The sequence below is a fragment of the Burkholderia sp. MSMB2157WGS genome, assembly GCF_001532755.1.
Classification (GTDB): Bacteria; Pseudomonadota; Gammaproteobacteria; order Burkholderiales; family Burkholderiaceae; genus Burkholderia.
In genome coordinates this window covers 1-56,168 of record NZ_LPJG01000005.1, presented here as the reverse complement: position 1 = coordinate 56,168, position 56,168 = coordinate 1, and the positions used below count along the sequence as shown (strand labels likewise).

At 66.6% G+C, this 56,168-nt stretch carries 57 protein-coding genes and 1 tRNA gene (1 of these 58 running past the window's edge); 43 read left to right on the top strand and 15 right to left on the bottom strand.

The window, feature by feature from the left end; translation table 11 throughout:
- The 5 genes in view from WT53_RS01705 to WT53_RS01685 are tightly spaced (at most 36 nt apart) and all read left to right on the top strand, a layout consistent with a single transcriptional unit that may run on beyond the window.
- Positions 1–42 carry the 3' portion of a type II secretion system protein J gene (locus tag WT53_RS01705; protein ID WP_060258267.1) on the top strand. Its footprint begins 627 nt before the window's first position, so the window shows 42 of its 669 coding nt (coding positions 628–669); the start codon falls outside the window, past its left edge; the stop codon is at positions 40–42.
- Positions 43–44: 2 nt separating this feature from the next.
- Positions 45–1,154 carry a type II secretion system minor pseudopilin GspK gene (gene gspK / locus WT53_RS01700; protein WP_060258375.1) on the top strand — a complete coding sequence of 370 codons (1,110 nt, stop codon included), beginning with the start codon at positions 45–47 and terminating at the stop codon, positions 1,152–1,154.
- A gap of 26 nt (positions 1,155–1,180) precedes the next feature.
- Positions 1,181–2,557 (top strand): type II secretion system protein GspL, encoded by a 1,377-nt coding sequence (gspL, locus tag WT53_RS01695; RefSeq protein WP_060258264.1) that lies wholly within the window; start codon positions 1,181–1,183, stop codon positions 2,555–2,557.
- Positions 2,554–3,060 (top strand): type II secretion system protein GspM, encoded by a 507-nt coding sequence (gspM, locus tag WT53_RS01690; protein WP_034209865.1) that lies wholly within the window; start codon positions 2,554–2,556, stop codon positions 3,058–3,060. Before gspL ends, gspM begins: the two co-directional genes overlap by 4 nt.
- 36 nt (positions 3,061–3,096) lie before the next feature.
- Entirely contained in the window at positions 3,097–3,885 is a 789-nt protein-coding gene (locus tag WT53_RS01685) for a type II secretion system protein N (RefSeq protein WP_059780483.1), read from the top strand.
- Between the two features lie 25 nt (positions 3,886–3,910).
- Here WT53_RS01685 and WT53_RS01680 read toward each other — a convergent pair whose 3' ends face one another.
- A complete protein-coding gene (locus WT53_RS01680) occupies positions 3,911–5,476 on the bottom strand; it encodes an efflux transporter outer membrane subunit (RefSeq protein ID WP_060258261.1) in 1,566 nt (521 codons plus the stop codon).
- A 297-nt stretch (positions 5,477–5,773) separates the two neighbouring features.
- On the bottom strand, positions 5,774–6,058 hold the full coding sequence (locus WT53_RS01675; protein ID WP_082725042.1) for a multidrug ABC transporter ATPase: 285 nt from the start codon (positions 6,056–6,058) through the stop codon (positions 5,774–5,776).
- Positions 6,059–6,232: 174 nt separating this feature from the next.
- Here WT53_RS01675 and WT53_RS01670 point away from each other — a divergent pair, with 174 nt between their 5' ends.
- The 4 genes from WT53_RS01670 to WT53_RS01655 all read left to right on the top strand — a co-directional run bounded on the left by WT53_RS01670 (position 6,233) and on the right by WT53_RS01655 (position 9,213).
- A complete protein-coding gene (locus WT53_RS01670; protein WP_060258257.1) occupies positions 6,233–6,721 on the top strand; it encodes a MarR family winged helix-turn-helix transcriptional regulator in 489 nt (162 codons plus the stop codon).
- Positions 6,722–6,899: 178 nt separating this feature from the next.
- A complete protein-coding gene (locus tag WT53_RS01665; protein WP_059780440.1) occupies positions 6,900–8,462 on the top strand; it encodes a DHA2 family efflux MFS transporter permease subunit in 1,563 nt (520 codons plus the stop codon).
- A gap of 104 nt (positions 8,463–8,566) precedes the next feature.
- Positions 8,567–8,815 (top strand): type II toxin-antitoxin system Phd/YefM family antitoxin, encoded by a 249-nt coding sequence (locus WT53_RS01660; RefSeq protein ID WP_034209681.1) that lies wholly within the window; start codon positions 8,567–8,569, stop codon positions 8,813–8,815.
- The gene (locus tag WT53_RS01655) at positions 8,812–9,213 is read left to right on the top strand and encodes a type II toxin-antitoxin system VapC family toxin (protein WP_060258253.1); all 402 of its coding nucleotides are present in this window, start codon (positions 8,812–8,814) and stop codon (positions 9,211–9,213) included. Before WT53_RS01660 ends, WT53_RS01655 begins: the two co-directional genes overlap by 4 nt.
- A gap of 7 nt (positions 9,214–9,220) precedes the next feature.
- On the opposite strand, the gene WT53_RS01650 is transcribed toward WT53_RS01655, so the two are convergent.
- Positions 9,221–10,147, bottom strand: a complete 927-nt coding sequence (locus tag WT53_RS01650) for a LysR family transcriptional regulator (RefSeq protein ID WP_034209683.1) — start codon at positions 10,145–10,147, stop codon at positions 9,221–9,223.
- Between the two features lie 141 nt (positions 10,148–10,288).
- Between WT53_RS01650 and WT53_RS01645 the strand changes: the two genes are divergently transcribed.
- From WT53_RS01645 to fliN, 5 genes are all read left to right on the top strand, one after another.
- Positions 10,289–10,762 carry a CidA/LrgA family protein gene (locus tag WT53_RS01645; protein ID WP_059827192.1) on the top strand — a complete coding sequence of 158 codons (474 nt, stop codon included), beginning with the start codon at positions 10,289–10,291 and terminating at the stop codon, positions 10,760–10,762.
- Positions 10,763–10,775: 13 nt separating this feature from the next.
- Positions 10,776–11,498, top strand: coding sequence for an LrgB family protein (locus WT53_RS01640; protein ID WP_059503099.1), 723 nt, complete (start codon positions 10,776–10,778; stop codon positions 11,496–11,498).
- A gap of 259 nt (positions 11,499–11,757) precedes the next feature.
- Complete coding sequence (gene fliL / locus WT53_RS01635) at positions 11,758–12,258, top strand: flagellar basal body-associated protein FliL (RefSeq protein WP_034209686.1); 501 nt, start codon at positions 11,758–11,760, stop codon at positions 12,256–12,258.
- A gap of 22 nt (positions 12,259–12,280) precedes the next feature.
- Complete coding sequence (gene fliM, locus WT53_RS01630) at positions 12,281–13,279, top strand: flagellar motor switch protein FliM (RefSeq protein ID WP_034209687.1); 999 nt, start codon at positions 12,281–12,283, stop codon at positions 13,277–13,279.
- Positions 13,272–13,760, top strand: a complete 489-nt coding sequence (gene fliN, locus WT53_RS01625; RefSeq protein WP_034209688.1) for a flagellar motor switch protein FliN — start codon at positions 13,272–13,274, stop codon at positions 13,758–13,760. The genes fliM and fliN overlap by 8 nt, the downstream gene beginning before the upstream one ends.
- Positions 13,761–13,776: 16 nt before the next feature.
- Here fliN and WT53_RS01620 read toward each other — a convergent pair whose 3' ends face one another.
- Positions 13,777–14,829 carry an RNA-guided endonuclease TnpB family protein gene (locus tag WT53_RS01620; protein ID WP_060258372.1) on the bottom strand — a complete coding sequence of 351 codons (1,053 nt, stop codon included), beginning with the start codon at positions 14,827–14,829 and terminating at the stop codon, positions 13,777–13,779.
- A gap of 93 nt (positions 14,830–14,922) precedes the next feature.
- Between WT53_RS01620 and fliO the strand changes: the two genes are divergently transcribed.
- From fliO to fliR, 4 genes are read left to right on the top strand one after another with little or no spacing between them, the layout of a single operon-like run.
- Positions 14,923–15,477, top strand: a complete 555-nt coding sequence (gene fliO, locus WT53_RS01615; RefSeq protein ID WP_060258250.1) for a flagellar biosynthetic protein FliO — start codon at positions 14,923–14,925, stop codon at positions 15,475–15,477.
- Between the two features lie 36 nt (positions 15,478–15,513).
- Entirely contained in the window at positions 15,514–16,275 is a 762-nt protein-coding gene (gene fliP, locus WT53_RS01610; RefSeq protein WP_034188215.1) for a flagellar type III secretion system pore protein FliP, read from the top strand.
- Between the two features lie 17 nt (positions 16,276–16,292).
- Positions 16,293–16,565: a flagellar biosynthesis protein FliQ gene (gene fliQ / locus WT53_RS01605; protein ID WP_006491272.1), complete on the top strand. Its 273-nt coding sequence runs from the start codon at positions 16,293–16,295 to the stop codon at positions 16,563–16,565.
- A gap of 22 nt (positions 16,566–16,587) precedes the next feature.
- Entirely contained in the window at positions 16,588–17,370 is a 783-nt protein-coding gene (gene fliR, locus WT53_RS01600) for a flagellar biosynthetic protein FliR (RefSeq protein WP_059829829.1), read from the top strand.
- 54 nt (positions 17,371–17,424) lie between these two features.
- Here fliR and WT53_RS01595 read toward each other — a convergent pair whose 3' ends face one another.
- Positions 17,425–17,913: a CPBP family intramembrane glutamic endopeptidase gene (locus WT53_RS01595; protein WP_059780447.1), complete on the bottom strand. Its 489-nt coding sequence runs from the start codon at positions 17,911–17,913 to the stop codon at positions 17,425–17,427.
- Positions 17,914–18,300: 387 nt separating this feature from the next.
- On the opposite strand from WT53_RS01595, the gene WT53_RS01590 reads away from it, so the two are divergent.
- From WT53_RS01590 to WT53_RS01520, 15 genes are all read left to right on the top strand, one after another.
- Positions 18,301–19,305, top strand: a complete 1,005-nt coding sequence (locus WT53_RS01590) for an ABC transporter substrate-binding protein (protein WP_059830029.1) — start codon at positions 18,301–18,303, stop codon at positions 19,303–19,305.
- 112 nt (positions 19,306–19,417) lie between these two features.
- The gene (locus tag WT53_RS01585; RefSeq protein ID WP_059780449.1) at positions 19,418–20,215 is read left to right on the top strand and encodes an ABC transporter ATP-binding protein; all 798 of its coding nucleotides are present in this window, start codon (positions 19,418–19,420) and stop codon (positions 20,213–20,215) included.
- Positions 20,216–20,241: 26 nt separating this feature from the next.
- On the top strand, positions 20,242–21,090 hold the full coding sequence (locus WT53_RS01580) for an ABC transporter permease (RefSeq protein WP_034209866.1): 849 nt from the start codon (positions 20,242–20,244) through the stop codon (positions 21,088–21,090).
- Between the two features lie 88 nt (positions 21,091–21,178).
- A complete protein-coding gene (locus WT53_RS01575) occupies positions 21,179–22,546 on the top strand; it encodes a sensor histidine kinase (RefSeq protein ID WP_059829825.1) in 1,368 nt (455 codons plus the stop codon).
- 13 nt (positions 22,547–22,559) lie between these two features.
- Positions 22,560–23,237 carry a response regulator gene (locus WT53_RS01570; protein ID WP_034209696.1) on the top strand — a complete coding sequence of 226 codons (678 nt, stop codon included), beginning with the start codon at positions 22,560–22,562 and terminating at the stop codon, positions 23,235–23,237.
- A gap of 281 nt (positions 23,238–23,518) precedes the next feature.
- Entirely contained in the window at positions 23,519–24,646 is a 1,128-nt protein-coding gene (locus tag WT53_RS01565) for a porin (protein WP_034209697.1), read from the top strand.
- A 338-nt stretch (positions 24,647–24,984) separates the two neighbouring features.
- Positions 24,985–26,286, top strand: a complete 1,302-nt coding sequence (locus WT53_RS01560; RefSeq protein WP_257127808.1) for a TolC family outer membrane protein — start codon at positions 24,985–24,987, stop codon at positions 26,284–26,286.
- 40 nt (positions 26,287–26,326) lie between these two features.
- A complete protein-coding gene (locus WT53_RS01555; protein ID WP_034209699.1) occupies positions 26,327–27,586 on the top strand; it encodes an HlyD family secretion protein in 1,260 nt (419 codons plus the stop codon).
- A gap of 42 nt (positions 27,587–27,628) precedes the next feature.
- Positions 27,629–29,767 carry a peptidase domain-containing ABC transporter gene (locus WT53_RS01550; protein ID WP_060258247.1) on the top strand — a complete coding sequence of 713 codons (2,139 nt, stop codon included), beginning with the start codon at positions 27,629–27,631 and terminating at the stop codon, positions 29,765–29,767.
- Positions 29,768–29,870: 103 nt separating this feature from the next.
- Entirely contained in the window at positions 29,871–30,185 is a 315-nt protein-coding gene (locus tag WT53_RS01545; RefSeq protein ID WP_034209701.1) for a hypothetical protein, read from the top strand.
- 110 nt (positions 30,186–30,295) lie between these two features.
- Positions 30,296–30,535 carry a hypothetical protein gene (locus tag WT53_RS01540; protein WP_060258244.1) on the top strand — a complete coding sequence of 80 codons (240 nt, stop codon included), beginning with the start codon at positions 30,296–30,298 and terminating at the stop codon, positions 30,533–30,535.
- Positions 30,536–30,731: 196 nt separating this feature from the next.
- Entirely contained in the window at positions 30,732–31,277 is a 546-nt protein-coding gene (locus tag WT53_RS01535) for a fimbrial protein (RefSeq protein WP_034209703.1), read from the top strand.
- A 210-nt stretch (positions 31,278–31,487) separates the two neighbouring features.
- Positions 31,488–32,192, top strand: coding sequence for a fimbria/pilus periplasmic chaperone (locus tag WT53_RS01530; protein WP_257127807.1), 705 nt, complete (start codon positions 31,488–31,490; stop codon positions 32,190–32,192).
- A 140-nt stretch (positions 32,193–32,332) separates the two neighbouring features.
- Positions 32,333–34,969 carry a fimbria/pilus outer membrane usher protein gene (locus WT53_RS01525; RefSeq protein ID WP_257127806.1) on the top strand — a complete coding sequence of 879 codons (2,637 nt, stop codon included), beginning with the start codon at positions 32,333–32,335 and terminating at the stop codon, positions 34,967–34,969.
- Positions 34,969–35,979, top strand: a complete 1,011-nt coding sequence (locus WT53_RS01520) for a fimbrial protein (RefSeq protein WP_060258238.1) — start codon at positions 34,969–34,971, stop codon at positions 35,977–35,979. The genes WT53_RS01525 and WT53_RS01520 overlap by 1 nt, the downstream gene beginning before the upstream one ends.
- A 25-nt stretch (positions 35,980–36,004) precedes the next feature.
- Here the strand turns inward: WT53_RS01520 and WT53_RS01515 are convergent, their stop codons facing one another.
- Positions 36,005–36,757, bottom strand: a complete 753-nt coding sequence (locus WT53_RS01515; protein ID WP_257127805.1) for a response regulator transcription factor — start codon at positions 36,755–36,757, stop codon at positions 36,005–36,007.
- Positions 36,758–37,191: 434 nt separating this feature from the next.
- Here WT53_RS01515 and WT53_RS01510 point away from each other — a divergent pair, with 434 nt between their 5' ends.
- Together WT53_RS01510 and WT53_RS01505 are read left to right on the top strand one after the other, a co-directional pair.
- Entirely contained in the window at positions 37,192–39,210 is a 2,019-nt protein-coding gene (locus WT53_RS01510) for a site-specific DNA-methyltransferase (protein ID WP_060258235.1), read from the top strand.
- Positions 39,210–42,236, top strand: a complete 3,027-nt coding sequence (locus WT53_RS01505; protein ID WP_059827045.1) for a type III restriction-modification system endonuclease — start codon at positions 39,210–39,212, stop codon at positions 42,234–42,236. Before WT53_RS01510 ends, WT53_RS01505 begins: the two co-directional genes overlap by 1 nt.
- Before the next feature lie 246 nt (positions 42,237–42,482).
- Here the strand turns inward: WT53_RS01505 and WT53_RS01500 are convergent, their stop codons facing one another.
- The 5 genes from WT53_RS01500 to egtB all read right to left on the bottom strand — a co-directional run bounded on the left by WT53_RS01500 (position 42,483) and on the right by egtB (position 46,150).
- Positions 42,483–42,851: a hypothetical protein gene (locus WT53_RS01500; protein WP_034209708.1), complete on the bottom strand. Its 369-nt coding sequence runs from the start codon at positions 42,849–42,851 to the stop codon at positions 42,483–42,485.
- A gap of 186 nt (positions 42,852–43,037) precedes the next feature.
- Entirely contained in the window at positions 43,038–43,292 is a 255-nt protein-coding gene (locus WT53_RS01495; protein WP_059827043.1) for a hypothetical protein, read from the bottom strand.
- A gap of 36 nt (positions 43,293–43,328) precedes the next feature.
- Positions 43,329–43,634 carry a hypothetical protein gene (locus WT53_RS01490; protein ID WP_027783093.1) on the bottom strand — a complete coding sequence of 102 codons (306 nt, stop codon included), beginning with the start codon at positions 43,632–43,634 and terminating at the stop codon, positions 43,329–43,331.
- 292 nt (positions 43,635–43,926) lie between these two features.
- Positions 43,927–44,940 carry an L-histidine N(alpha)-methyltransferase gene (gene egtD / locus WT53_RS01485; protein WP_060258232.1) on the bottom strand — a complete coding sequence of 338 codons (1,014 nt, stop codon included), beginning with the start codon at positions 44,938–44,940 and terminating at the stop codon, positions 43,927–43,929.
- Positions 44,924–46,150: an ergothioneine biosynthesis protein EgtB gene (gene egtB, locus WT53_RS01480; RefSeq protein WP_060258229.1), complete on the bottom strand. Its 1,227-nt coding sequence runs from the start codon at positions 46,148–46,150 to the stop codon at positions 44,924–44,926. The genes egtD and egtB overlap by 17 nt, the downstream gene beginning before the upstream one ends.
- Positions 46,151–46,731: 581 nt before the next feature.
- On the opposite strand from egtB, the gene WT53_RS01475 reads away from it, so the two are divergent.
- Both WT53_RS01475 and WT53_RS01470 read left to right on the top strand, forming a co-directional pair.
- Positions 46,732–47,208 carry a carboxymuconolactone decarboxylase family protein gene (locus WT53_RS01475; RefSeq protein WP_059827041.1) on the top strand — a complete coding sequence of 159 codons (477 nt, stop codon included), beginning with the start codon at positions 46,732–46,734 and terminating at the stop codon, positions 47,206–47,208.
- Positions 47,208–48,089: a sigma-70 family RNA polymerase sigma factor gene (locus tag WT53_RS01470; protein WP_060258226.1), complete on the top strand. Its 882-nt coding sequence runs from the start codon at positions 47,208–47,210 to the stop codon at positions 48,087–48,089. The genes WT53_RS01475 and WT53_RS01470 overlap by 1 nt, the downstream gene beginning before the upstream one ends.
- A gap of 100 nt (positions 48,090–48,189) precedes the next feature.
- Here the strand turns inward: WT53_RS01470 and WT53_RS01465 are convergent, their stop codons facing one another.
- Positions 48,190–48,705, bottom strand: coding sequence for a DUF2628 domain-containing protein (locus WT53_RS01465; RefSeq protein ID WP_059780488.1), 516 nt, complete (start codon positions 48,703–48,705; stop codon positions 48,190–48,192).
- Between the two features lie 312 nt (positions 48,706–49,017).
- A tRNA-Val gene (locus WT53_RS01460) sits at positions 49,018–49,094 on the bottom strand.
- 1,140 nt (positions 49,095–50,234) lie between these two features.
- Here WT53_RS01460 and WT53_RS33295 point away from each other — a divergent pair.
- From WT53_RS33295 to WT53_RS33290, 3 genes are all read left to right on the top strand, one after another.
- Positions 50,235–50,492 carry a hypothetical protein gene (locus WT53_RS33295; RefSeq protein ID WP_156447844.1) on the top strand — a complete coding sequence of 86 codons (258 nt, stop codon included), beginning with the start codon at positions 50,235–50,237 and terminating at the stop codon, positions 50,490–50,492.
- 191 nt (positions 50,493–50,683) lie between these two features.
- Positions 50,684–51,592: a cupin domain-containing protein gene (locus WT53_RS01455; RefSeq protein ID WP_257127804.1), complete on the top strand. Its 909-nt coding sequence runs from the start codon at positions 50,684–50,686 to the stop codon at positions 51,590–51,592.
- 37 nt (positions 51,593–51,629) lie between these two features.
- On the top strand, positions 51,630–51,989 hold the full coding sequence (locus WT53_RS33290) for a hypothetical protein (RefSeq protein ID WP_156447843.1): 360 nt from the start codon (positions 51,630–51,632) through the stop codon (positions 51,987–51,989).
- 725 nt (positions 51,990–52,714) lie between these two features.
- On the opposite strand, the gene WT53_RS01445 is transcribed toward WT53_RS33290, so the two are convergent.
- A complete protein-coding gene (locus WT53_RS01445; RefSeq protein WP_060258219.1) occupies positions 52,715–53,473 on the bottom strand; it encodes an anti-sigma factor in 759 nt (252 codons plus the stop codon).
- Positions 53,470–53,991: a sigma-70 family RNA polymerase sigma factor gene (locus WT53_RS01440; RefSeq protein WP_034200555.1), complete on the bottom strand. Its 522-nt coding sequence runs from the start codon at positions 53,989–53,991 to the stop codon at positions 53,470–53,472. Before WT53_RS01440 ends, WT53_RS01445 begins: the two co-directional genes overlap by 4 nt.
- 157 nt (positions 53,992–54,148) lie before the next feature.
- Here WT53_RS01440 and WT53_RS01435 point away from each other — a divergent pair, with 157 nt between their 5' ends.
- From WT53_RS01435 to WT53_RS33965, 3 genes are all read left to right on the top strand, one after another.
- Positions 54,149–55,237, top strand: coding sequence for a catalase family peroxidase (locus WT53_RS01435; protein ID WP_060258216.1), 1,089 nt, complete (start codon positions 54,149–54,151; stop codon positions 55,235–55,237).
- Complete coding sequence (locus WT53_RS01430; RefSeq protein ID WP_059829780.1) at positions 55,234–55,767, top strand: cytochrome b; 534 nt, start codon at positions 55,234–55,236, stop codon at positions 55,765–55,767. The genes WT53_RS01435 and WT53_RS01430 overlap by 4 nt, the downstream gene beginning before the upstream one ends.
- 218 nt (positions 55,768–55,985) lie before the next feature.
- Positions 55,986–56,168: hypothetical protein (locus WT53_RS33965; RefSeq protein WP_218921406.1), on the top strand; the 183-nt coding region annotated here is incomplete at its 3' end.

Sequence of the window (56,168 nt, the reverse complement as noted above, 5' to 3'; positions counted from 1 at the left end):
CTGCGCGTGCCGATCACGCGCATCTTCCTCGTCGGGGAATGACGATGCGTGCGCGCCTTGCCCGCCGAACGCCCGCCCGCCGCCAGCGCGGCGCCGCGATCATCACCGCGCTGCTCGTGGTCGCGCTGTCGGCGATCCTCGTGTCGGGGATGCTGTGGCGCCAGCAGGTGCAGATCCGCCGCATCGAGAACCAGCGCACGATCGCGCAGGCGCAGTGGGTCGCGCGCGGCGCGCTCGACTGGACCCGGATGATCCTGCGCTCCGAAGGCGACACGGCGCCCGGCATCACCTATCTCGGCGGGATCTGGGGCGTGCCGATCGCGAAGACGAAGCTGTCGGATTTCCTCGGCCGGATCGGCTCGCCCAACGACGGCGGCGGCGAAGACACCTATATCTCCGGCTCGATCGAGGACGCGCAGGCGAAGTTCAACCTGCGCAACCTCGTGTCGTCGCCGGCGCCCGGCGTGCTGCAGTTGAACGTCACGCAGATGCAGGCGTTCCAGCGCCTGCTGACGACGCTCGGCTACGACAGCGCGTTCGCGAAGCGCATCGCGCTCCAGGTGCGCGCGGGCCTGCTGCATTCGGCCACGCGGTTCCAGATGCCGAACCTGCCCGGCGGCGGCGCGACCGCCGCGAACGCCGCGACCGCACCGGTGACGAGCGGCGACCAGCAGGGCAGCGGCTTCACCGACGATCCCGGCATGGCCGGCGGGGACCGCGGGCCCGCGCCGCTGATGATGACGCGCGCGGACAGCCTGCTCGACGTCGACGGCGTGACGCCCGAGATGGTCGCGCGGCTGCGCCCGTTCGTCACCGTGCTGCCGACCACGACCCCCGTGAACATGAACACCGCGCCGGCCGAAGTGATCGCGGCGCTGGTGCCGGGGATGAGCGTGTCGTCCGCGCAGGCGCTGGTGTCGCGCCGCGAGACCGTGTTCTTCCGGAACGTCGGCGACGTGCAGCTCGCGCTGCGCGGCGCCGGCGCGCCGCCGAACGTGACGATCGACTCGAGCCTCGTCGACGTCAATTCGAGCTATTTCATCGTGCATGGCCGGATCCAGCACGAACGCGCGGAGGTCGACCGCACCTCGCTCGTGTATCGTGATCCGACCACGCACTCGACGCGGGTCGTGCGTATCCGCGACCAGCTATAACGACGCCAATCGGGAGAGGAGCTCTTGTGAGCACGTTGATTGTTTCTTTGCCGCCGCGCGAGCCTGCCGTGCCGTTGCAGGAATGGCAGTGGCCCGAGCTGCCGTTCATGCTCGTCGACAAGGGCGGCCAGGTGCAGCGCGCCGGCCGCGCCGCGCTGGCGCTGCTGCCGCGGGCGAACGCGACGGTGCTGATCGTCGCCGCGCGCGACGTGCTGCTGCTGGCCGCGACCGTGCCGCCGCTGAAGGGGCCGAAGCTGCGCCAGGCGCTGCCCAACATCGTCGAGGATCAGCTGATCCAGGATCCGCTCGGCTGCCACATCGCGCTCGACCCGGCCGCGCTGCCGGACGGGCGCCGCGTGCTGGCCGTCGTCGATCGCGCGTGGTTCCGCACGATCTGCGACGCGTTCACCGCGGCCGGCCACCGGCACCTGAGCGCGGTGCCCGCGACCCGCTGCCTGCCGGCGCCGCGTGTGCCGGCCGAAGCGGCATCCGTCGTGCCGGCGGCCGACGACGAGGCCATCGACGCCGCCCCGCTCGTCGCGGCCGCGGCCGAGCCGCCTGCCCGCCCGACGACGGTCGCCGCGGTGCTCGGGCTCGCGACGGCGGTCGAACCGGTGCTCGTCGAAGCCGGCGCGCTGCCGGCGGCGGCCGGTGCGCCGCGCCTCGAGCTGGCCGTCGCGCGCGGCGCGCTCGGCGAAGGCTTCGCGGCGCCCGCGTCGCGCGCGGCCGGCACGCTGGCCGCGCTCGCCGGCGGCGGCGACATCGAACTGTACGAACTCGGCGAACCGGGCGCGGAGCCGCGGCTCGCATCGGTCGGCCGCACCGACGGCCCGCTGCTGCCGGGCGCCGCGCCGCTGTCGTTCGACACGTTCGCGCGCCGGGCGCTGACCGAGCCATTCGACCTGTGCCAGTTCGAATTCGAATCGCAGCCGTGGCGCTTCGACCGCGCGACGCTCAAGCGCCTGCGCGTGCCGATCGCGCTCGCCGCGGCGACGCTCGGCGTCGCGGTGATCGGGATGAACCTGCACTGGTGGAAGCTGTCGCGCGAGCGCGATGCGCTGTCCGCGCAGATCACCGAGACGCTGCTGTCCGCGTTCCCGAAGACGACCACCGTGCTCGATCCGCCCGCGCAGATGCAGCGTCAGCTCGACCAGTTGCGCCTCGCGGCCGGCGAGCTGTCGCCGAACGATTTCCTCGCGCTGTCGAGCGGCTTGTCGCGCTCGATGGGTGCGCTGCCGCTGAACGGCATCGCGTCGCTCGACTATCACGACCGTCGGCTCGACGTCGGCTTCAAGCCGGAGGTCAAGGTCGATCCCGATTTCACGCAGCGCCTCGCGCGTAACGGACTGTCCGGCGAAGTCGACAGCAACACGGGCAAATGGACGATCCGGAGCCGCTCATGAAAACCGAACAACTGAACCAGACGCTGACCCAGTTCTGGGGCGAGCGCTCGCCGCGCGAGAAGACGCTGCTCGGCTGGGGCGGCGCCGTGCTGGCGGTCGCGATCGCGTATTCGGTGCTGTGGTCGCCCGCGCAGGAAGGCCGCGCGCGGATCCAGCGCGAATTGCCGACGATGCGTCGCGAACTCGCGCAGATGACCGCGCAGGCGAACGAGGCGAAGTCGCTGACGGCCGCCGCGCAGGGCGTCGCGCCGACCGGCCTCGCGCTAAAGGACGCGCTGACCGCGTCGCTGTCCGATCACGGGTTGCAGGGCGCGCAGGTGCAGATCGTCGGCAACGGCGTGCAGATCCAGATGAAGAACGTGTCGTTCCCGGCATGGACCCAGTGGCTCGACGATGCGCGCCGGCAGTTCAAGGTGCAGGTCGGCGAAGCGCACGCCACGGCGCTGAAGGAAGACGGCCAAGTGGACCTGACGGCCGTGATGCAACCTTCCGTCCAGAAGTAGATGACGGCAGTGGATGACGCAAACGAAGGGCGGCCGATGCGGCCGTGGGCAAGGCGGCTCGTCGCCGTATTGCCGTGGGTGCTGGCGGGCGGCCTGGCGACGGCGGTGACGCTCGTCGCGCTCGCGCCGGCCGCGTGGATCGCGCCGCAGTTCGCGCGTGCGACCGGCGGCCACGTGAATCTCGTCGATCCGGACGGGTCGCTGTGGCACGGCTCGGGCACGCTGATGCTCGCGCCGGGCGCCGATCAGAGCGCGGCGACGCTGCTGCCGGGCCGGGTCGAATGGACCACGCGGTTCTGGCCGCTGCTGACCGGGCGCGTGCAGATGCGCATGCGGCAGACGGAAGCGATGCCCGATGCGGTCACGCTCGATGCGACGTGGCGCGGCGCGGTGCTGTCGGCGGGCACGATGGCCGTGCCCGCGTCGCTGCTCGCGGGGCTCGGCACGCCGTTCAACACGCTCGACCTGCAGGGCGACGTGCGGCTCGGCTGGAGCGACTGGCGGCTCATCGGCACCAACGCGTTCGGCCAGTTGACGGTGACGATCGATTCGATGAGTTCGCGCGTGTCGCGCGTGAAGCCGCTCGGTTCGTACCGGGCGGTATTGCAGGCGAAGGGCGCGGGCGCCGATCTCGACCTGTCGACGACGCAGGGCCCGCTGTTCCTCGACGGGCACGGCAGCTTCGGCCCCGGCCAGGGCTCGTTCCGCGGGACCGCGCATGCGGCGCCCGAGCAGCAGGCGAACCTCGCGGGGTTGCTGAACCTGCTCGGGCATCCGATCGGCAACAACCAGGTGTCGCTGATCTTCGGCGACGCGCAGCGCTGAACGCGCGCGTCGGCCGCTTCCCTTCTTACTTCTGCGCGAGCGGCGCGGCGGCCGACGGTGCGGTGGCCGCGGGCGCACCGGACGCCGGCAAAGGCGCCGGCGCCGCCATGTCGCCGTTCTCGCGCGCCATCTCCGCTACGTTCCAGCCGCCGCCGAGCGCCTTCACGAGCCCGACCGACGACACCATCCGCTGCCCGGCGATCGTCGCGAGCTTTTGCTGCGCGGTGAACGCGGTGGTCTGCGCGGTCAGCACGTTCAGGTACGCGACCGTGCCGGCCTTGTACTGGTTCGTGACGATCGCGAGCGCGTGCTCGGCGCTGTCGACGGCCTGCCGCTGCACGTCGATTTCCTGCGCGAGGATGCGCTGCGACGCGAGGTTGTCCTCGACGTCCTGGAACGCGGTGAGCACCGCGAGGCGATAGGCGGCAACGTCCTGGTCGTAGGTCGCGCGCGCGGCGTCCGTCTGCGCGGCGCGCAGCCCCGCGTCGAACAGCGTGGCCGCGAGCTGCGGGCCGACCGTCCAGAAGCGCGCCGGCAGCGTGAACAGCTGCGACCACACCGAGCTCTGGAAGCCGCCGCTGGCCGACAGCGTCAGCGTGGGGAAGAACGCGGCGATCGCGACGCCGATCTGCTCGTTCGCGGCCGCCGCGCGGCGCTCGGCCGCCGCGACGTCGGGCCGGCGCTCGAGGATCGCCGACGGCACGTCGACCGGCGTGATCGGCGGCTCGGCCGCGAGCGGGGCCGGCGGCAGCGAGAACGTCGACGCCGGTTCGCCGATCAGCGTCGCGATCGCATGCTCGTACTGCGCGCGCGCGACGCCGTTGTCGATCTGCGCGGCCTGCGCGCTCTGCAACTGCGTCTGCGCCTGGATCACGTCCGCGCGCGCGGCGACGCCTTGCGCGTACTGGTTCTGCGTGAGCTGCAGCGACCGTTCGTACGACTTCACGGTGTCGTCGAGCAGCTTTTGCAGCGCGTCGGACGTGCGCAACTGGAAATAGGTCTGCGCGAGCAGCGCCTGCTGCGACAGCCGCGCGTTCGCGAGATCGGCCGCGGCGGCCGCTTCGCCGGCGCGCTGCGCGCTGACGGTGCGGCTCACCTTGCCCCACAGGTCGGGTTCCCAACTGGCGTCGAGGCCGACGCTGTAGCTGTTGTTGATCGACCCCGTCGATCCGCTGCCGAAATTCGACGACGAGCCAGACGACAGCGACGTGCGCGGCGTCCGCGCCCGCGAGCCCGATGCGCTCAGCCCGACGGTCGGGAAATACGCGGCGCGCGCCTCGGTGACGAGCGCGCGCGCCTGCCGGTAGGCGGCCGCCGATTGCGCGATGGTCTGGTTCGACGCGTTGAGCTTGCCGATCAGCGCATCGAGCTGCGGATCGTTGTAGACCGTCCACCATGCGCCGCGGTCGGCGCGATCGGCGGGCTGCGCGACTTTCCAGCCGGCCGGCGCTTCCTTGAAGGCGGCGGGGATCGACGTGTCGGGCCGGTGATAGTCGGGCCCGACGGCGCAGCCGGCGAGCAGCACGGCCGTCGCAATGGCGACGGCGGCGCTCAGCGGGCGAACGGCGCGCGGGAGGGAGGCGTACGGCATGGTGGTTTTCCTGTCTGGGCGTGGCGGCCGGCGAGCGGCGCCGCGCGATGCGGTCGTCGTGCCGCTGGCGGACAAATGGTAACTGACGGCGAGAAAGCTGCGCAGCCCTAAGGGTACGGTGCGCGGCGGCCCGGATGTGTTACCGGCGCGGCCGGCCGGGTTACCGGCCATTACGGCTTGCTTGCGGGACGGCAGGCGGGCGAACGGGCATACGACGCCGGCCGCGCGTGACGCGGCGGGCGATCGGACAGACTGGAATCGGGCCGGGATAGTGTGGCGCGCGGAAGCGGTGCGGCGTCAGTGGCAGCGCACGGGCGCCGGGACGGGTTCGGCGGCGGCGCGCCATGTCGACGGCTCCGTCGCGGCCGGCTGGCTCGTGCGGCGCGCGCCGCCCTTCGCGTTGCGCTGCCGGCGATGATCGAACCACGCGAACCCGAGCGCCGCGAGCGAGCCGCCAGGCACGACCAGCATCGTCACGTACAGCGCGATTTTCCAGCCGCGGTGCGGCCCGGAAAACACATGATGAGCGGTATCGGTCAGATTGCGGCGCAACGCGCCGGCGGCATTTTTCAGGAACAGCATCGCGAACATCCTCGGGTGCCCGGCAGTGCGGGCGGATCGGTCAGAACATAGTCTCCGGCAGTGCAACATGCACGTCGTAACTGGTTGACTCAAATAATATTGACTAAGCAATCATTTTTCAAGATACTGGGCGCGTTTTAACCCGAAACGCACTATTGCTGCGCGCGCAATCGTATGACCGGCGGCCTCTACGATCCCGAGAACATCGCGCTGGAAACGAGCCTCGGCTATTACCTGTCGAAGGCGAAGCAGGCGCTCGTCGAGCGGATGGATCGTGCGCTCGAGCCGTTCGACCTCACCGCGCAGCAGATCGGCGTGATCCTGCTGCTGTCGCGCGGCTACGCACGCACGCCGTTCGAACTGTCGCGCAAGATGTCGTACGACAGCGGGTCGATGACGCGCATGCTCGACCGGCTCGAACGCAAGGGGCTGATCGCACGCACGCGCAGCGAGCAGGACCGCCGGATGATCGAACTGACGCTCACCGAGCGCGGCGTCGAAGCCGCCCGCGCGCTGCCGTCGCTGGTCGCGACCGTGCTCAACGCGCAGCTCGAAGGCTTCTCGGCCGACGAACTCGCGACGCTCACCGGCCTGCTGCAGCGCTTCATCGCCAACGGGCCCGGTTCGACCGACTGCCCGAAGCCTGACGAAGCCGACTGCTGATGCGCGTGGAGCCCCTCATGTCTCAGTTAAACATTCGCTTATTTCTCTGTCTGGGCAGAAGATGACGAGGCACGCGCTCCACCTTTCCCCTTTTTCATTCCACCCGGCCGGGCCGCGCTGCGTCGCGCGTCCGTGCGTTGTGCCGGCGCGTCGCGCGCGCCGCGTCTAGGAGATTCCGATGTCCGCCACCACGGCATCCGCCCCCTCCCCCGCTGCCGAACCGGCACCGTTGACCGGCGGTGCGCTCGCGCTGCTGACCGTCGGGCTCGCGCTGGGCACCTTCATGGAAGTGCTCGACACGTCGATCGCGAACGTCGCGGTGCCGACCATCTCGGGCAGCCTCGGCGTCGCGACGAGCGAGGGCACGTGGGTGATTTCGTCGTACTCGGTCGCGTCAGCGATCGCGGTGCCGCTCACCGGCTGGCTCGCGCGGCGGGTCGGCGAAGTGAGGCTGTTCACGCTGTCGGTGCTCGCGTTCACGATCGCGTCGGCGCTGTGCGGCCTCGCGTCGAACTTCGAGACGCTGATCGCGTTCCGGCTGCTGCAGGGCCTCGTGTCGGGGCCGATGGTGCCGCTGTCGCAGACGATCCTGATGCGCAGCTACCCGCCCGCGAAACGCGGGCTCGCACTCGGGCTATGGGCGATGACGGTGATCGTCGCGCCGATCTTCGGCCCGTTGCTGGGCGGCTGGATCAGCGACAACTACACGTGGCCGTGGATCTTCTACATCAACCTGCCGATCGGCGTGTTCTCGGCGACCTGCGCGTACTTCCTGCTGCGCGGCCGCGAAACGAAGACGTCGAAGCAGCGGATCGACGCGATCGGCCTCGCGCTGCTCGTGATCGGCGTGTCGTGCCTGCAGATGATGCTCGACCTCGGCAAGGACCGCGACTGGTTCAACTCGTCGTTCATCGTCGCGCTCGCGCTGATCGCGGTCGTGTCGCTCGCGTTCATGCTCGTGTGGGAGGCGACCGAGAAGGAGCCGGTGGTCGACCTGTCGCTCTTCAAGGACCGCAACTTCGCGCTCGGCGCGCTGATCATCTCGTTCGGCTTCATGGCGTTCTTCGGCTCGGTCGTGATCTTTCCGCTGTGGCTGCAGACGGTGATGGGCTACACGGCCGGCAAGGCCGGCCTCGCGACCGCGCCGGTCGGGCTGCTCGCGCTCGTGCTGTCGCCGCTGATCGGCCGCAACATGCACCGGCTCGACCTGCGGATGGTCGCGAGCTTCGCGTTCATCGTGTTCGCGGGCGTGTCGATGTGGAACGCGACGTTCACGCTCGACGTGCCGTTCAACCACGTGATCCTGCCGCGGCTCGTGCAGGGCATCGGCGTCGCGTGTTTCTTCGTGCCGATGACGACGATCACGCTGTCGAGCATCTCCGACGAACGGCTCGCGAGCGCGTCGGGGCTGTCGAACTTCCTGCGCACGCTGTCGGGCGCGATCGGCACCGCGGCCAGCTCGACGTTCTGGGAGAACGACGCGATCTACCATCATGCGCGGCTGTCCGAATCGGTGAGCGTCTACGCGCAGAACACGACCGACTACCAGGGCGCGCTCGCGCAGCTCGGCATCGTCGGCCAGACGGCCAATGCGCAGCTCAACCAGCTCGTCACGCAGCAGGGCTTCATGATGGCGACCAACGACTTCTTCCACCTGTCGGCGGTGGTGTTCATCGCGCTCGCGGCGCTCGTGTGGATCACGAAGCCGAAGAAGGGCGCGGGGCCGGCGATGGGGCATTGAGGACACGCCGGACGGCTTCGTATCGGGCGACCGCGGACCTTGCGGACATGCCCCTCGTGAACTAAGCTAACGATTGACTAAACTTAGTTCATTTGAGGGATGCCATGCAGACCTACAACATGCATGACGCGAAGACGAACCTGTCGCGTCTGATTGACGAGGCAGTTCACGCGGGTGAACCATTCGTGATCGCGAAGGCCGGCAAGCCGCTCGTCAAGGTCGTGCCGATCGATGCGCCCGAGGCGCCCCGGCCGGCGCGGATCGGCTTCATGAAGGGGCAGATCGTCGTGCCGCCCGACTTCGACACGATGGGCGACGAGGCCATCCGGAAGCTGTTCGAGGGCGACGCGTGAAACTGCTGCTCGATACGCACCTGATCCTTTGGGCGGCGGCGGACGCGACCGAATTGCCGGATCAAGCCCGCACGCTCATCGAGGATCCCGCCCATACCCTGTTGTTCAGCGTCGCAAGTCTGTGGGAGATCGTGATCAAGCGCGGGCTCGACCGCAATGATTTTCAAGTCGATCCGCACGTGCTGCGTCGCAATCTGCTCGACGCCGGCTACGTCGAATTGCCGATCACGAGCGAGCACGTTCTCGCCGTGGAACAACTGCCGGCAGTGCATCGTGATCCGTTCGATCGGGTCCTGATTGCCCAGGCGATTTCGGAAGGCGTCACGTTGCTCACGCACGACAATACGGTGGCCCGGTATCCGGGCCCGATTCGGCACGTCCGATCGCGCCGAGCCTGAGCGACCCTCACTCCCTCGCCCGCAACCCTCCGAACGCCAGATCGTCGCCCGCCGCGAGCGGCAGCGTCGCCCGCGCGACGTCGAGCCATGCCCGCGCCGCGTGCGACAGGTAGCCTTTCTTCAGCCAGCCGAGCGCGATCGCCCACGTGATTTCCGGCTCGACGATCGGCCGGCACGTGAACTGGCCCGCGTCGAGCCGCCGGCAATACGGCTCGGGCAGCAGCGCGATGCCGACGCCCGCATGCACGAGCGCGGCCATGAAATCCCAGTGGCCGCTGCGGCTCACGATCGACGGCGTGAAGCCGGCCTGCCGGCACGCATCGAGCACCGCATCGTGCAGCGCGAGGCTTTCCGCATAGAACACGAACGATTCGCGTGCGAGATCCGCGAGCGGCACGGCCGCGTGCTCCTCCCAGCGCGACTCGCGCGGCGCGACGAGCCACAGCGGCGCGCGCACCATCGGCAGCCGCTCGAACGTGCCCGGATCGACGGGCTCGAGCAGCCCCCCGAGTTCCAGCTCGCCCGACGTCAGCGCGGCCTCGATCATCCGCGCGCCTTGCTCGAACAGCTTCAGCTCGATGTTCGGATAGCGCTGCTTGTATGCGGCGATGATCGGCGTGAACAGCGAACCGCCGAGCGGCGGAATGCCGATGGTCAGTTCGCCGCGTCCGAGCGTGCCGAGATCGTTCAGCTCCGATTGCAACTGCGCTTGCGCGGCGAGCACGTCCTGGCCGCGCTGGAACACGATCCGCCCCGCGTCGGTCAGCACCATCTGCCGGCCGTCGCGCAGCAGGAGCGGCGAGCCGATCTCGTCTTCCAGCGCCTTCACCATCTTGCTGATGGTCGGCTGCGTGACGAACAGCCTGTCGGCCGCCGCGGTGAAGCTCTGCTGGCGAACCACCTCGACGAAGTACCGCAGCGCGCGCAATTCCATCGATCACTCCCCAGATTGGTGCGGCAACATCAAAACGAATTCCGAATTGGAATGATAAGGATAGAGACAAGTCATTTTATTTATGGTTAGGGGAAACCCTATACTGACGCCATCGACAGAAACATCCGTATGGAGCCCGTCATGAACAAGCCGACCGCCACTGCCGCCGCCCGCCCTGCCGCGTCGGGCAGCCTCGCGCACACGGGCCGGATCGTGCTGCAGGCCACCGCGCTCGGCGTGCTGTGGATGGCGGTCGACTGGGCCGTGCGCAAGGTCGGGCTGCCGATTCCGTCCGGCGTGATCGGCCTCGCGGTGCTGCTCGTGCTGCTGTTCTCGGGTCGCGTCGCGCCGGCGTGGGTGAAGGACGGCGCGAACTGGCTGCTGTCCGACATGCTGCTGTTCTTCGTGCCGGCCGCCGTCGCGGCCGTGCAGTACGGCGGGCTGTTCCGCGAGGACGGCTGGCGCATCGCGCTGGTGATGCTTGCCGGCACCGCGTTCGTGATGGTCGCGGTAGCCGTGGCGGTCGATCTCGCCGCGAAGCTCGAACGTCGGCTCGCCGCGCAGCGCGTATTCGCCGAGCGCCGCCGTACGCGCCTGAGCGCCGTCGCTCACTGAGCCGGAGCCGCCCATGCTCGCCGCGCTGTCGAACCTGCCCGCCGATCGCGTGAATACCGCGATCTCCGTCGGCTGCTTCGTGCTGACGGTCGTGCTGTATTTCGCGTCGAAGCGGCTCTATGCGTACAAGAAGACGCTGCTGTTCTCGCCGCTCGTGTTCGTGCCGGGCGTGCTGGTGTTGCTCGTGCTGCTGACCGGCATCCCGTATTCGGTCTATTTCCGCGACACGCGCTGGCTGATGTGGCTGCTCGGCCCGGCGACGATCGCGTTCGCGGTGCCGATCTACGAATATCGCGAGCTGATCCGCCGCCACTGGCTGTCGCTGTCGGTCGGCGTCGCGGTCGGGATCGCCGCGGGCGTATGCGGGTCGCTGCTGCTCGCGAAGCTGCTGCACCTGTCGCCCGAACTGCAGCGCTCGCTGATGACGCGCTCGGTGTCGACGCCGTTCGCGCTCGCCGTGTCGGACAAGATCCACGCGCCGAAGGATCTCACCGCCCTGTTCGTGATCGCGACGGGCATTTGCGGGATGCTGCTCGGCGAACTGGTGCTGGCGCTCGTGCCGATGCGCACCCGGCTCGCACGCGGCGCGCTGTTCGGCGCGGCCGCCCACGGCGTGGGCACCGCGAAGGCGCGCGAGATCGGCAGCGAGGAAGGCGTCGTGTCGAGCCTGACGATGATGATCGCGGGCGTCGCGATGGTGCTGATCGCGCCGCTGCTCACGCTGCTGCCGATCTGACGATGCACGGGCGGGCGCAGCCGCCCGCCCCGCCGTCGCGCCCGCTCGCTTCCTCCGCCGGCCCGGTTCCGGCCCGCCGCGCTCCACCCTCGCCCCCTTGTTCGTTTTCCCCGCCGTTGCCGTCCGGCGTCGAGCCGACACCCGGCCGGCCGTCGGGACAATCGGCTGAGATAGCCGCAATTCCCCCCTCTTTTCCGCCCATCGGCGTCGGCCCGGATGCCGAACAATGCATGCTACGAGACATCACGCACGCATTCACATGGCCACGACCGCAACCCCGACCGCCGACAAGCCGGCTTCGTCCGGCAAGTTCAAGCGCATCGCGCTCATCGCCGTCATCGCGCTGGGCGCGGCTGCCGCCGCCGCCGGCGGCATGTACGTGTTCCTGAGCAAGGCTGGCGTCGGCCATGCGAGCGCGCCCGCCGAGCCGGCGCCGCTTGCCGCGCCGACGTTTTTCGCGCTCGACCCGCTGACCGTGAACCTGCAGTCCGACGACGGCGCGCAGCACTACCTGCGCGTCGGCCTGTCGCTGAAGCTCACCGACCCGAAGGCGCAGGAGCAACTGACCGCGCGGATGCCGGAGATCCGCAGCCGGATCCTGCTCGCGCTGTCGAACAAGCATCCCGAGGAACTCGCAACGCCGGACGGCAAACGTTCGCTCGCGAACGAGCTGCGGGACCTGATCGAGCAGCCGACGCAGCCGGGCAACCAGCGCGCGAAGGTCGACGACGTCCTGTTCACCGAGTTCGTCGTCCAGTAACGCGGCCGCGAAAGGAGCGCGTATGGGTCACCAGGAGTTCATGTCCCAGGAGGAGGTCGATGCCCTCCTCAAGGGCGTCACGGGCGAAACCGATGCGGTCGACGAGCAGCGCGACACGTCGGGCGTCCGCCCTTACAACATCGCGACGCAGGAGCGCATCGTCCGCGGCCGGATGCCCGGCCTCGAGATCATCAACGACCGCTTCGCGCGCCTGTTGCGGATCGGCATCTTCAACTTCATGCGGCGCACGGCGGAAATCTCCGTCAGCCAGGTGAAGGTGCAGAAGTACAGCGAATTCACCCGCAACCTGCCGATTCCGACGAACCTGAACCTGGTGCACGTGAAGCCGCTGCGCGGCACGTCGCTGTTCGTGTTCGACCCGAACCTCGTGTTCTTCGTCGTCGACAACCTGTTCGGCGGCGACGGGCGCTTCCACACGCGCGTCGAAGGCCGCGATTTCACGGCCACCGAGCAGCGGATCATCGGCAAGCTGCTGAACCTCGTGTTCGAGCATTACACGACCGCATGGAAAAGCGTGCGGCCGCTGCAGTTCGAATTCGTGCGCTCGGAAATGCACACGCAGTTCGCGAACGTCGCGACGCCGAACGAGATCGTGATCGTCACGCAGTTCTCGATCGAATTCGGGCCGACGGGCGGCACGCTGCACATCTGCATGCCGTACTCGATGATCGAGCCGATCCGCGACGTGCTCAGCTCGCCGATCCAGGGCGAGGCGCTCGAAGTCGACCGCCGCTGGGTGCGCGTGCTGTCGCAGCAGGTGCAGGCCGCCGAGGTCGAGCTGACCGCGAATCTGGCCGAGATCCCGTCGACGTTCGAGAAGATCCTGAACCTGCGCGCGGGCGACGTGCTGCCGCTGGAGATCGAGGACACGATCACCGCGAAGGTCGACGGCGTGCCGGTGATGGAGTGCGGCTACGGAATTTTCAATGGTCAATATGCGTTGCGCGTGCAGAAGATGATCGGCGCGAGCGATTCGATGAAGGAAGGTGGATATGAGTGAGCTGAACCAGACGCCCGACGACGACATGCAGGCGATGGCCGATGCGGCCCTCGCGGCGTCGGCCGCCGACGCGCAGGCGCCGGCCGCGGCCGACGAGGATCCGGGCATGGACGACTGGGCGGCCGCGCTCGCCGAGCAGAACCAGCAGCCGGTGCAGGCCGGGGCGACGGGCGCCGGCGTGTTCCAGCCGCTGTCGAAGGCCGCGGCGAACTCGACGCACAACGACATCGAGATGATCCTCGACATCCCGGTCAAGATGACCGTGGAGCTCGGCCGCACGAAGATCGCGATCCGCAACCTGCTGCAGCTCGCGCAGGGTTCGGTCGTCGAGCTCGACGGCATGGCCGGCGAGCCGATGGACGTGCTCGTGAACGGCTGCCTGATCGCGCAGGGCGAGGTCGTGGTCGTCAACGACAAGTTCGGCATCCGCCTGACCGACATCATCACGCCGGCCGAGCGCATCCGGAAGCTCAATCGTTGACGTCCTCCTCCACCGCCTAAGGGTGGAAGATTCCCACAGCTGGCGATGCACGTCCGCATCGGAGAATGTTCAACGCGGCATTGGTATCACGATCATGGAAGACACCACAGCCATCGCAGGCCCACTCCCTCATTCGCAGTCCCGCGATACCTTTCGGCCGAGTCGTGCTGTCTTTCGAACCGCACGCCGAGCAGGACTGGGTCGAACCGCTTTCGTTCACTTCCTCGAACGTGGCTCCGTGCGCCATCGCCTTGTAACGGAGCTTGTTTCGGAAGGACGACCAGGATGCGTCGTAGACGCTCTTCGCCATCCTGGTTCTGGCGAGTTTCGCGGCCGATACGTTGCCGACCGCAATGTAATCGAACCGCCGCACCAGATCGAGCGCGAGCTTATGCTGGAAATCGGCGCGGGCATTCGCGATCTTGGCGTGCAGCTTCGCAATATGTCGCTTGTGCTTTCTTGCTCGTTGCGCTTTCGCCAGCTTTTCCGCCGCTCGTCGACCGAACTGGTCATTGGGCAGCTTCTCGCCCGTCGAAAGCGTGGCGAAGTCTTTCAGGCCGAGATCGATGCCCACACCGGAACGGATAGGCCGGGCCGGAACATCCGGCATCTCGATCACGATGTTGAGAAACCAGTTACCACGTGCATCCTGCGCAAAGTTGGTCCCGTCCCTGATCTTGCCTTCGGGAAGCGGTCGGCTGTTAAACACGCGGAAGGTGTTGCCGGCGAAACGGAACGCGTCGCCCTCGCGCTTCAAGTCACGCCCCTTCAGCGGCACCCAGCCCAGCGATTTCCTGCCGCGATAGCGCAGGTAGGGCCGACGGTGCTGACTGCGCGACTTCGCGTATTGCTCGCACGTTGCGTTGACCGTGCCGGAGTGGATACCGAGCGCCTTGCTGCTGCCGGTCGTGAGCACATTCAAGTCGAAGCCGGTCGGCCACTTCTTGTTCCACTTCAGCGCGTGCTTCTGCGTATCGTTGCAGAAGTTCCAGACGTAGTTCACCGCACGGCTCTGCTTGTTGAGCAGTCCGTTGAGCGACTTCACCCGGTAGCGGTAGACAAGGATCATGCAGGTGATCCTAACCCGTGGGAAAAGCTGCCTGTCAACAGCACACCTTTCCTTCCCGGCCATCCAGGGCGGGATTTCTCGGAGCAAAGTCTGATGAGATTAGCGCCGTCCGGCCGCTGCGCGGCTGCGTTCGTCGCCAGCGCGTTTGTCGCCGAGGCGGCCGGCGCCGCCGACATGAACGCGGTGAACCACGCCGGCTCGATCGCGTCGAGCGTGACGGTCGGTTCGGCCGCGCCGTCGCTCGGCATCGGCGCGGTGCTGCAGACGCTCGTCGGGCTCGCGGTCGTGATCGGCCTCGTGTTCGCGTGCGCATGGCTCGCCCGCCGCTTCGGCTTCCAGCCCGCACGGCGCGGCGGCCCGCTGAAGGTCGTGTCGAGCGTCGGGCTCGGCGCGAAGGAAAGCGCGACGATCGTCGAGATCGGCGACACCTGGCTCGTGCTCGGCGTCGCGCCGGGCAACGTGCGCCTGCTGCATACGCTGCCGGCCGGTTCGGCGGCGGCCGCCGCGACCGCGGGTTCGGCCCCGGCCGACGCGGCTGCCGGCAGCCATGCGTCCGACGCCGGCCTGCCCGGCACGTTCGGGTCGCGGTTTCGCGCCGCGCTCGCGGGCGAAGCCGCGAAACGCCTCGGTCGCAGCAAGGACCGCTGACATGGCGCCGCGCCCTCTTTCCGACCTCGCATTCCGATGAAACACGCCTTCCTGCGGCGCGCGGCGCGCGTCGCGCCCGTGCTGATCCTCTGTCTCGCACCCGCGCTCGCCTGCGCGCAGGCGAACGGCCTGCCCGCGTTCAACGCGAGCCCGGGCCCGCACGGCGGCACCACCTATTCGCTGAGCGTGCAGACGATGCTGCTGCTCACGATGCTGTCGTTCCTGCCGGCGATGCTGCTGATGATGACGAGCTTCACGCGCATCATCATCGTGCTGTCGCTGCTGCGCCAGGCGCTCGGCACCGCGACGACGCCGCCGAACCAGGTGCTCGTCGGCCTCGCAATGTTCCTCACCTTCTTCGTGATGTCGCCGGTGCTCGACCGGGCGTACAACGACGGCTACAAGCCGTTCTCCGACGGCTCGATGCCGATGGAGCAGGCCGTGCAGCGCGGTGTCGCGCCGTTCAAGACCTTCATGCTCAAGCAGACCCGCGAGACCGATCTCGCGCTGTTCGCGAAGATCTCGAAGGCCGCGCCGATGCAGGGCCCCGAGGACGTGCCGCTGTCGCTGCTGGTGCCCGCGTTCGTCACGAGCGAGCTGAAGACCGGCTTCCAGATCGGCTTCACGGTGTTCATCCCGTTCCTGATCATCGACATGGTCGTCGCGAGCGTGCTGATGTCGATGGGGATGATGATGGTGTCGCCGTCCACCGTGTCGCTGCCGTTCAAGCTGATGCTGTTCGTGCTGGTCGACGGCTGGCAACTGCTGATCGGCTCGCTCGCGCAGAGCTTCACGTAAGCGGAGGAACACGCGCGATGACGCCCGAACAAGTGATGACGCTCGCGCACCAGGCGATGATGGTCGGCCTGCTGCTCGCGGCCCCGCTGCTGCTGGTCGCGCTCGCGGTCGGCCTCGTCGTGAGCCTGTTCCAGGCCGCGACGCAGATCAACGAAGCGACGCTGTCGTTCATCCCGAAGCTGCTCGCGGTCGCCGCGACACTCGTGATCGCCGGCCCGTGGATGCTGACGACGATGCTCGACTACCTGCGGCAGACGCTGCTGCACGTCGCGACGCTCGGCGTCGGCTGAGCCGCGCACAGCGCCGGCGGCGATGTTCTCGGTTACCTACGCGCAGCTCAACGGCTGGCTCACGGCGTTCCTGTGGCCGTTCGTGCGGATGCTCGCGCTCGTCGCGACGGCGCCCGTCGTCGGCCACGCGGCGGTGCCGGTGCGCGCGAAGATCGGCCTGGCCGCGTTCATGGCGCTGGTCGTCGCGCCGACGCTCGGCGCGATGCCGGACGTCACCGTGTTCTCCGCGCCGGGCATCTGGATCCTCGTCACGCAATTCCTGATCGGCGTCGCGATGGGCTTCACGATGCAGATCGTGTTCGCGGCCGTCGAGGCGGCCGGCGACTTCATCGGGCTGTCGATGGGCCTCGGCTTCGCCACCTTCTTCGATCCGCATACGAGCGGCGCGACACCGGCGATGGGCCGCTTCTTGAACGCGGTCGCGATGCTCGCGTTCCTCGCGGTGGACGGCCACCTGCAGGTGTTCGCGGCGCTCGCCGCGTCGTTCCAGTCGCTGCCGGTGTCGGGCGACCTGCTGCACGCGCCGGGCTGGCGCACGCTCGCCGCGTTCGGCGCGACCGTGGTCGAGATGGGGCTGCTGCTCGCGCTGCCGGTGGTCGCGGCGCTGCTGATCGCGAACCTCGCGCTCGGCATCCTGAACCGCGCGGCGCCGCAGATCGGCGTGTTCCAGGTCGGCTTTCCGGTGACGATGCTCGTCGGGCTGTTGCTCGTGCAACTGATGGTGCCGAACCTCGTGCCGTTCGTGTCGCACCTGTTCGACATGGGGCTCGACGCGATGGGGCGGGTGTTGATCGGCTGGCGCTGACGGGCGAGTCATTCATCCCGAGGTACCGGCGCCGCCTCGACCGAGGCATTCGCGTCAGACGAGGATACTTGCCAGCGTGTTGCGGGCGGCATGTGCGGTGGCGACGACCAAAAAGGGACGGCCACCGGGGTAATCACGCAGCACGAAGACCGTTGCGAAAATCAGCCCGCCCCATAAAGCAACCGCCACGTACAGGATGCTGTAGCCGTGCGTTGCACCGAACGCAAGAGTCGAAGCACAGATCGCAGACCAAACATTCCCTCCGAATGTGCGGCGAATCAACCGAATGGGAAGCCACTGGAAAAGAAATGTTTCCACTATCGGTGCAGCGAGCGAACCAACAAACAGGCGGGTCAATAGGTCGTACTTCACTATTTCAGGCAGCGCACCGGAGGAAGGGCCGAATGGAAGTCCGAAGATAAATTGGCCACTCCAGACAAAAAGGCCGGCGACGTATGTGAGAGCGCAAGCCAGAAGGGCGGAAACGAGTACCGGGCTATGCGAGATAGTGCGAATCACGCTGTTATCAGGGCAGTCTTTCATAGCGATTCATCTTGTCCAGAAGGCGAACCGACCAGACCAGATTACGAGAAGTCAGAGTCGGCACGGTGTGCAACGCAATGCATCCTCGTCGACCAGCGCCTTTGTCGCGATGTCATGCTTCCAGAGTTGGTCCGGGCGCAATGGATGATTCTCTTTGTGCTTGCCAAAGCGTAATGCCGAGAAATCAGCGTAGATAGTCCTGTCGCGATTCCAACCTGCGTCTCGATCCGGCTTGAGGGCGCTCTTCGAGCATTCGCATCGGATTCGTGGAAAACCCCTAAAGGAACCGCCACCCCGCGAAAGGTTGCCGAAGGTTTCACGTCCCTATACTCGGTTCAACGATGCAAGAAGCATCGCGCCACACCAAAAACGAACGGAGACAACCCGATGCGACCCATCCTGCGCACCCTCGCCGTTGCAGCCACCCTCACCTGCGCGCTCGCCGCCCACCCCGCTTTCGCCGACGACGACGGCAAGATCACGATCATGGTCGGCGGGATCGCGAAGATGATCTACCTGCCCGCGCGGCTCACGCAGGAACTCGGCTACTTCAAGGCCGAGGGGCTCGACGTCGAGCTGCTGTCGCAGCCGGCCGGCGTCGACGCCGAGAACGAGCTGCTCGCGGGCGCCGTGCAGGGCGTCGTCGGCTTCTACGACCACACGATCGACCTGCAGAGCAAGGGCAAGGACGTGAAGGCGATCGCCGTGTTCGGCCAGGTGCCGGGCGAAGTCGAGATGGTGTCGACCAAGGCCGCGCCGACCTTCAAGTCGATGGCCGACGCGAAGGGCAAGACGCTCGGCGTGACGGGCCTCGGCTCGTCGACCAGCTTCCTCACGCAATTCCTCGCGCTGCAGCACGGCATCCCGTCCACGCAGTACACGATGCTGCCGGTCGGCGCCGACGCGAGCTTCATCGCCGCGATCAAGCAGGGCCGGATCGACGCCGGCATGACGACCGAGCCGACCGTGTCCGCGCTCGAGAAGATGGGCGATGCGAAGGTGCTGGTCGACCTGCGCACGCTCGAAGGCACGCGCGCCGCGCTCGGCGGCACCTACCCGGCCGCGAGCCTGTACGTGCAGTCGGCGTGGGCCGATTCGCACAAGCCGCAGGCGACCAAGCTCGCGCATGCGTTCGCGAAGACGATGCAGTTCATCCACACGCACAGCGCCGAGGACATCGCCGCGAAGATGCCGGCCGACTACCAGAAGGACAAGGTGCTGTACGTGAACGCGCTGAAGGCGTCGCTGCCGATGTTCACGGCCGACGCGAAGATGCCGGCCGACGGCCCGGCGACCGTGCTGAAGGTGCTGTCGGCGTTCAACCCGTCGGTGAAGGGCAAGCACATCGACCTGACGCGTACCTACACGAACGAGTTCGTGAGCGCGAAGTAAGCAGCGGCGCCGGCGGCGGCGATCCCGCCGCCGTGCGTTCCCCGTTCCGGCCCGGTCGACCGGCCCGGCGCCGCCATGCGGCGACGCCCTCTTCACCCGCAGGACGAACGCGATGAATCAGGCAGTCTCCCCGAGCACACCGGCGATCGAGTTTCGCAACGTGTCGTGCCGCTTCATTTCGCCGGAAGGCAAGGCTACCGTCGCGCTGCGCGACTTCAGCATGAGCGTCGCGCGCGGCGAATTCATCGCGATCGTCGGCCCCACCGGCTGCGGCAAGTCGACGACGCTGAACCTGATCACCGGGCTGCTCAAGCCCGTGTCGGGTGAAGTGCGCGTGATGGGCCGCCCGGTCGACGGAATCGACCCGCGCATCGGCTTCGTGTTCCAGGCCGACGCCGTGTTTCCGTGGCGCAACGTGATCGACAACGTCGCGGCAGGCCCGCTGTTTCGCGGCCGCTCGAAGGACGTCGCGTACGCGCAGGCCGAGGAGTGGATCCGCAAGGTCGGCCTCGACAAGTTCACGAAGCACTACCCGCACCAGCTCTCGGGCGGGATGAGAAAGCGCGTCGCGCTCGCGCAGACCTTCATCAATCAGCCCGAAATCCTGCTGATGGACGAGCCGTTTTCCGCACTCGACATGCAGACGCGCACGCTGATGCAGGACGAGTTGCTGCAGCTATGGTCCGCGAACAAGGGCTCGGTCGTGTTCGTCACGCACGACCTCGAGGAAGCGATCGCGCTCGCCGACCGCGTGTTCGTGCTGACCGCGCGCCCCGCGACGCTCAAGCGCGTGGTCGAGATCGACCTGCCGCGTCCGCGCGTCATGTCGGACGTGCGCTACGACGCGCGCTTCATCGAAATTTCCAGGAACATCTGGCACGACCTGCGCGAAGAAGTGCAGATCGGCTGAAAGCAAAGGACAGGAGCATGACCGACATGACGCTTCCCACCACCGCCATTGCGGCGACCACGCTCGAGGACGACGAGCGCGCCGCGCAACGCCGGCTGCGCCGCCGGCGCAACCTGATCGTCACGCTGCGGATCGCCGTACTCGTGTTCGTTCTGGGCGGGTGGGAACTCGCCGCACGGCTGAAGTGGATCGATCCGTTCTTCTTCTCGATGCCGTCGCTGATCTTCGCGCAGATCCAGGACTGGTTCGTGAACGGCACGTCGCAGGGCCCGCTGCTCACGCAGGTATGGGTCACGCTCGAGGAAACCGCGATCGGCTTCCTGATCGGCTCGGTCGCCGGCGTGATCTGCGGGATCGTGCTCGGCCGCAACAAGCTGATGGCCGACGTGTTCGGCCTGTACATCCAGATCGCGAACTCGATTCCGCGCGTCGTGCTCGGCTCGGTGTTCGTGATCGCACTCGGCCTCGGGATGGCGTCGAAGATCGCGCTGGCCGTCGTGATGGTGTTCTTCGTGGTGTTCGGCAACGCGTTCCAGGGCGTGCGCGAAGCCGATCGCTACCTGATCGCGAACGCGCAGATCCTCGGCGCGTCGCGCCGGCAGATCACCACGTCGGTCGTGATCCCGTCCGCGCTGAGCTGGATTCTCGCGAGCCTGCACGTGAGCTTCGGCTTCGCGCTGGTCGGCGCGGTGGTCGGCGAATTCCTGGGTTCCAAGCAAGGGATCGGGCTGTTAATCTCCACCGCCCAAGGCGCGTTCAACGCGAGCGGCGTGTTCGCGGCGATGATCGTGCTGGCCGTGGTCGCGCTGGCCGCCGACTATCTGCTGACGCGCATCGAGAAGCGGCTGCTGAAGTGGCGCCCCGCGGCGTTCTGAACGCCGCTGAACGACGCCTGACATGACACACGCGACCGCGCCGGCGACCCCGGCGCGGTTCGGCATTTCGGAGAAGGAGCGCAACAGGATGGCGCACAGCCTGCGCGGACGGCTGCTGTGGTGGCTGCTGCTGCCGCTCGCGGTGTTCGTGCTGATCGCGGGCGCGATGTCGTACGACACCGCGCGAACCACGGCCGGGCTCGTGCAGGACAGCGCGCTCGTTGCGTCCGCGCGCACGATCGGCGAGGACGTCGAATGGCGCAACGGGCGGCCGGCGGCCGACGTGCCGCCGGCCGCGCTGGAGATTTTCGAATCGCCGTCGGGCGACTCGGTGTTCTACAAGGTGATCGACGGCCACGACCGCCTGCTCGCCGGCAATCCGGCGCTCGACCTGCCCGCGCGGCACGGCATCGAGCCGACGCTGTACGACACGTCGCTCGACGGCGTGCCGCTGCGCGCGGTGGCCTACGACCGCCAGTTGTACGACGAGGGGCAGGTCGAGACGGTCACGGTGGTCGTCGCGAAGACGACGCGTTCGTACGGCGCGATGGTCGCGACGATCTGGCGGCCGCAGCTCGTGCGCTTGTCGCTGATGCTGGTGCTCGCGGTGGTGCTCGTCTACCTCGGGCTCACGCTGGAGCTGCGACCGCTGATGAAATTGAAGGACGACGTGGCCGATCGCGGGCCGATGGAACTGGAGCCGATCCGCCCCGAGCGGTTGCAGCACGAGCTGCGCCCGATCGTCGACGCGATCAACCAGTGCATCGCGCGGCTCAACACGCATACGGCCACGCAGCGCCGCTTCATCGCGGATGCCGCGCACCAGTTGCGCACGCCGATCGCGGTGCTCGACACGCAGATCCAGTACGCGCAGCGGCGCGGGCACGACGATGCGGAACTCGCGGCGGTGCTCGACAGCATGCAGCGCAGCAGCCGCAAGATGGCCGACGTGACCGACAAGCTGCTGCTGCTCGCGCATGCGGAAGCGACGCCGTCGACGCTCCTGACCCATCGCGTCGATCTCGCGGCCGTGGTGTCGAGCGTGCTGGAAGAGACGATCGTGCTCGCGCAGCGGCGCGAGATCGACCTCGGCGCCGATCTCGGCGAGCGGCTCGACGTCGCGGGCAGCGATAGCCTGCTGACCGCGCTGGTGATGAACCTCGTCGACAACGCGGTGCGCTACACGCAGCCGGGCGGCTGCGTGACGGTCTGCGCGCGGCGCGACGGCGATGCGGTCGTGCTCGACGTGGTCGACGACGGCCCCGGCATCCCGGCCGAGGCACGGCCGCACGTATTCAAGCGGTTCTACCGCGTGTCGGCCGATACCGAGGGCTCGGGCCTCGGGCTCGCGATCGTCCGTGAGATCGCGCAGGCGCACGGCGGCAGCGCGTCGCTCGCGCCGGGCCCCGGCAATCGCGGTATCGTCGTCACCGTGCGGCTGCCCGCTTTCGATTGAAGAGAACGCCGTCATGAAACTCCTGCTGGTCGAAGACAACGCCGAACTCGCGCACTGGATCGTGAACCTGCTGCGCGGCGAGGATTTCGCGGTCGACAGCGTCGGCGACGGCGAGCGCGCCGACACGGTGCTGAAGACCGAACGCTACGACGCGGTGCTGCTCGACATGCGGCTGCCCGGCATCAGCGGCAAGGAAGTGCTCGCGCGGTTGCGGCGCCGCAACGACAACGTGCCGGTGCTGATGCTGACCGCGCACGGCTCGGTCGACGACAAGGTCGACTGTTTCGGCGCGGGCGCCGACGATTACGTCGTGAAGCCGTTCGAGTCGCGCGAGCTGGTGGCGCGGATTCGCGCGCTGATCCGCCGGCAGGCCGGCGTCGGCACGACGCAGCTCGTGTGCGGCGATCTCGTCTATGCATTCGGCACGCGCGAATTCCGCTGCGGCGACGCCGTGCTCGCGCTGCGGCGCCGCGAGCACGCGATCCTCGAAACGCTGATGCTGCAGCAGAACAAGACGGTCTCGAAGGCGCGGCTGATGGACAGCGTGTTCGCGCTCGACGACGAACCGAGCGCCGACGCGATCGACATCTACATTCACCGGCTGCGCAAGCATCTCGCGCTCAGCACGGCCGAGATCATCACGCTGCGCGGGCTCGGTTACATCCTGCGCATGAAGAGCGCGCACGATTGATGCGCCTCGCTTCCGCACGCGCTCATGTCGATTCGTAGCACGAATCGTTGTCCAGACCTGTCGAACGTCGGCGGCGTCGCTTCCGCACGCCTTCCCGATCCGGGATGATTGCGCGTTCGGTGTTTTCACCGATCCGATTCTTGCGTCGGGGAAAGCGTCGTGAAGGATTGCACCCTCTACGATGCTACGCGTCGGCCCTCTCGCTGTGGCCGGCAAGAGTCGGCATACATTACGTACTGCCAACGACCGGATTTCAATACGGCAGCTCGGAGGAGACGATCTTGAAACGAAAAACCCTGGCCCTTTCCATCGCGGCGGCAGGCCTGTGCGCCGGCCACGCGCATGCGCAGTCGAGCGTGCAGCTCTACGGCCTGATGGACCTGAGCTTTCCGACCTACCGGACCCACGCCGACGCGAACGGCAAGCACGTGATCGGCATGGGCAACGAAGGCGAGCCGTGGTTCAGCGGCAGCCGCTGGGGCCTGCGCGGCGCCGAAGACATCGGCGGCGGCACGAAGATCATCTTCCGCCTCGAAAGCGAATTCGTGGTCGCGAACGGCCAGATGGAGGACGAAGGCCAGATCTTCGACCGCGACGCGTGGGTCGGCGTCGAGGACGAGCGCTTCGGCAAGCTGACGGCCGGCTTCCAGAACACGATCGCGCGCGACGCGGCGGCGATCTACGGCGACCCGTACGGCTCCGCCAGGCTGTCGACCGAGGAAGGCGGCTGGACCAACTCGAACAACTTCAAGCAGATGATCTTCTACGCGGCCGGCCCGACCGGCACGCGCTACAACAACGGCATCGCGTGGAAGAAGCTGTTCGCCAACGGCATCTTCGCGAGCGCCGGCTACCAGTTCAGCAACTCGACGCAGTTCGCGACCGGCTCCGCGTACCAGCTCGCGCTCGGCTACAACGGCGGCCCGTTCAACGTGTCGGGCTTCTACAGCCACGTGAACCACGGCGGCTTCCGGAACCAGACGTTCTCGGTCGGCGGCAACTACACGTTCGACATCGTGCGCCTGAATGCCGGCTACTTCCGCTACAACGGCGACCAGGGCGCGCTCGGCCAGCGCCACGACGATGCGTGGACGGTGTCGATGAAGATCGCGCCGAAGGGCGCGCTCGACTACGAGCTCGGCTACCAGCAGATGCGCATCAAGAACGCCGCGAACAACGCGGACGGCTTCACGCCGAACGCGAACCTCGGCGCATTCAGCCTGACCAACGGCGTCGCCAACGGCTTCAAGGAGACGATCTACGGGTCGGTGTTCTATCACCTGAGCAAGCGCACCGAGGTGTACTTGGCCGGCGACTACATGAAGCTGCATGGCGGCTACACGGCGGCGTCGACGTTCGGCGCGAAGAACCAGCTCGAACTGACGTCGGGCATCCGGACGCGCTTCTGACCGGCATTTCGTCCGGGCGGAGCCACTGTGCTTCGCCCGTCCCTCTTTCGGGAATCTCCATGCGGGCACGGCCGGCGCACTGCGCCGACCGTGCTTTTTTTCGTCCTGCCGCGACAAGCTGCGGGCGGGTCGCGATCGTCGTCGCACAAGCGCGCGGTTCACTGCGCCGTTGCGCGCCGACCGACGCCAAAATGGACGTAATACGATATCTCGCCGTCATGCGTTGCTGAAGAATTCAGCGTTTTCCAGACGCGACGCCCGTCGTGTCACGGCGGCCCGACGGCCGTCAGGTACTGACGCACATGATATCGACACGACGTTTCCGGCGAATCGCCGTTTTGGGCTGGCTGGCCGCCGCTTGGCCGGCGTGCGCGGCCGACTTGCTCGACGCGGTCAATGCGGCGAGGGGATTCGACTCGGGCATCGCCGCGGCGCGCGAAGCACGGCTCGCCGGCCGCGAGAAGCGGTGGCAGGGGCTGGCAGGCCTGCTGCCGCGCGCGCAGATCGACGGCAACTACACGAAGCAGGATCAGCCGACGGCGACGTATGCGGCCGCGGTGCGTCGCCATAGCGCGTCGGCGACGATCACGCAGCCGATCTTCGATATGGCGCGTATCGCCGACTTCAAACGGGGCGGCGCACTCGCCGACCAGGCCGACATCGAGTACGAAAAGGCCCGGCAGACCCTCATCACGGACGTCTCCAACGCGTATTTCGACGTGCTGTATGCACGCGAGGTACTGCAGGCGGCCGATTCCGCTCGGCAGGCGTTCCAGCGGCAGTTCGACCAGGCGCAGGCCGCGCTGCGCATCGGCGACGGCACGCGGACCGACGTCGACGAGGCGCGGGCCAATCTCGATGACGCGCTCGCGCGCAAGGTCGGCGCGCAAACGGATCTGGAAATCGCGGGCGGCACGCTGCGCCGGCTGACGGGGCTGCCCGCGGACGACATCGCGCCGATCGCATGGCAGTGCGTGCCGCCCGCGGCGCCCGTCGACCTGTCGGTCGCGATGGACGAAGCCGCGCGCGACAGCGTCGACGTGCGCCTGGCTGAAAAGCAGCTCGAGCAGTCGCGCGCCGACATCGTTGCCGCGACCGGCGCGAATCTGCCCGTCGTGAACCTGCAGGCAAGCTACGGCACCAACTGGAGCCGCGGCGCCGACGAGAACGTGCTGGACAACATCTTCGGCACGACGTCGAAAACCCGTTCGTCGGTGATCGGCGTGACGATCACGATTCCGCTGTTCGCCGGCGGCGGCCCACTGTCGGCGAGCCGTGAAGCCTATCGCCGCCGCAACCAGGCGCGCGACGCGCTCGAGGATGCACGACGCAAGGCGCGCGAGCGCGCGCGCAGCGCGTATCTCGGCATCACCAACGGCCTCGCGCTGATCCGCGCGCAGGAGCGCGCGCTCGCATCGGCCGACAGCAAGGTGAAATCGACGCGCCTCGGCCGTGAAGTCGGGCTGCGCACGCAGATCGACGAGCTGAATGCGCAGCAGCGCTACTTCGAGGCGATCCGCGATCTTGCCGACACGCGCTACCGCTACCTGCGCGCGCGGCTCCAGCTGTCCGCCGCCATCGGTACGCTCGGCGACCACGACGTGGCCGCCCTCTCGTGCGCGGCGCCGGGTTCGCCATGACGCGCCGCGCGCCTGTCCCGTCCCTTTTCCGCGAAGACTCATGACCGACTCCCTGTTCCGCCAGGAAGCGCTCGATGCGACCAAGCACAAGCTGATGGGCACCGTTGCGCTGTATTCGCCGCCCTATCGATGGCTGACGATCGGCATCGTGTCGGCGCTCACGCTCGCGATCGTCGTGTTCCTCACGTTCGGCACCTATACGAAGCGCGAACGGGTCGTCGGCCAGTTGCTGCCGGCGAAGGGGTTGCTGACCGTGGCGCCGCCGCTCGCGGGAACCGTGATCGACACGCGCGTGCGCGAAGGGCAAACGGTCGCCGCGGGCGCGGAGCTGATGGCCGTATCGGGCGAGATCGCGACACAGCTCGGCGCGACGCGCGAGATGGTCGCGCGGCAATTGAAATTCCAGCGCGAACGGCTGCAGACCGATCTCGCCGGGCAGACGCAGTTGAGCGACGAGGCGCGGCGCGGCCTGCGCGTGCAGGCGGCAGCGCTGAACGACCAGCTTGCGCAGATCGCACAGCAGAAGATCCAGCGCACGCGCCAGGCGGAACTGTCACGTCGGCAGCTCGACAAGCTGCAGGCGATGCGCGAGGAAGGCTACGTGTCGAACAGCCAGGTGGAACAGCAGGAAGGCGTGTTGCTCGACGCGCAGACGCGCCTTCAGGATCTCGCGCGCCAGCGGCTCGACGTCGACCAGCAACTCGACCGGATTCGTCAGCAGCTGCGCGAACTGCCGCTCAACACGCGCAATCGGCAGAACGACATCGAGCGCAAGCTCGCGGGGCTCGACCAATCGATCGCCGAAAACGAGGCGCGTCGCGCGGTGATCCTGCGCGCGCCGCAGGCGAGCGTCGTCGCGGCGCTGCTCGCGAAGCCGGGGCAGCTCGTCGGCGCCGGGCAGACGGTCGTGTCGCTGCTGCCGCAAGGCGCGCAGCTCGAAGCGCAACTGATGGTGCCGAGCCGCGCCATCGGCTTCGTGCGCGCCGGCGCGCGCGTCGTGCTGCGCTACGAGGCGTACCCGTTTCAAAAGTTCGGGCAGCAGTTCGGGCGCGTGACCGAGGTGTCGCGCACCGCGCTCACGCCGCAGGAGGTCGCGAACCTGACCGGCCGGACGAACGTGCCCGAGCAGCTTTATCGGGTCGTCGTCGCGCTCGACCGGCAGGACATCCTCGCATACGGCAAACCGGAAGCGCTGCGTCCGGGCATGGCGCTGGAAGCCGACGTGCTGATCGACCGGCGGCAGCTGATCGAGTGGGTGCTCGAACCGCTGTACGCGCTCGGCCGGCGCGCATCGTCGTGATCGCGCCTGCGTGCATGCATACGTCATGGAGCCAATAAAACGATGAAATGGATGGACGCGTTGCAGTTCGGCTGGCGTCGCCGGCTGCCGGTCATGTTGCAGACGCAGGCGGCCGAATGCGGGCTCGTCTGCGTGGGCATGGTGGCGAGCTATTTCGGCCACGATCTCGACCTCGTCAGCCTGCGCCGCCGTTTCAGCCCGTCGCTGAAGGGCGCCACGCTCGGCGACGTCATGCTGATCGCCCATCGGCTGGGTCTCGCCTCCCGTGCGCTCCGACTCGAGCTCGACGAGCTCGGCCGGCTGCGGCGCCCGTGCCTGCTGCATTGGGACATGAACCATTTCGTCGTGCTGAAGTCGGTGTCGCGCGGCAAGATCACGATTCACGATCCGGCGCGCGGCCGCTGCGACGTGCCGATGTCGGAGGTGTCCGCTCATTTCACCGGAGTGGCGCTGGAACTGCTGCCGTCGCCGTCGTTCAAGCGCGCGCAAGCGCGCGAATCGATCTCGATGACGCGGCTGATCGGCAACGTGACCGGCATTCGCACGACGCTGGTCCAGGTCTTGCTGCTGTCGGCCGCGCTCGAGGTGTTCGGCATCGTCACGCCGTTCTACATGCAGTGGGTGATGGATCAGGTGCTGGTGTCGGCCGACGCCGATCTGCTGACCCTGCTCGGGATCGGCTTCCTGCTCGTCGTGCTGTTCCAGAACGCCGTGTCCGCGCTGCGCTCGTGGGTCGTCACGTGGTTCTCGAGCCTGCTCGGCGTGCAATGGACCGCGAACGTCTGCTCGCATCTGTTCCGGCTGCCGCTCGCGTACTTCGAGCAACGGCACATCGGCGACGTCGTATCGCGCTTCGGTTCGATCGGCACGATCCAGAGCACGCTGACCACCCAGTTCATCGGCGCGCTGCTCGACGGCGTGATGGCCGTCGTCACGCTCGGCATGCTGTTCGTCTACAGCCCCGTGCTGACATGGCTCGTGCTCGGGCTGTTCGCCGTCTACGGCCTGATTCGCTGGGTATCGTACCGACCGTTCCGGCAAGCGAACGAGGAACACATCGTCTACGCGGCGCGCGCGCAGTCGAACCTGCTCGAATCGATCCGCGGCGTGCAGGCGGTCAAGCTCGCGAACCAGCAGGACGCGCGCGTCGCGGCCTACGCGAACGCGATCGTCGAGACCACCAACAAGAACGTGGCGATCCAGCGCCTGTCGATCGGCTTCTCGACGCTGCAAGGCGTGATCTCGGGCGCCGGCCGCGTGGTGCTCGTGTGGCTTGCGGCGAAGCACGTGCTCGACGGGCAGTTTTCGGCCGGCATGCTCGTCGCGTACGTGAGCTTCGCCGACCAGTTCATGTCGCGCGGCGCGGCGCTGATCGGCACGATCATCGATTTCCGGATGCTGCGCCTGCACGGCGAGCGTCTCGCCGACATCGTGCTGACCGATGTCGAGGGCGACATGGAGGCGAAGATCTCGCATGCCTCGCGGGCGACGGACGACGCCGGCCCGCCGGCGATCGACGTGCGCGGCGTGAGCTTCCGCTACGGGGAAACCGAACCGTGGGTGCTCGAGAACTGTTCGTTTTCGGTGGCGCCCGGCGAATCGATCGCGCTCGTCGGCCCGTCGGGCCACGGCAAGACGACGATGGCGAAGCTGATGCTCGGCCTGCTTGCGCCCGAGCAGGGCAGCGTGTGCATCGGCGGCGTCGACATCCGCAAATTCGGCCTGCAGCCGTATCGCGACCTGATCGGCTGCGTGATGCAGGACGACATCCTGTTCGCCGGTTCGATCGCCGACAACATCTGCTTCTTCGATCCGCAGCCGGACCACGCGCGCGTCGAGGAAGTCGCGCGGCTCGCGCAGATCCACGACGACATCGTCGCGATGCCGATGGGTTACCAGAGTCTCGTCGGCGACATGGGCTCGTCGCTGTCGGGCGGCCAGTGCCAGCGCGTGCTGCTCGCACGCGCGTTCTACCGGAAGCCGGCGATCCTGGTGCTCGACGAGGCGACGAGCCATCTCGACGTCGAGCGCGAACGCCTGATCAACGACGCGGTGCGGGCGATGAACGTGACGCGGATCATCATCGCGCATCGGCCGGAAACCATTCGCAGCGCGGACCGGATCGTCGAGCTCGTGCAGGGCCGCGCGCGGGCGCTGGAGTGCGGCGCACTGGCCGTATGACGGCGCGGTGACCACGGAATCCTCGTCGCGCGATGCGCGGCGGGCCGGCCGACGCCGATCCGGCCATCACGATCGGCAACACGTAACTGCAAGGAGAACGTCAATGCGTGAATTGACGATGATGGAAATCAACGAAGTGAGCGGCGGGGGTGTCATGAGCCGGCTCGGTGCGTCGGTGCTGGGCGGGATGGCCGGCATCATCAGCGGCACGGCCAAGGGCGCCGTGGTCGGTGGCGCACAGGGCGGGCTGCTCGGCGTGGGCCTCATCAGCGGAGCGGCGGGCATGGTCGTCGGCGCCGTGTATGGCGTCGTCAGCGGCGCGGTCTACGGGCTGGTCAACGATGCTCCGCAGACACTCAAGGTCTTCAATACGCTGATGGAGAACGTCTTCGACTGGCTGGCGCCGACGCCGAAGTGATCGGCCGTGCTCGGGATTCGACGTTCCGAGCGCGTGTCGGCATCCGCAGCTCCGCGTCACGCACGACGGCGCGGCATCCAACATGTACACCTTCAATCGAACGGTAAATCATGCGTATCTTGAACGACGTGGAATGCAGGGCCGCCTCGGGCGGCCTGTCGACCAGCACGGTGCTGGACTGGATCAACAATCTGGTGCGGCCGAGCAAGCCTTCCGAACCCTGGGTCAATCCGTTTCCGGCCGACAATCAACAGATCGGCGCGGTGGAGGCAATCGGGAAATTCGTCGCCGCCGTCGGCATTGCGGTTGCGGTCACCGGCTGGTCGCTGATCCGCAACGGCGGGCGGTAAGCGTCCCATCGGAACGGGACCTCGCATCGATGCAGTCATTCGTCATCCTATATTTTCGGGATTGCGCAGGGCCGTGATCGAGATTTATGGACGAATTGCGATGGCGAAATTTAGCCATTCAGAGTGAAATCGAGTCGGTTCGTTCACAGCAGCACGAATCGAGTTTTCAATCAGTCATTCAAAAGGAAGTCAAACGATGATCAAGCAACTTAGCGTAGCTGCCGCAACGGTGGCCACGATCGCCTTGGCGCCGACCGCCGCGCACGCGTACGACGGTACCGTGACCTTCACGGGTTCGCTGTCCGGCGCGACCTGCACGGTCAAGGTCAACGGCGCGAACCAGAACGGCACCGTGCAATTGCCGAGCGTGGGCGCGAGTTCGCTGGCGTCGAAGGGCGCGACGACCGGCGCGACGAATTTCACGATCGCGCTCAGCGACTGCACGAACGCGGACGGCAAATCGGTTCGCGCATTCTTCGAAGCCGGCCCCACCGTGAACACCAACGACGGCACGCTGGCCAACCGCGCGAACGTCAATGCGGCAACGAACGTCGCGGTGCAGCTGCTCGACATCGACGGCAAGGCATTGAAGGCCGGCGACATCAGCCAGCGCAACGGCGGCTCGGTGGCGCTCACGAACAACAGCGCCACGCTCGTCTACGGTGCGCAGTACTACGCGACGGCCGCTGCAACCGCCGGTAGCGTGAACACGTCGGTCACCTATTCGATCGACTACCTCTAAGCGTCAGTCCGTCGGGCGGGCGGCGTATCGTATCCGCCCGCCCGACGCTTCGTATCGACCAGTCGCGCCATGCGCGCTTCTCGTCCGGCCGCGCATCGTCACGAAGCGCCGTATGCCGGCGCTTGCGGCCCATCGCATCACATGATGACCCGATTCTTATCCCTTCTGTCCCGTCGGCTCATGCCGTGCCTCTGCGCGATGCTCGCGTGCATGACGCAGCAAGCGGCGGCGAGCGTCGTCATTTCCGGTACGCGCGTGATCTATCCCGCGGGCGACCGTGAAATTACCGTCAAGATCGACAACAACGGAACACTGCCCTCGCTCGTGCAGGCCTGGCTCGACGACGGGGACGTGCACTCGCGCCCCGGCACCGCCACGGTGCCGTTCGTGATGATGCCGCCGATTTCCCGGATCGATCCCGGCAAAGGCCAGACCCTGCGGATCGTCTATACCGGCGATCCGCTCCCGCAGGATCGCGAATCGGTGTTCTGGCTCAATGTGCTGGACATTCCACCGAAAGTCGACGAGTCGAGTACGACGACGGCGCTACAGCTTGCGTTTCGTACGCGTATCAAGCTGTTTTTCCGGCCGGTCGGCCTCGATGCGGACGGCGCCGTCGCCGCGGCGAAGCAGTTGAAATGGTCGGTGGTACCCGCGCCGGGCGGCGACGGGCATGCGTTGCGCGCAACGAATGCGTCGCCGTTCAACGTCACCGTGTTGTCGGCGCGCGTCGCCCACGGCGGCCGCACGTACGGGACCGTCGACGGTGCGATGGTGGCGCCCGGGCAATCGCACGTTTTCCCGCTGGACGCCCCGTTGCCGGCGCTGCCCGGTCGGACGAAGCTCGATTATTCGACGATCAACGACTTCGGCGCTGGCGTCGAATGGCAGTCGTCGATCGACGATACGCCGTAGCGCCGCCCGCTCCCCCTCTCGACATCCGCCCTGTGCCCGGCCGCCGCCCTTTGCGCGCGCCGCGGCCCGTCATTCGAGTCTCTGGAGTCAATGCCATGGAGCGCGCCGATTGCGCGACGACGCGACGCGTCCGTCCACTCATGCCAGCGTTGCGCCGTTCGTACGCGATGGTGCTGCTTGCGTGTTCGTCGCTGCCGCTCCCCGCCGCCGCGAGCGAACCCGCGCCGGCGGCCGGCCGCATGCCGGGTGTCGGCGATGCCGAAGCGGCGGGCAAGCCCGGCGGCAACCCGGTGCAGTTCAATCCGGACCTCGTCGCTTCGCCGGCCGGCGATGACATCGACCTGTCGAGTTACGAAAAGGGAATGCCCGTGTGGCCCGGCCGCTACCGTTCGGACGTGTATCTGAACGGCGCGATGCTGGGCCGCGACGACGTGACGTTGCGCGAGGCGAGCCGCGGCGCCGTGCAGATCTGCATCAGTCGCGCGCTGCTCGACAAGTTCAACGCGAACCTCGCCCAGATCCCGCCGGAACGGCTCGCGCTGCTCGACGCCCCCGGCGCATGCATCTCGCTGGAACAGCTGCTGCCCGGCACGTCGGCATCGTTCGATGCGGCGGAGGCCCGCCTCGACGTGCAGATTCCGCAGGCGCTGTTGCGGCGCGCCGCGCGCGGCTACGTAGATCCGGCGCTGTGGGACAACGGTGTGACGGCGGGATTCGTCGGCTACAACGCGAACATTTACCGAAACGTCGCACGTGGGATGAGCGCGAACAGCGCGTATGTCGGCGTGAATGCGGGCATCAACGTCGGCGGCTGGTATCTGCGGCATGACGGCGCGCTGAACTGGCAGCAACGCGGCACGAAACGCTACGGCAGCGTCAACACCTACGTGCAGCACGATCTGACGGCGCTCAAGGCGAGAGTGCGGATCGGCGACGCGAACACGTCCGGCGAACTGTTCGACACGTTCGCGTTTCGCGGCGCGCAGCTCGCGAGCGACGACAGCATGTGGCCGGATTCGCAGCGGGGCTATGCGCCGGTCGTGCGCGGCATCGCCAATACCAACGCGCGCGTGACGATCCGGCAGAACGGCTCGGTGATCTACGAAACGGCGGTGCCGCCCGGACCGTTCGTGATCGACGACCTGTTTCCGACCGGCTACGGCGGCGATCTCGACGTGACCGTCACCGAAGCGGACGGCAGCGCCCGCGCGTTCAAGGTGCCCTACGCATCGGTCGCGCAATCGTTGCGGCCCGGCCAGAGTCGGTTCAGCGTGGTCGCGGGCACCGTGCGCAACCTCGATCTGTCGTACACGCCGCACTTCGTGCAGGCCACCTACAGCCGCGGCATCACCAATCTGCTGACGCTGTACGGCGGCGTGCTCGCGAACGAAAACTATCAGAACGTGCTGGCGGGCGGCGCGCTCAACACGCCATTCGGTGCGATGGCGCTCGACGTGTCGGGCGCAATGACGTCGCAAGACGGCCAGCGGCTGCGCGGAACCAGCGTGCGCGTCACGTACAGCAAGACGATCGAGGCGACGGACAGCACGCTGTCGGTCGCCGCCTATCGCTTCTCTTCGGCCGGGTACCTCGATTTCGCCAACGCGCTCACCTTCGTCGACAACGTCAAGCGCAACCTGACCGGCGCAGACGCACTGCCGGCATGGCGTGCGCGCAATCGCATCTCGATCACGGCGGCGCAGCCGCTCGGCGACCGCTGGGGCCAGCTCTACATCAGCGGCTATACGCAAAACTACTGGGCCCGCGGCGGCAGCGACACGCAGTTCCAGATCGGCTACAACAACCGCTATCGCCAGCTCGATTACTCGGTTTCGGCAAACCGATCCCGCACCTATACCGGCGATCTCGATACGCAGTACATGCTGACCGTGTCGATGCCGCTGGGTTCGAAGCCGATGGCGCCGCGCTTGACCGTCAATCTCGCGCGCGACAGCGTCAGCGGCTTCACGTCGATGGCCAGCGCGACCGGTTTCCTCGGCACGCGCAACGAGGGCAGCTATTCCGTTTCCGCCGCGCGCGAAACCGGCGCGACCTACTCGGGCAACGTGTCGGGGCAATACCGGACGCCCTACACGACGGTCCAGGGCGCGTTCGCGAAGGGCGACGGCTATACGTCGGGGTCGTTCGGGTTGAGCGGAGGCGTCGTGGTTCACCCGGGCGGCGTGACGGCGACCCCGTATACGGCCGACACGATGGCTGTCGTCGCCGCACCGGCGGCAGGCGGCGCGGCGGTGGCCGGTTACGGCGGCATTCGCCTCGATTCGCGCGGCTATGCGGTCGTGCCTTATCTGAATCCCTATCGTCTCAACCGGATCGAGCTCGATCCGCGCGGCCTGCCGGCCGACGTCGAGCTGGAAACGACGAGCCAGCAGGTCGCGCCGCGCAACGGCGCCGTCGTGATGCTGCGCTATCCGACGGTGCAGGGGCGAGCGTTGCTGATCGGCTCGAAGGTATCCGACGGCACCGAGTTGCCGTTCGGGGCGCCGGTATTCGACGGCGCCGGAAACCAGATCGGGATCGTGTCGCAGGGCGGCCGGATTTATGCGCGGCTGCGGAAACCGGACGACGTGCTGACCGTGAAATGGGGGCACGCCGACGCGTGGCAATGCTCGATCAAGGTTGCATTGCCGCCGCCCGATCGGCACGCCGCACGCGTCGGAATCGAGCGCATCGACGCGCCGTGCCAGCTGCAAGCGAAACCGGCCGCAGCGGGCGGCGAATCGGCCGCTCGACGAGGCCTCGCAGGAGAATCGTGATGGACCACAAGGAAAGGAAACGGAATGCGCGTCGGCGCGCAAACTGGCTGAGTGCCGTATTCGGCGCGCTGCTGTGGATGGCCGGCATCGGCGCCGCGCATGCGGCGCTGGCGAAATGCCAGCCTTCGTCACCGGCCGACCTCGGCCGGTTGCCGGAATCGCTGAAAATTTCCGCGGACGCGCCAATCAACACGGTCCTGTGGAGCAAAAAGGGCATCACGATCTCCGCGACGTGCACGAAGACCCTGCCGGTCCCGGGAACCAGCGGCGTGCCGGCGACGCTGTATCGATGGGCCGACGATCCCAAGCTGACGGCCAACGGGCTCGCGCTGTACGTCACTTACCAGGGCAACCGCGGGCACGGCGCCGCGTCGTTTCCGATGGGCACGACGATCAAGGCGTTCGGGGAGACGGTCGTCACGGCGACCGTCGACGTCGAGCTGGTCAAGGTCGGACCGACGCCAGCCGTCCCGACGGACTTTCCCGTCCTGTCGGTCCTCACGGTATTGATCGGCGGCCCGGACAACGCATATTCGGATTCGGCCCGCTACCTGACGCTCGGCTTCAACAATATTTCGTTTCAGGCGACGACCTGCTCGACCACGACGCCGTCCGTCGCCGTCGATCTGGGTACCCAGTCGCTCGGCAAGTCGTCGGGGCTCGGGTCCGGCGTCGGGTCGACATCGCCGGCCAAGGGGTTCTCGATCGGCCTGCGCTGCGACGCCGGCGTCGCGGGCAACTTCATCGTCAACTTGATGCTCGACGGCAACACGGTCGATGCATCGAACGGCGTGCTCGCGCTGTCGTCGTCGAGCAGAGCCACGGGCGTAGGCATTCAGGTGCTCAGGAGCGACGGTCAGCCCGTTCCGTTCGGCACACCGTGGAAGGTCGCGGGATCGCTGTCGTCGACGCTGCTGGTGCCGCTCTCGGCCCGCTATTACCAGACCCGGCAGACGACCCGGGCCGGCACCGCGAATGGTGCGGCGACTTTCACGATCATCTACCGGTAACACCGCGGCGCGTGTCCCGCGCCGCTCAGAGCAATCCGTTTTCGTACGCGTATCGGATCAGGTGAATGTTGGTGTCGGCGCGCAGCTTGCGCATGGCCGTGTATTTTTGTGTCGATACGGTGCTGACCGAGCGGCCGAGCTGTTTCGCGATGTCGGCAAGCGAGTGCCCGGAAACGAACAACCGCACGACATCGAGCTCCTTTTGCGTGAGCGGCGGCGGGGCCTCGTGCAATACCGTGCCGGCCTGATCGACGATCGTCCGGACGGTCGGCGACAGATAGTGCGAGCTGCCATCGCTGATGTATCGGCATGCGCGCAGGATCTCCCCGACTTCATCCTCCTTGCTGACGATGGCCGCCACGCCGAGGCGGACGGCGGCCGCGAACACGGTCGGATTCTTCTGCGCGGTAAACAGCACGCGCCCGGCTTTCGGTGCCACGTCTCGAAGCTTGCGCAATAGCGCGAGCCCGTCGACCGGCCGGTTGCCGCGGGTCATCGAATAATCGACGACGACGATGTCGGTCGACGCGCGGGCCAATGATTCGATCAACAGCGAACCTTCATTGCAACAATGCTCGACGTGAAAGGACGGGTCGCGCTGGAACAACTGCATGAGTACGCTTACGACAACCGGATGATCGTCTGCAATGGCGACGGTAATGGCCATAAGGAACTTCTCGGAAAATATTTTGACCGGACAAGTCAACACGGACATCCGCATCAATGTGAATGGGGTTCGGCTGTTACCGTTCAGGGCGGTACCGATGACGCTGGTCAAGCAATAATCGATCGATTATTTTCTAAAGGGGACAGAAAGCCGAAATCGAACGTGACGTTGGATCATAGGCAATGAATCTGCAATGAATCGACCATTTCTCCATTCGCTGCCGTTGATATTCGGATGTTCTCGCGACGTCCTGTCAAATGCAGCCTCGGGAATGGCTGACTATCCCGGAAATGCAAAGAGCTTTTCAAACCGTTTCAACTCGTCGTAGTCGCCGCAGCGTCGAATACGGCCAATTGGGTCGCGCAATGCGATAATCCGGTAGCCTTGGCGCCGCGCATCCCGTGCGGCGCGGACGCGCGATTTCGCCCCATATCGGCGCTTGACCTGCGCCGACCGACTCGCTAGCGTTTCGGGTTTGCCCGGGCGGCCATTGCCGCCGGTGCCGTGAGCGCGCCCGACGTCCTGGCGCGCGCGGCCGGGCTCCGATGGAAAAGACGATGCAGAAACTCGATGCGGCCAGCCCGCAGGCGATGTCGACGGATTTCACCGCCGACAACGTCGCGCGCCTGAAGGCGCTGTTCCCCGAACTCGTGACCGAAGGCCCGGACGGCGCGTCGGTCGACGTCGACGTGCTGAAGGCGCTGATCGGCGAACGCACGGTCGGCGCCGCCGACGAGCGCTACGGCTTCCACTGGCACGGCAAGCGCAGCGCGCGCCAGGCCGCGCTGACGCCGTCGACGGGCACGCTGCGCCCCTGCCCCGACGACAGCGTCGCATGGGACGACACGCGCCATCTCGTGATCGAGGGCGACAACCTCGACGTGATGAAGCTGCTGCACAAGAGCTACGCGGGCAAGGTGAAGCTCGTCTACATCGACCCGCCGTACAACACCGGCAGCGATTTCGTCTATCCGGACGACTTCAGCGACAGCATCCGCCACTACCTGGCGATGACCGGCCAGACCGACGGCGGCGTGAAGCGCAGCACCAATACCGAGGCGAACGGCCGGTTCCACACCGACTGGCTGAACATGATGTATCCGCGCCTGAAGCTCGCGCATGCGCTGCTGTCCGACGAAGGGCTGATCGCCGTGCACATCGACGAGCACGAAGTGCATGCGCTGGTGCTGATGCTGCGCGAGATCTTCGGCGAGGAAAACGAGCTCGGCGTGGCCGTGTGGGACAAGCGCAACCCGAAGGGCGACGCGCGCGGCGTCGCGTACCAGCACGAATCGCTGGTGCTGTTCGCGCGCAACGCCGAGACGCTGCTCGAACGGGCGCCGCTCAAGCGCCCGAAGCGCAACGCGCAGCGCATGCTCGACGCCGCGCACGACGCGGTATACCGAAGCGGCAACCCGAAGGACGCGCAGAAGGCGTACCGCGCGTGGCTGAAGGCGCAGACCAATCTGTCCGGCGGCGAAGTGATGTACGACCGGCTGTCGGCGGAAGGCCGCGTGTACCGCCTCGTGTCGATGGCCTGGCCGAACAAGAAGAAGGCGCCGGAAGAATATTTCACGCCGCTGATCCATCCGGTCACCGGCAAGCCGTGCGCGATGCCGGCGCGCGGCTGGCGCAACCCGCCCGCGACGATGCAGGCGTTGCTCGAGCGCGGCCAGATCGAATTCGGCCCGGATGAAACCACGCAGCCGCAGCGGATCTACTACCTCGACGAGAACATGTACGAGAACGTGCCGTCGGTGCTGCCGTTCGCCGGCTCCGACGACGCGCTGTTGAAGACGCTCGGCATTCCGTTCGACCTGCCGAAGCCGGTCGACTTCGCGGCGGCCGTGATCGGCTGGTGCACGCGCGGCGACGACATCGTGCTCGACTGTTTCGCCGGCTCCGGCTCGACCGGCCACGCGGTGATGCAGGTGAATGCGACCGACGGCGGCGCGCGCCGCTACATTCTCGTGCAGCTGCCCGAGGCGCTCGACCGCCGCGACAAGACGCAAGCCGCGGCCGCCGATTTCTGCGCGAAGCTGAAGAAGCCGCTCACGCTCGCGGAAATCACGAAGGAACGCCTGCGCCGCGCCGCGCAGCAGGTCGCGCGCGACTATCCGGAAAGCTATGGCGACCTCGGCTTTCGCGTGTACCGGCTCGACACGACCAACGTGATCGAGTGGGACCCGCGCCGCGACGATTTCGATCACGCGCTGTTCGCGTCCGTCGAACACGTGAAGACCGGCCGCACCGAGGACGACCTGCTCGCCGAGCTGACGCTGAAGCTCGGCCTCGACCTGTGCACGCCGGTCGAGCATCACCAGGTAGCCGGCAAGACCGTGCACCTGATCGGCCGCGCGATCGTCGCGTGCTTCGACGCGCGCATCTCGCGCGACGACGCGGGCCCGCTCGCCGACGGCATCGTCGACCTGCTCGATGCGACCGGCGCGTCGCGCGACGTCACGTGCCTGTTCCGCGACAGCGGCTTCGTCGACGACGTCGCGAAGCTCAATCTCGCCGCGCTGCTCGAACAGCACGGCGTGAAGCGCGTGCGGAGCCTGTGATGCGGCTGCATTTCGAAGCGGATCTCGACTACCAGCGCGAGGCGATCGACGCCGTCTGCGACCTGTTTCGCGGGCAGGAGTCGTATCGCGGCGACTTCAGCGTGCTCGCGAACGCCGCGCCCGGCACGACGGCCGCGGCTCAAGGCTCGCTCGGCTTCGCGGTATCGGAGCAAGGCGTCGGCAACCGGCTGTCGCTGACCGATGACGCGCTCGCGCGCAATCTCGCCGACGTGCAGTTGCGCGGCGGGCTGCCGCCGTCCGGCCTGCCCGGCTCGCGCGACTTCACCGTCGAGATGGAGACGGGTACCGGCAAGACCTACGTGTACCTGCGCACGATCTTCGAGCTGAACCGCCGCTACGGCTTCACGAAATTCGTGATCGTCGTGCCGTCGATCGCGATCAAGGAAGGCGTGCACAAGACGCTCGCGATCACCGAGGATCACTTCCGCGCGCTGTACGCGGGCGTGCCGTACGACTACTTCCTGTACGACTCCGCGAAGCTCGGCCAGGTGCGCCACTTCGCGGCGAGCGCGGCGATCCAGATCATGGTGATGACGGTCGCCGCGATCAACAAGAAAGAGATCAACAACCTCTACAAGGACAGCGAGAAGACCGGCGGCGAGAAGCCGATCGACCTGATCCGCGCGACGCGGCCGATCGTGATCGTCGACGAGCCGCAAAGCGTCGACGGCGGCCTCGAGGGGCGCGGCCGCGAGGCGCTCGCCGCGATGAATCCGCTGTGCACGCTGCGCTATTCGGCCACGCACGTCGATCGCCACCACATGGTGTACCGGCTCGACGCGGTCGACGCGTACGAGCGCAAGCTCGTCAAGCAGATCGAAATCGCGTCGGCGATCGTCGAGGATGCGCACAACAAGCCGTACGTGCGGCTCGTCGGCGTGTCGAACCGGCGCGGCGCGATCAGCGCGCGCATCGAACTCGACGTCGCGACGGCCGCGGGCGTGAAACGCCAGATCGTGTCGGCCACCGACGGCGACGATCTCGAGCGCCTGACCAGGCGCGCGCTGTACGCGGGGCTGCGGATCGGCGAAGTGCATGCGGTCAAGGGCGCCGAGTACGTCGAACTGCGCCATCCGGAAGGCGAGGCGTTCCTGTCGCTCGGCGAGGCGTTCGGCGACATCGACACGCTCGCCGTGCAGCGCGAGATGATCCGCCGCACGATCCGCGAGCATCTCGACAAGGAACTGCGCCTCGCCGAGCGCGGCGTGAAGGTGCTGTCGCTGTTCTTCGTCGATTCGGTCGAGCGCTATCGCCGCTACGACGAGAACGGGATGCCCGTGAAGGGCGACTACGCGCTGATCTTCGAAGAGGAATATGCGCGCGCGGCGCGCGTGCCGGCCTACCGTGCGCTGTTCGACGGCGTCGACATCGCGCTTGAAGTGGAGCGTGCGCACAACGGCTACTTCTCGATCGACCGCAAGGGCGGCTGGACCGACACGAGCGAAAGCAGCGCCGCCGCGCGCGAGAACGCGGAGCGTGCGTACGGCCTGATCATGCGCGAGAAGGAAGCGCTGCTGTCGTTCGACACGCCGCTGAAGTTCATCTTCTCGCACTCGGCGCTCAAGGAAGGCTGGGACAACCCGAACGTGTTCCAGATCTGCACGCTGCGCGACATCCAGACCGAGCGCGAGCGCCGCCAGACGCTTGGCCGCGGGCTGCGCCTCGCCGTCGACCAGGACGGCGAGCGCGTGCGCGACCCGGGCGTGAACACGCTGACCGTGATCGCGACCGAGCGGTACGAGTCGTTCGCGGAGAATCTGCAAAAGGAAATCGAGGCCGATACCGGCATTCGTTTCGGGATCGTCGAGGAGCACCAGTTCGCGGCGCTGCCGGTGCAGGAAGACGGCGGCCCCGCGCACGCGCTCGGCGTCGAGCTGTCGCGCGTGCTGTGGAACCATCTGCACGAACAGGGCTACGTCGACGCGCAGGGCAAGGTGCTCGACCGGCTGAAGGATGCGCTGCGCCAGAGCGCGCTCGTGCTGCCGGACGCGTTCGAGCGGCTGCGTGCGCCGATCGTCGCGACGCTGCGCAAGCTGTCGGGCCGCTTCGCGGTGCGCAACGCCGACGAGCGCCGCGCGATCGCGTTGCGGCGCGATGCGTCGGGCAAGGCCGTCGTGTTCGGCGAGGATTTCCGTGCGCTGTGGGATCGCATCCGTCATCGCACTGTGTACCGCGTCGAGTTCGACAACGCGAAGCTGGTGCGCGACTGCACGGCCGCGTTGCGCGCCGCGCCGGACATCGCGCGGGCGCGGCTGCAGTGGCGCAAGGCCGAGATCGACATCGGCAAGGCCGGAATCGAGGCGATCGAGGTGGCCGGCGCCGGCACGGTGCTGCTCGACGAAGGCGAGTTGCCGCTGCCCGACCTGCTCACCGAGTTACAGGACCGGACGCAGCTCACGCGCCGTTCGCTCGCGACGATCCTCGCCGACAGCGGCCGGCTCGACGATTTCCGCGTGAATCCGCAGCAGTTCATTGCGGTGGCGGCCGACGCGATCAACCGCTGCAAGCGGCTCGCGCTCGTCGCGGGCATCGCGTACCGCAAGCTCGGCGAGCGCCACGTGCATGCGCTCGAATCGTTCGAGAGCGAAGCACTGACCGGCTACCTGCGCAATCTGCGGCCGGACGCGCGCAAGTCGATCCACGAAGCGGTCGTGTGCGAGACGGATGCCGAGCGCGCGTTCGCCGATGCGCTCGAAGCGCACGACGGCGTGAAGCTGTACGCGAAGCTGCCGGCGTGGTTCCGCGTGCAGACGCCGCTCGGCAGCTACCATCCGGACTGGGCCGTGCTCGCGGAACAGCACGGCGGCGAGCGGCTGTACTTCGTCGTCGATACGCCGAATGCCGACGGCCACGTGCCGAGCGAGCACGAGCGCGCGAAGCTCGCGTGCGGCGAAGCGCATTTCCGTGCGCTGACCGATGGCGACGGCGCGGCGCGCTTCGTGCGCGTCGGGCAGCCGGATGCGCTGTTCGAACCCGCGGCGGCGCCGGCGGGCGCGGTGCGGTGACACGCAGGGCGGCGACGAGCCGCCTTTTTTATCGGCGTGGCCCGGCCGTCGTCGATCGCGCCGGGTATCCGCGCATCGCCCGCTGCGTCATCCGCGTGAAAGCAATCCGCATGCTCGCGTGCGGGCGACGCCGTTACGGCTGGTTGCAAATCGGGTCGGCACGATGTTTTCGTTCGCCGGACACGTTGCGTTTCCGCTATGAAAAAGGGCGCCGAAGCGCCCTTCCCGTGCATTCGCAGGCTGCGCTTACAGCGTGCGGCCGAATGCGTTGCGATGCGAATGATGCGTGGACGTCGACGCATGCGCGGTATGGCCATGTGCGTGCGAGTGACCGCGGCCCGGCTGCGTGCCGGCGCGATCGGCGATCGTGTCGGAACGGTCCGCCGCGCGCGACAGGCCCTTGTCGCGATCGCCGGCGTGCATGCCGTTCGAGTTGCTCAGCGCCTGGCCGCTCATGTGGCCGCCCGACATGCCGCCTGCGTTGCCGCCCGAGCCGCCAGCGCCATGACCGCCGCCGTTGCCCCCGCCATTGCCGCCGGCCGCCGCATGGGCAGACACCGAGCCGAGCGCGAACAGCGCGGCCGCCAGGACGGACAGATATCGTTGCTGTTTCATTTTGTGCTCCCTTGAGCGCGTTTGCGTGACTGCATTTTATGAACGCGCAGAATTCGTGCAGCACGACGTTGTAAATGATCGTAACGACGCGTGCGGCACGCATTCGTCGGATCAATTGGGGGCGTGCATGAACGCGGGGGCGAAGCGCCGGGGCGATGCCGCGACGTCGCCCAAGCGACGACGCGCCTACTGCGCCGGCTGCATGCGCTGCGCGGCGGCCTTGTGCTGCGCGGCTTGCTCTTGCGCGTGCTTCTTCGCCATGTGATGGCCGACGATACAGCCGCCCACGGCGCCGACCACGGCGTGGTGCCCTGCATAGTGTCCGGCCACACCGCCGACCACCGCACCCTTCATGCAGCCCGCCGCGTGCGCGCTGCCGATCGTTGCGAGCGCAACGACAGCGGCGGCGGCACGCAGTCCGATGTATCGAACGGGCATCATGTTTTCACTCTCCTCTCGAATGATCGGTCGAGCCGCTTAGTCCCAGCGGCCGCCACGCCAGCCGCCGCGCTCGCGCCACTCGTGCTCGCGCCATTCATGGCGGCGCCACTCGTGTTCGCGCCATTCGCGCTGACGCCAGCCGTCGCCGCGCCAACCGTCGTCGCGATAGCCGACCGGCGCGTACATCACCGGCGGAGGCGGCGCCACGTAGACGGGCGCCGGCGCAGCGTAGACGCCCGGCACGCCGATGCCGACCGACAGGTCGACGTGGGCCGATGCGACACCCGAGGCTGCCAGCGCCGCTACACCGAGAACTGCACCGAGAATAAGTTTCTTGCTCATTTCGCGACTCCCTGCACGTGTCGTGCGTCGTGTGACTACGGTTCGGAGTCTAGGCACCGGACGCCGACACAGGTGAAACGGGTATGCGAGACAGGTAACGGACGTTTACAGGTGTCCGCAAAGCCTGATGGAGCACGGGAGAGGCGGCATGCCGGACACCGTTGCGGCGATGCATCGGGTCGGTAAAAAAGGGTTTTTTCGGCACGAAACCGGCGATCGGACCGAACCCGCCGGCGCACGGGGAGCGAACCGCCCTCATCCTGCGGCGCGAGCGGTTCGCGGCGGCGCGCGGTTACGCGCGGATATCGTCGACGCTGCGCAACCAGTGCACGCTGAACAGGTTGTCCGCATCGGTCCACACGGTATCGGGTTCGAACCCGGCGCGGCGCGCGATCGCCTGGAAGCCGTCGATCGTGAACTTGTGCGAGTTCTCCGTGTGGATGCGCTCGCCGGCTTCGAAGCTGAACGCATGGCCGCGCACGTGTACGGTCTGCGCGACGTCGCTGACGAGATGCATCTCGATGCGTTGCCGATCGCGGTCGTAGAACGCGCAGTGCGAGAACGCATCGACGTCGAAATCCGCACCGAGTTCGGCGTTCGCGCGCACCAGCAGGTTCAGGTTGAACTGCGCGGTCACGCCCTGCGCGTCGTTGTACGCGTCGTGCAGCGTGCGCTCGTCCTTCACGAGATCCGCGCCGACCAGCAGGCCGCCGCCGCGCAGCAGCCGCGCCGCGTCGCGCAGGAACGTGTCGGCCTCTTCCGGCGAGAAGTTGCCGATCGTCGACCCGGGAAAGAAGCCGATGCGCCGCCGCGGCGTTTCGGTCAGCTCGGCCAGTTGCTCGGCCTTCGTGTAGTCGGCCGCGAGCGGCGCAACGTCGAGCCACGGATACGCGGCGCGCAGGCGTGTGGCCGCGCCGTGCAGATGGTCGGCCGAGATGTCGATCGGCACGTAGCGCGCCGGCGCGTTCGCGTAGTTGTTCGCGAACGCGTCGAGCAGGATGCGGATCTTCTCGAGCGAGCCCGCGCCGAATTCGACGATGTCCGCATGCGGGCCGACACGCTGCGCGATCTCGGCCGCGCGCTCGCGCAGGATGCCGAGCTCGGTGCGCGTCGGGTAATACTCCGGCAGTTCGCAGATGCGGTCGAACAGCGCGGAGCCGGCCGCATCGTAGAAGTATTTCGGCGAAATGCTGCGCGGCGTGCGCGACAGTCCGTCGATCAGGTCGCGCTCGAACGCGCTCGGCCGCGCATCGCGGGCGGGTTGCAGGCCACCGCTCGTGGCCGTCAGGTCAGACGTCTCGCGCAAGTCGCACTCCCGTGAATTGCCAGCGTGCCGCCGGCGGAAAGAAATTGCGGTACGTCGGCCGTTCGTGCCCGGGCGGCGTCGCGATGCTGCTGCCGCGCAGAACCTGCTGGCCGACCATGAACTTGCCGTTGTATTCGGCCGCCACACCCGCGAGCGGCCGAAAGCCCGGATACGGCTCGTAGGACGAACGCGTCCACTGCCACACCTGCCCGAGCATCTGCCGGATGCCGTCGGCCGCGAACGCGGTTTCCCATTCGAATTCGGTCGGCAGTCGCGCGCCGGCCCATTCCGCATACGCGGCCGCCTCGTAGAAGCTCACGTGACACACCGGCGCGTCGGGCGCGAGCGGCTCGACGCCGTGCAGGCCGAAGGTGCGCCGCACGCGCGTGGCGGCCGCGTCGTCGTCGTCCGGCATCCAGTACGCGGGCCCTTGCCACCCTTCCCGCTGCACCGTGGCCCAGCCGTCGGACAGCCAGAATTCGGGGCGCGTATAGCCGCCGTCCGCGACGAACGCCGCGAATTCCGCGTTCGTCACGAGGCGATTCGCGATCTCGTACGGCCGCACGAGCGCCGTATGACGCGGCCGTTCGTTGTCGAACGAGAACCCATCGCCGTCGTGGCCGATCTCGACGAGCCCGCCCGGCTGACGCAGCCAGCGCAACGGGCCGGCGTCGCCCGCCGCGAGCGCGCCTGGCGCATCGGCGCCGGTGCGTGGCCGGAACGCCGGCCGCAACGGGTTGCACGAGAACGCATGCAGCATGTCGGTGACGATCAGTTCCTGATGCTGCTGCTCGTGATGCAGGCCGAGCACCAGCTCGGGCGCGATCGCCTCGAGCCGCGCCGCGTCGGCCTCGGCCAGCGCGTGCAGCATCGCGTCGTCGACGTATTGCCGGTACGCATGCACGTCGTCCAGCGACGGACGCGTGAGCAGGCCGCGCTGCGGTCGCGGATGGCGCGGGCCGAGCGCTTCGTAATAGGAATTGAAGAGAAACTGGAATGCGTCGTCGAACGGCGTGTAGCCGGGCACGCGGCGCATCAGCACGACGGTTTCGAAGAACCAGGTCGTATGCGCGAGGTGCCATTTCGTCGGGCTCGCGTCGGGCATCGACTGCACGGCCTGGTCTTCGGCGGACAGCGTCGCGGTCAACGCGACGCTATGGGCGCGCACGTCCTGGTAACGGCGCTGAAGCTGTGATGCAAGGAGGCTCATCGGTTTACCGTCCACGTCGCGATTCGCTGCGTTGCGTTGCCGGAAAAGGGAAAGCCTTGCGCTGGGGTGCGCGCGGCTGACGTGCAATCTGCTGCTGCGTCGTCGGGCAGCCGGCGCGCGCGCCGGGCCGCGGATGCGGCGTCACTTCGTCTGCCCGTGCAGAACAGTATGGTCCAGAAATGTGAACGTCGCGAATCGGATTTCCGATGAAACGAAGCGGAAAGAAAAATGAAAGCATTCTCGATTGGGGGGCGTCGCACGCGGCACGAACCGTCGGCGGCCGTCGCGGCCGGGTTCGGCCGACGGACGCAATACACGTGCCCGCAACTGCACACTGCTGACGTCCGGTGACAACCGCACGGCGTGCATGAAAGGTCGATGGCGCGCGTTCGTCGGCGGAACGGCGCGATGCGCCCCCTTCGTCCGTCGACATCGCGTCCCGCAGCGCCCTGCTCGACGGCCTCGCCCTTCGCTTGCCGCTGCCCGCGTCGACGGTTCCGAAAATTTTTTTGCATCGATGTCACACCCGCGGGGGGCTCGCTCGTCATATCGGCGGAACCCACACGAAAGGAGAAGCCACCATGACTGCAAAACTCAATCCGTTTGCCGCCGCCCCCGCGCTGATGAAGCACTGGATGACCGTGTCGGTCGCCGCCGCCGGAAGCCTCGAGCCGACGCTGATCGAGCTGGTCAAGATCCGCGCGTCGCAGATCAACGCGTGCGCGAACTGCATTAACATGCACACCGCCGAGGCGCGCGAGCAAGGCGAGAGCGAGCAGCGCATCTACCTGCTGTCCGCGTGGCGCGAAGCGCCCTGCTACACCGACCGCGAGCGCGCGGCGCTCGGCTGGACCGACGCGCTCACGCGGCTGTCGGAGGGACACGCTGCGCACGAAGCGGCCTATGCGGCGCTGAACGACCATTTCAGCGAGGAGGAACAGGTGAAACTCACGGTGATGATCAACGTGATCAACGGCTGGAACCGGCTCGCCGTCGGCTTCGGGCTGTGGGTCGACCCGGCCGACGCGAAGGCCGCCGCCGCGAAGATGGTGGCCTGATGTCGAACCTCGACCCGGCCAACGTCGGCGCCGACGAACGGGCCGACGCGGCGGCGAGCTTCGATCCGCTGCGCCGCACGCTGCTGCGCGTCGCGTACCGGATGCTCGGTTCCGTCGCGGATGCCGAGGACATGGTGCAGGACGCGTTCATCCGCTGGATGGACGTCGATCGCACCGAGGTGCGCGTGCCCGAGGCGTTCCTGCGCCGCATGGTGATGCGCATGTGCCTCGACCAGTTGAAGTCTGCGCGGCGCCAGCGCGAAACCTATATCGGCCCGTGGCTGCCCGAGCCGGTCGTCGAGGAAGATCAACAGGACGACGTCACGCTGCCGCTGCTGCTCGCGCTCGAACGGCTCTCGCCGCTCGAACGCGCGGCGTTCCTGCTGCACGACGTGTTCGGCCTCGAATTCGACGAAGTCGCCGCGACGATCCAGCGCGACCCGGCCGCGTGCCGGCAACTCGCCGCGCGGGCACGCACGCACGTGCGCGACGCGCGGCCGCGTTTTCATGTCGAGAAGCAGCGCGGGATCGAGCTGGCCGAAGCGTTCTTCGCGGCGTCACGCAGCGGCGACATGCGCGCGCTCGGCGCGATGCTCGCCGAGGACGTGAGCCTGCATTCGGACGGCGGCGGCAAGCGTACCGCGGCCGGCAAGCCGGTGTTCGGCTTCGAACGCGTGATGCGGGTGCACGCGTACCTCGCCGAGCTGTTCGCGACGCATGCGTCGAAGCTCGTGCGGGCCGGGTACATCAACGGATTGCCGGGTTTCGTCACGCTGGAAGCCGACGGCGAGCTGCAGACGACCGCGCTCGAGATCGACGACGGGAAGATCGTCGCGATCTATGTCGTGCGCAATCCTGACAAATTGAAGCATCTGCATTGAGGGTGGCGCGAGCATGCGTCGCGTGCCATGTGGATGCATGGCGACGGCGCCGCCCGCCCTCTTCTGTTCACCCCGCGTTGCCGGTTGCCGGCGACCGCGATCAGAACGTCATGCCGCCGGCGTTGCCGATCATGTACAGCAGTACGCCGAGCAGCGGCGTCGCGACGGCGAAACCGGCCGCCGCCAGCCAGTTCGTGCCGCCTTGCGCGTCGAGCAGCGCGAGAAACGATTCGCGGGACGTCGCGTTCGGGCGCAGCTTTTCGATCCTGCGTTCGACGTACCGCTTGTAGAGGCCGTTCCCGTACCAGCCGAGCGACACCGCGATCGCAATCGTGGCCGGGTCGAGCGTGCTCGATTCGAAGTATCCCGGGAAGTACAGCAACTCGATCAGCGTGATGCCCAGCGTGACGGCGAGCACGGCGGCCGCCTGCCAGTACATGCATCGATACGCCATCCAGACCGGGCCGAGGAAGCACGCGGCCCAGTTCCACGACTGCCGGCTTTTGCGCGATTCGGCGATCGCCCACTTTCGTTCGTACCAGTCGGCCTTCTTGCCGACGTAAGCGGCGATTTCGTCGTGGCTTGCGCGCGATGCGGCGGTCGTGACCTCGGACATGTCGTTTGCTCTCAGCCGCGCGAAGCGCGCGTCGTTGTTTTGATGCGGTGGAAATCGGGCGACGGGCGAAGCCGCCACGTCGATGCGCACACGATTCTACGCGCCGTGCATCGGCCATTGTGTGGCAAGTCGGGATGTCGAACGGAGGATGCGATGCCGCGGTTCGCACGACACGACGCGTCGGGGCTTCACGCGTCGTTTCGGACCGGAAAAGAAAAACGCCACGCGATGTTGCCGCGTGGCGTTCGTATGTTTGGCGAGCCGCGTTGCCTGTAGGCAAGTCGTGCTGCCGGACCCCTTCATTTTGTTCGTTGGTAGGCTCGATTGGATTCGAACCAACGACCCCCACCATGTCAAGGTGGTGCTCTAACCAACTGAGCTACGAGCCTAAGAAGCCGCGAATTATAGAGAGGGTTTCCGGCGAGCACAAGCCCCTTCGTGAAAATTTTTTGAAACGGGGCGTGCGCGGGCTGACGTCGATGTTGCCGGGCGATGCCGGCAGCGTCGGCCTCATCCGTTCGCATCACAGCAAAACGCGTCGATGCGCTGCGGTGTTATCCACATTCCCCTCTGGATAACCCTCCGGCAAGCCTCTGGATTCACAGTGGAACGATTGAGGATAGGTCGGCGCGGCTGTGAATCGACGAAAAGTTGTTCTGTGCTGCGCGGAACTTTGCACGTGCCGCACCCAGAGTTATGCATTCGGCTTCCTGCTGATGATTCAGTGCGTTACGGAGGTTATCCACTGTGAGGCGGGTCGCTTGTTAACTATCACTACGTATGTATACCAACTCTGTTAACACCTCTGGATAAGCACAGTCCGGCGACTGTGCTTCGAGCGGGATGTCCACTGCGGGGCTAGGAGATGAAGAAGCGGGACGGTTTTGCCGTCTGCCTGCGAAGTGCAGACGGGTGTGTCCACAGTCCGGCTCAATATTGAGATGCGACCTGGAGAGCCACCATGAAGACTTTCCGCCACTGGATGGATCTGGCGCAATTTCGACATGCATCACGGGCGAAAAAGGCCAGGCAGGTTCAAGTCCGAAGGACGCCGTCATCGGCGTAACGTTCCTGACAAAGCTTCTGACTCGCCGTCGGCCGCGTTGCGAATGCGAGTTCCCTCGGGATGCCGAGCGAGTGCGTCACCTTCCCGGAAACCGGTGACATTCCATGAGTTCACGGGATTCAAGCGACTGCAGGTACCGAATTCCCGAGACGGGAGATTGGGTCACATCGCATGCTGGAACCGATCAAAAAGAAAGCCGGCATTCGGTTGTGGACAATTGGTCGCGAAACAGTTCGAAACACTGTGCATCCCACCATGAGCACGGCAACGAGGCGTTACGCAGAACCTGGATCGTGGCGCTCCGAGCAGTTCGAATCTGGAGAGGCACGCGTTGTCCACCGATGCTTCAGCCGCGCCACGACGCATATTTCTGAGAGGCTGGCAGTAGAAGACCGGTGAGATATCCGACCGATTTGGATATTGTGAATGGCGCGTTACCCAAAAACCAAGAGGAACCAATCCGATGAAAGAACTCAGTATTACTGAATTGGAGATTGTGGCCGGGGCCACGGTATCCGGCGATATCGCCATGACCTTGGGTGGTGTTGCGGCCTCGGCAGCGGCGGGCGCAATTGCTGGCGCTGCCTTTGGTGGGCCGGCTGGGGGAGCGGTAGGAGGTATCGTCGGAGCCGGGGCTGGCATTGGTTTCGTCCTGAGCGGCGGCTCGTTTGGACGCGATGACCAGGCCGGCACCGACTATTCTGGGTGCGACTACCACTAATCCCTTACCTTCACCGGAAAGGAGCTTGAGCTGCCACTTTCGGCGTCAAGCTCTGCCGCCAATCCCATGAGTATTCGATTCAGTGTTTCGTCCGCTGACTTCATCGATCATTTTCAGGAGCAGAAGCCACTGCTGATGAAGAAAGTTATCTGGACGTGGGCACTTTGCGGTACCGTCTGATCAAGTCGGTCGTGTACGACTACCTGCGTAGAGGTGCGACGCTGATCGCAAACAAAATCAGCAACGAACCCAAGGTCCACCTGTTCTCCAAACGCATCGCGGATTACACCGGCAGGCGGGTGGTCAGCAGCGCATATGCCGCGTTCGGCACCAAGGACTCGTTCCGCTGCCACTGGGATACCCGCGATGTCTTCGCAATTCAATTGATCGGTCGCAAGCGATGGATCGTGTATGAGCCGACGTTCAAGCTACCGCTGTATTCACAGCAGAGTCGCGACTACGAGCACCTTTACCCGTGTCCGACCGACGCGTATCTAGACGTCGTTCTGGAGGCAGGCGACGTTCTCTATGTTCCTCGCGGCTGGTGGCACAATCCTCTGCCGCTAGGCGAAGGCAGCTTTCACTTGGCGATAGGCACCTTTCCCGCTTATGCCGTGGACTACTTGAGTTGGGCGCTGAACCAAATGCCCGAGTTTCTGCCCGTGAGAATGTCGCTGCGTGACTGGGAGCACGATGAGAGCATCATTGCCGACATCGCCCGGCATGTCAGTGCCTTTTTGAGTGATCGGGAAAACTACAGTCGCTTCATGGATGCATTCGTTGGCGCAACGCGTGTCGAATCGCCATTGGCCATCGAGATGTTCGGAGATTCGGAAGCGGGCTGTATCGACGAGGATGTCGGCCTGAGGTTGGCGACGGATGTATCTCATCACGGGCCAACGCGCGGTTACGTTCTGGCCAACGGCATAAAGCTGAATCTTTGTGAGCAAAGCCAACGGCTCATTCACTGCATCGCGACGACCCCGGGTATTACGCTCGCAGGCTTAGAGGTTCGGCTTTTTGATCTGGACGCGCGCAAGTTGTGCCGGCTCGTCACGGAGCTTTGCCGGCAGGACGTCCTGGAACTGATCCGTCCGTGACGGCGGCTAGCGGAATCTGAATCTGCATTTTTATGCCATGAAAATTCACAGCTTATTTGTGCTCAAGCGGCTCATACCGGAAGTCAGTGGTTTGTCGAAGAGCGAAATCGCAGCCTTGGTGGAATCCGCGAGGCAATCGTCCATTCCTCGAATCAGAAAATACTCCGGGTACTGCTTTGTGGTGTCGTTTTTCATTCCCCCGATTGCACTCTCCATCGTATTCATCAAGTTGGGTCTCATCCCGGGTGAAATGTCGTTTGTCTTTGTCGGAGCAATAGGAGTTTTGTCGGTGTTTTCAAATTATCTTTTGACATCGGTATTCAATACGCTTATTTTGAAGCCGGCCATTTATGATCAATTGAACAAAAAATCGCGACCCTCGCAGCTGTCCGTGTGACAATCCGCGCGACGATCTGGATCGCTGGTGTAGCACCTGTTTGCGGCGCTTGGTCAGATGATCGTAAGCGATCGATGTTCAGAATTCTCTCGGGCCAAACAGCCGAAGTCCTGCAATGCTCGAGCAGAAGAATTTCGACAACTCAAGTGATGAGGGAATGTGGACAAACCGGCACCGCCAGAGTCAAAACCCTGTGCCATGGACGGGTGAGTCCCTCGGGTCTGACTGGGTCGACTACCGGGTCAGCCATGCCCGGCTTGGTGCTGTTCGAATTGATCGACGGAGTTGCATAATTCGCGCGCGCCGCGCGGAAAGCGAGTCTCACATGGACATCATCACATCCAGAAACCACTCGCGACTCGATGGACTCGACTGACGAGCGCGTTCGAACTCGACATTCACGTTCGTTGATCACTGGGGTTGTGGATATCGAAATCTCGGACCACCCGAAACGCTGTGCCGATCGACGACGAAGAATTCACCCGATCCCTGCACGCGGATCATCATGACCGATGTGGATATCCCGCTCCACGACGACTCGAAACCCTGTGATTCCAAAGGTGAGGGCGCCGGGGCGATCTCGATGTGAATAGCAGCCGGCGAAAGCCAGTCGAAACGCTGTGCATTCGAGCGGTGAGCGTGCGCTCGTTCAAGCGGGCCGAGCCGCGCCGGAAAAGGCGCGGGCGGCCACCACCGACCGCCGTCCGGGCGCGCATCGTCTCACTTCAAGTCTGCTGATCGAGCGCCTGCAGGACCGCTTTCTCCCCGACGCTCCCGGCCGGCCCGACCACCGCGTAGTTGAGGCCGTTCACCGATCCATACCGCGCCAGCAGCGCACCATCCACGCGTTGCCCGGCCGGCAGCAGCCGATGTTCCGATTCCGCCGGCCGGAGATAGAAGCTCAGCGTTTGCCCCGCATCATCCTGATAAAGCACCATCGCGGCCGTGGCCCCGCTGTCCGTCGTGAACAACCGTCCGCCGACCGGCGTGAACCCCGCCGCGCTCAAATCCGGCAGCTTCGCCGACGCACCGACGCGCTTGGTGAGCCACCCCTGCAAATCACCCGCACCGGTCGGCCGGTAATCGACTTTCGCCGTCTGATCGACCACCATCATCCGGTAGGCCTTGACCGCATCGCTCATCGGCGCGATGGGCGGCGGCGCGTTCCAGCCGCGCGCTTGCCACCCGCCGAACGTCCCGAGCCCGACGCAGAACACGAACGACGCCGCCATCGCGAACCGCATCCGTGTGCGCTCCGCCCGCCGGCCGCGAATCGCCGCCGGATCGAGCGCGGGATTGTCCGCCGGCATCCGCACGCTCTCCAGCGCGGCCCGCAGCCGCTGCGCGTCCTGCTGCCATTGCTTCACCTGTTCCGTGCGCTCCGGATGCAGCGCAAGATAGCGTTCGACCGCGGCGCGTGCATCGTCGTCGAGCTGGCCGTCGACATAGGCCTGAAGGTCATGTTCGTTCGGAGGGGTGTTCATTTCTTCATCAACCGCAAGGAAGGAGCAGGCAGTTCGCCGTCGCTGAGCTGGCGCAGCGCCTGGCGCGCACGGGAGAGCCGCGACATCACGGTGCCGATCGGCACGTCGAGCAGGTCGGCGACTTCCTGATAGGTGAAGCCTTCGACCGCGACGAGCAGCAGCAGGCTGCGCTGTTCGTCGGAGAGCCGGCCGAACGCCTCGAGCGTCGCGCGCGCCGCGAATTCGCGTTCGGCGGACGGCCAGTGCGCTTCGTCGTCGTCGCGGATGCGGCCGAGCAGCCACGCGTAGCGCTTCGCGCTGCGTTTCCCGTCGAGAAACTGCCGGTACAGGATCGTGAACAGCCAGCTGCGCAGCGACGCGTCGTCGCGACGGCTCGTCCAGCGCGACAGCGCGCGCTCGAGCGTCGACTGGACGAGATCGTCGGCCGCGTGGACGTCGCGCGCCAGCCACAGCGCGAAGCGTCGCAGCCGGGGGATGAGTTCGCGCAACGCGTCGTCGTCAAGGGCGGTGGAGGGCATGGCTGGGCCGGTTGCCGAAAGGGTCGTAGTGCCGCGTAGGACGCCGGTCGGCGCCGATTATTCCCTCCAGCATACGAAAAAACTTTTCGTGGAATAAAGCGGCGCGGGCGGCGTCCTACGCGCGTTCGACAATGATCTGACGATCGGGAGTGCATTCATGAAGCAATCTTCGTCTTCTTCGCCGCAGCGCGAGCCCGGGCGCGGGTGGTGGCGCTGGGCCGTGATCGGCGGCGCGGTGGCCGGCGTCGCCGCGGCGTTCGGGTATGCCGGCGGATGGCTCGCTCCCGCGCGCCTGACCCCACACCGGCTCGTCGACGCGCTGCAGACCAACAGCGGCGTCCATCCGGGCTTTCGGCGCAATCACGCGAAGGGCGTGTGCGTGACCGGCTACTTCGAAGGCAACGGCGCCGCGAGCGCGTATTCGGTCGCGCCGTTCTTCAAGGCGGTGCGCACGCCGGTGGTCGGGCGCTTCGCGTTGCCGGGCGGCAACCCGTACGCGCCCGACAGCAGCGTGCCGATCCGCAGCCTCGCGCTGAAGCTCACCGCGCCGGACGGCGAGCAATGGCGGACCGGGATGAACGCGATGCCGGTGTTTCCTGTGGCGACGCCGCAGGCGTTCTACGAGCAGACGCTCGCGACCCGGCCCGATCCGAAGACGGGCAAGCCCGATCCGGCGAAGGTGAAGGCGTTTTTCGGCGCGCATCCGGAGGCGGCCGCGTTCCTGCAGTGGGTGAAGGGTGCGAAGCCGAGCGCGAGTTACGTCACCGAAAGCTATTACGGGTTGAACGCGTTTTACTTCGTCGACGCGGCCGGCAAGCGCCAGGCGGTGCGGTGGCGCGTCGTGCCGGAGCAGACGGCCGGCGCCGGCGACGTCGCGACGGCCGCCGATCCGAACGTGCTGCAGCAGGACGTGACGCAGCGCATCGCGGCCGGTGCGCAGAAGTGGAAGCTGCTGGTCACGTTGGCCGAGCCCGGCGATCCGGTGGACGACGCGACGAAGATCTGGCCCGCGCAGCGCACGACGATCGACGCGGGCACGCTCGTGCTCGATCGCGTGGAGGCGCAGGACAGCGGCCCGTGCCGCGACGTGAATTACGACCCGACGGTGTTGCCGCAGGGGATCCAGGTATCGGGCGATCCGTTGCTGGCGGCGCGCTCGGCCGCGTATGCGGATTCGTATCTGCGTCGCACGAGTGAAGAGGCCGGCGTGGCAGGCGTGGCGCGATTGAGTGGGGAGGGACGATGATGAAGGCTTCGACGACGTTTAGCTGGCCGGCGCGGGTGCTGCATTGGGTGATGGCCGCGATGATCCTCGCGATGCTGTTCATCGGGGTGGGGATGGTGGCGTCGGTTTCCGCGCGGCACGAGGTCCTGGTGGCGATTCACAAGCCGCTGGGTGTCGCGGTGCTGGTGTTGGTGTGCGTGCGGATCGTGGTGCGGATCGTGTCGAAGCCGCCGGCGTTGCCCGAGGATCTGCCGGGATGGCAGAAGGTGGCCGCGCACGGGTCGCATCTCGTCCTGTATGCGCTGATGGTTGCGATGCCGCTGATCGGCTGGGCGATGTTGTCGGCTGGCGGATATCCGGTGACGCTGGGCGGCGGCGTGCAATTGCCGGCGCTGGTGTCGGCCGATCCGGTGACGTTCGCGTGGCTTCGGGTTGCGCATCGCGTGCTGGCCTATCTGTTCTTCTTGACGTTCCTCGCGCACTTCGCGGCTGCGCTGTATCACGGGCTGATTCGGCGCGACGGCGTGGTGAGGGCGATGGTGGGACGGTGAGCGACGCAGGTTGCGTTCGATGCGGCGGGGCGGTTCGCGGGCGAGCGCGGCTGCAGCTGCCGCGCTCGCTTATATATGACCAATCGGGAGGCTCGACGGCCGCGGGCACGGCATGTCAAAAATATTTCACGAAGGGGGTTGCGGAGACCGGGGCAGGTGCTTAGAATCTCGCCTCTTTCGCGCTAACGGAAACGCGGCGCGGGGGAAGAAGGGAAGCGGTGCTGTTGAAGTCGGTTGTAGCGACTCCAGTGCATACGAAATTAAACCGCAGTCGTCGCAACGAAGTAGTTAAAAAAGTTGTTGACGAGTTTCAAAAAACGGTTAATAATCTCGCTTCTCTGCTGCTGAAAACGCAGCGCTGCCGGGAAACTTCAGGTTCCCTCGCAGAATGCTCTTTAAAA

Coding starts and splice junctions, on each gene's coding strand:
- gspM (WP_034209865.1), top strand. CDS start 2,554: ATGAAAACCGAACAACTGAACCAGACGCTGACCCAGTTCTGGGGCGAG.
- WT53_RS01660 (WP_034209681.1), top strand. CDS start 8,567: ATGCAGACCTACAACATGCATGACGCGAAGACGAACCTGTCGCGTCTG.
- fliO (WP_060258250.1), top strand. CDS start 14,923: ATGAGATTAGCGCCGTCCGGCCGCTGCGCGGCTGCGTTCGTCGCCAGC.
- WT53_RS01445 (WP_060258219.1), bottom strand. CDS start 53,473: ATGAACACCCCTCCGAACGAACATGACCTTCAGGCCTATGTCGACGGC.
- WT53_RS01550 (WP_060258247.1), top strand. CDS start 27,629: ATGAAATGGATGGACGCGTTGCAGTTCGGCTGGCGTCGCCGGCTGCCG.
- fliQ (WP_006491272.1), top strand. CDS start 16,293: ATGACGCCCGAACAAGTGATGACGCTCGCGCACCAGGCGATGATGGTC.
- WT53_RS01490 (WP_027783093.1), bottom strand. CDS start 43,634: ATGAGCAAGAAACTTATTCTCGGTGCAGTTCTCGGTGTAGCGGCGCTG.
- fliN (WP_034209688.1), top strand. CDS start 13,272: ATGAGTGAGCTGAACCAGACGCCCGACGACGACATGCAGGCGATGGCC.
- WT53_RS01475 (WP_059827041.1), top strand. CDS start 46,732: ATGACTGCAAAACTCAATCCGTTTGCCGCCGCCCCCGCGCTGATGAAG.
- WT53_RS01680 (WP_060258261.1), bottom strand. CDS start 5,476: ATGCCGTACGCCTCCCTCCCGCGCGCCGTTCGCCCGCTGAGCGCCGCC.
- WT53_RS01585 (WP_059780449.1), top strand. CDS start 19,418: ATGAATCAGGCAGTCTCCCCGAGCACACCGGCGATCGAGTTTCGCAAC.
- WT53_RS01520 (WP_060258238.1), top strand. CDS start 34,969: ATGGACCACAAGGAAAGGAAACGGAATGCGCGTCGGCGCGCAAACTGG.
- WT53_RS01510 (WP_060258235.1), top strand. CDS start 37,192: ATGGAAAAGACGATGCAGAAACTCGATGCGGCCAGCCCGCAGGCGATG.
- gspK (WP_060258375.1), top strand. CDS start 45: ATGCGTGCGCGCCTTGCCCGCCGAACGCCCGCCCGCCGCCAGCGCGGC.
- WT53_RS01620 (WP_060258372.1), bottom strand. CDS start 14,829: ATGATCCTTGTCTACCGCTACCGGGTGAAGTCGCTCAACGGACTGCTC.
- WT53_RS01495 (WP_059827043.1), bottom strand. CDS start 43,292: ATGATGCCCGTTCGATACATCGGACTGCGTGCCGCCGCCGCTGTCGTT.
- WT53_RS01530 (WP_257127807.1), top strand. CDS start 31,488: ATGACGCAGCAAGCGGCGGCGAGCGTCGTCATTTCCGGTACGCGCGTG.
- WT53_RS01430 (WP_059829780.1), top strand. CDS start 55,234: ATGATGAAGGCTTCGACGACGTTTAGCTGGCCGGCGCGGGTGCTGCAT.
- WT53_RS01595 (WP_059780447.1), bottom strand. CDS start 17,913: ATGAAAGACTGCCCTGATAACAGCGTGATTCGCACTATCTCGCATAGC.
- WT53_RS01640 (WP_059503099.1), top strand. CDS start 10,776: ATGCTCGCCGCGCTGTCGAACCTGCCCGCCGATCGCGTGAATACCGCG.
- fliP (WP_034188215.1), top strand. CDS start 15,514: ATGAAACACGCCTTCCTGCGGCGCGCGGCGCGCGTCGCGCCCGTGCTG.
- WT53_RS01535 (WP_034209703.1), top strand. CDS start 30,732: ATGATCAAGCAACTTAGCGTAGCTGCCGCAACGGTGGCCACGATCGCC.
- WT53_RS01540 (WP_060258244.1), top strand. CDS start 30,296: ATGCGTATCTTGAACGACGTGGAATGCAGGGCCGCCTCGGGCGGCCTG.
- WT53_RS01590 (WP_059830029.1), top strand. CDS start 18,301: ATGCGACCCATCCTGCGCACCCTCGCCGTTGCAGCCACCCTCACCTGC.
- WT53_RS01645 (WP_059827192.1), top strand. CDS start 10,289: ATGAACAAGCCGACCGCCACTGCCGCCGCCCGCCCTGCCGCGTCGGGC.
- WT53_RS01465 (WP_059780488.1), bottom strand. CDS start 48,705: ATGTCCGAGGTCACGACCGCCGCATCGCGCGCAAGCCACGACGAAATC.
- WT53_RS01470 (WP_060258226.1), top strand. CDS start 47,208: ATGTCGAACCTCGACCCGGCCAACGTCGGCGCCGACGAACGGGCCGAC.
- WT53_RS01650 (WP_034209683.1), bottom strand. CDS start 10,147: ATGGAATTGCGCGCGCTGCGGTACTTCGTCGAGGTGGTTCGCCAGCAG.
- WT53_RS33295 (WP_156447844.1), top strand. CDS start 50,235: ATGAAAGAACTCAGTATTACTGAATTGGAGATTGTGGCCGGGGCCACG.
- WT53_RS01670 (WP_060258257.1), top strand. CDS start 6,233: ATGACCGGCGGCCTCTACGATCCCGAGAACATCGCGCTGGAAACGAGC.
- WT53_RS33290 (WP_156447843.1), top strand. CDS start 51,630: ATGAAAATTCACAGCTTATTTGTGCTCAAGCGGCTCATACCGGAAGTC.
- WT53_RS01570 (WP_034209696.1), top strand. CDS start 22,560: ATGAAACTCCTGCTGGTCGAAGACAACGCCGAACTCGCGCACTGGATC.
- WT53_RS01545 (WP_034209701.1), top strand. CDS start 29,871: ATGCGTGAATTGACGATGATGGAAATCAACGAAGTGAGCGGCGGGGGT.
- WT53_RS01555 (WP_034209699.1), top strand. CDS start 26,327: ATGACCGACTCCCTGTTCCGCCAGGAAGCGCTCGATGCGACCAAGCAC.
- WT53_RS01500 (WP_034209708.1), bottom strand. CDS start 42,851: ATGAAACAGCAACGATATCTGTCCGTCCTGGCGGCCGCGCTGTTCGCG.
- WT53_RS01685 (WP_059780483.1), top strand. CDS start 3,097: ATGCGGCCGTGGGCAAGGCGGCTCGTCGCCGTATTGCCGTGGGTGCTG.
- fliL (WP_034209686.1), top strand. CDS start 11,758: ATGGCCACGACCGCAACCCCGACCGCCGACAAGCCGGCTTCGTCCGGC.
- WT53_RS01575 (WP_059829825.1), top strand. CDS start 21,179: ATGGCGCACAGCCTGCGCGGACGGCTGCTGTGGTGGCTGCTGCTGCCG.
- WT53_RS01675 (WP_082725042.1), bottom strand. CDS start 6,058: ATGCTGTTCCTGAAAAATGCCGCCGGCGCGTTGCGCCGCAATCTGACC.
- WT53_RS01440 (WP_034200555.1), bottom strand. CDS start 53,991: ATGCCCTCCACCGCCCTTGACGACGACGCGTTGCGCGAACTCATCCCC.
- WT53_RS01435 (WP_060258216.1), top strand. CDS start 54,149: ATGAAGCAATCTTCGTCTTCTTCGCCGCAGCGCGAGCCCGGGCGCGGG.
- WT53_RS01525 (WP_257127806.1), top strand. CDS start 32,333: ATGCCAGCGTTGCGCCGTTCGTACGCGATGGTGCTGCTTGCGTGTTCG.
- fliM (WP_034209687.1), top strand. CDS start 12,281: ATGGGTCACCAGGAGTTCATGTCCCAGGAGGAGGTCGATGCCCTCCTC.
- WT53_RS01665 (WP_059780440.1), top strand. CDS start 6,900: ATGTCCGCCACCACGGCATCCGCCCCCTCCCCCGCTGCCGAACCGGCA.
- WT53_RS01580 (WP_034209866.1), top strand. CDS start 20,242: ATGACGCTTCCCACCACCGCCATTGCGGCGACCACGCTCGAGGACGAC.
- fliR (WP_059829829.1), top strand. CDS start 16,588: ATGTTCTCGGTTACCTACGCGCAGCTCAACGGCTGGCTCACGGCGTTC.
- egtB (WP_060258229.1), bottom strand. CDS start 46,150: ATGAGCCTCCTTGCATCACAGCTTCAGCGCCGTTACCAGGACGTGCGC.
- WT53_RS01505 (WP_059827045.1), top strand. CDS start 39,210: ATGCGGCTGCATTTCGAAGCGGATCTCGACTACCAGCGCGAGGCGATC.